Source organism: Imperialibacter sp. EC-SDR9, assembly GCF_902498805.1.
GTDB lineage: Bacteria > Bacteroidota > Bacteroidia > Cytophagales > Cyclobacteriaceae > Imperialibacter.
In genome coordinates this window covers 589,528-647,198 of sequence record NZ_LR701637.1, presented here as the reverse complement: position 1 = coordinate 647,198, position 57,671 = coordinate 589,528, and the positions used below count along the sequence as shown (strand labels likewise).

At 46.2% G+C, this 57,671-nt stretch carries 54 protein-coding genes (2 of these 54 only partly in view); 28 read left to right on the top strand and 26 right to left on the bottom strand.

Annotation, left to right across the window (positions count from 1 at the left end):
• Positions 1 to 333: the final stretch of a penicillin-binding protein 1A gene (locus tag GC130_RS27975; protein WP_152001665.1), read on the top strand. The gene continues 1,944 nt to the left of window position 1, outside the view; 333 of the gene's 2,277 nt are visible here — the last part of the coding sequence; its start codon lies beyond the left edge, outside the window; its stop codon occupies positions 331 to 333.
• A gap of 3 nt (positions 334 to 336) precedes the next feature.
• Entirely contained in the window at positions 337 to 2,169 is a 1,833-nt protein-coding gene (gene uvrC / locus GC130_RS27970; protein WP_152001664.1) for an excinuclease ABC subunit UvrC, read from the top strand.
• Between the two features lie 28 nt (positions 2,170 to 2,197).
• Here uvrC and gldN read toward each other — a convergent pair whose 3' ends face one another.
• The 8 genes from gldN to GC130_RS27930 form a co-directional block, all read right to left on the bottom strand.
• Complete coding sequence (gene gldN, locus GC130_RS27965; RefSeq protein WP_152001663.1) at positions 2,198 to 3,085, bottom strand: gliding motility protein GldN; 888 nt, start codon at positions 3,083 to 3,085, stop codon at positions 2,198 to 2,200.
• 11 nt (positions 3,086 to 3,096) lie between these two features.
• Positions 3,097 to 4,680, bottom strand: a complete 1,584-nt coding sequence (gene gldM, locus GC130_RS27960; protein WP_152001662.1) for a gliding motility protein GldM — start codon at positions 4,678 to 4,680, stop codon at positions 3,097 to 3,099.
• A 32-nt stretch (positions 4,681 to 4,712) separates the two neighbouring features.
• Positions 4,713 to 5,519 (bottom strand): gliding motility protein GldL, encoded by an 807-nt coding sequence (gene gldL, locus GC130_RS27955; protein ID WP_226940634.1) that lies wholly within the window; start codon positions 5,517 to 5,519, stop codon positions 4,713 to 4,715.
• Between the two features lie 43 nt (positions 5,520 to 5,562).
• Positions 5,563 to 6,603, bottom strand: a complete 1,041-nt coding sequence (gldK, locus tag GC130_RS27950; protein WP_152001661.1) for a gliding motility lipoprotein GldK — start codon at positions 6,601 to 6,603, stop codon at positions 5,563 to 5,565.
• A 191-nt stretch (positions 6,604 to 6,794) separates the two neighbouring features.
• A complete protein-coding gene (locus tag GC130_RS27945) occupies positions 6,795 to 7,751 on the bottom strand; it encodes a type IX secretion system membrane protein PorP/SprF (RefSeq protein WP_152001660.1) in 957 nt (318 codons plus the stop codon).
• 93 nt (positions 7,752 to 7,844) lie between these two features.
• The gene (locus GC130_RS27940) at positions 7,845 to 8,621 is read right to left on the bottom strand and encodes a uroporphyrinogen-III synthase (RefSeq protein WP_152001659.1); all 777 of its coding nucleotides are present in this window, start codon (positions 8,619 to 8,621) and stop codon (positions 7,845 to 7,847) included.
• Between the two features lie 42 nt (positions 8,622 to 8,663).
• A complete protein-coding gene (locus GC130_RS27935; protein ID WP_152001658.1) occupies positions 8,664 to 9,782 on the bottom strand; it encodes a DUF4271 domain-containing protein in 1,119 nt (372 codons plus the stop codon).
• 89 nt (positions 9,783 to 9,871) lie between these two features.
• Complete coding sequence (locus tag GC130_RS27930; RefSeq protein WP_193218045.1) at positions 9,872 to 11,569, bottom strand: BamA/TamA family outer membrane protein; 1,698 nt, start codon at positions 11,567 to 11,569, stop codon at positions 9,872 to 9,874.
• A 36-nt stretch (positions 11,570 to 11,605) separates the two neighbouring features.
• On the opposite strand from GC130_RS27930, the gene hemW reads away from it, so the two are divergent.
• Both hemW and GC130_RS27920 read left to right on the top strand, forming a co-directional pair.
• Positions 11,606 to 12,730 carry a radical SAM family heme chaperone HemW gene (gene hemW, locus GC130_RS27925; protein WP_152001656.1) on the top strand — a complete coding sequence of 375 codons (1,125 nt, stop codon included), beginning with the start codon at positions 11,606 to 11,608 and terminating at the stop codon, positions 12,728 to 12,730.
• 42 nt (positions 12,731 to 12,772) lie between these two features.
• Positions 12,773 to 13,138, top strand: a complete 366-nt coding sequence (locus tag GC130_RS27920) for a hypothetical protein (protein ID WP_152001655.1) — start codon at positions 12,773 to 12,775, stop codon at positions 13,136 to 13,138.
• 2 nt (positions 13,139 to 13,140) lie between these two features.
• Here GC130_RS27920 and GC130_RS27915 read toward each other — a convergent pair whose 3' ends face one another.
• The 3 genes from GC130_RS27915 to GC130_RS27905 all read right to left on the bottom strand — a co-directional run bounded on the left by GC130_RS27915 (position 13,141) and on the right by GC130_RS27905 (position 16,362).
• On the bottom strand, positions 13,141 to 13,869 hold the full coding sequence (locus tag GC130_RS27915) for a LytTR family DNA-binding domain-containing protein (RefSeq protein WP_152001654.1): 729 nt from the start codon (positions 13,867 to 13,869) through the stop codon (positions 13,141 to 13,143).
• Positions 13,870 to 13,890: 21 nt separating this feature from the next.
• On the bottom strand, positions 13,891 to 14,919 hold the full coding sequence (locus GC130_RS27910; RefSeq protein ID WP_152001653.1) for a sensor histidine kinase: 1,029 nt from the start codon (positions 14,917 to 14,919) through the stop codon (positions 13,891 to 13,893).
• Between the two features lie 93 nt (positions 14,920 to 15,012).
• The gene (locus tag GC130_RS27905) at positions 15,013 to 16,362 is read right to left on the bottom strand and encodes an NAD(P)/FAD-dependent oxidoreductase (RefSeq protein WP_152001652.1); all 1,350 of its coding nucleotides are present in this window, start codon (positions 16,360 to 16,362) and stop codon (positions 15,013 to 15,015) included.
• 385 nt (positions 16,363 to 16,747) lie between these two features.
• On the opposite strand from GC130_RS27905, the gene GC130_RS27900 reads away from it, so the two are divergent.
• Positions 16,748 to 17,074 (top strand): hypothetical protein, encoded by a 327-nt coding sequence (locus GC130_RS27900; RefSeq protein WP_152001651.1) that lies wholly within the window; start codon positions 16,748 to 16,750, stop codon positions 17,072 to 17,074.
• 113 nt (positions 17,075 to 17,187) lie between these two features.
• Here GC130_RS27900 and uvrA read toward each other — a convergent pair whose 3' ends face one another.
• The 3 genes from uvrA to GC130_RS27885 all read right to left on the bottom strand — a co-directional run bounded on the left by uvrA (position 17,188) and on the right by GC130_RS27885 (position 22,142).
• Positions 17,188 to 20,079, bottom strand: a complete 2,892-nt coding sequence (uvrA, locus tag GC130_RS27895) for an excinuclease ABC subunit UvrA (protein ID WP_152001650.1) — start codon at positions 20,077 to 20,079, stop codon at positions 17,188 to 17,190.
• Between the two features lie 34 nt (positions 20,080 to 20,113).
• The gene (locus GC130_RS27890; RefSeq protein ID WP_152001649.1) at positions 20,114 to 21,106 is read right to left on the bottom strand and encodes a lytic transglycosylase domain-containing protein; all 993 of its coding nucleotides are present in this window, start codon (positions 21,104 to 21,106) and stop codon (positions 20,114 to 20,116) included.
• Between the two features lie 112 nt (positions 21,107 to 21,218).
• On the bottom strand, positions 21,219 to 22,142 hold the full coding sequence (locus tag GC130_RS27885) for a TIGR01777 family oxidoreductase (protein WP_152001648.1): 924 nt from the start codon (positions 22,140 to 22,142) through the stop codon (positions 21,219 to 21,221).
• A gap of 107 nt (positions 22,143 to 22,249) precedes the next feature.
• Here GC130_RS27885 and GC130_RS27880 point away from each other — a divergent pair, with 107 nt between their 5' ends.
• From GC130_RS27880 to GC130_RS27865, 4 genes are all read left to right on the top strand, one after another.
• Positions 22,250 to 22,993 carry a hypothetical protein gene (locus tag GC130_RS27880; RefSeq protein WP_152001647.1) on the top strand — a complete coding sequence of 248 codons (744 nt, stop codon included), beginning with the start codon at positions 22,250 to 22,252 and terminating at the stop codon, positions 22,991 to 22,993.
• Positions 22,994 to 23,122: 129 nt separating this feature from the next.
• Entirely contained in the window at positions 23,123 to 24,724 is a 1,602-nt protein-coding gene (locus GC130_RS27875) for a peptide chain release factor 3 (protein ID WP_152001646.1), read from the top strand.
• Positions 24,725 to 24,825: 101 nt separating this feature from the next.
• On the top strand, positions 24,826 to 25,080 hold the full coding sequence (locus GC130_RS27870) for a hypothetical protein (RefSeq protein WP_152001645.1): 255 nt from the start codon (positions 24,826 to 24,828) through the stop codon (positions 25,078 to 25,080).
• Positions 25,070 to 25,708 (top strand): nucleotidyl transferase AbiEii/AbiGii toxin family protein, encoded by a 639-nt coding sequence (locus GC130_RS27865; protein WP_152001644.1) that lies wholly within the window; start codon positions 25,070 to 25,072, stop codon positions 25,706 to 25,708. Before GC130_RS27870 ends, GC130_RS27865 begins: the two co-directional genes overlap by 11 nt.
• A 9-nt stretch (positions 25,709 to 25,717) precedes the next feature.
• On the opposite strand, the gene GC130_RS27860 is transcribed toward GC130_RS27865, so the two are convergent.
• On the bottom strand, positions 25,718 to 26,173 hold the full coding sequence (locus GC130_RS27860) for a DinB family protein (RefSeq protein ID WP_152001643.1): 456 nt from the start codon (positions 26,171 to 26,173) through the stop codon (positions 25,718 to 25,720).
• A gap of 103 nt (positions 26,174 to 26,276) precedes the next feature.
• Here GC130_RS27860 and GC130_RS27855 point away from each other — a divergent pair, with 103 nt between their 5' ends.
• The 5 genes from GC130_RS27855 to GC130_RS27835 all read left to right on the top strand — a co-directional run bounded on the left by GC130_RS27855 (position 26,277) and on the right by GC130_RS27835 (position 29,771).
• Complete coding sequence (locus tag GC130_RS27855) at positions 26,277 to 26,597, top strand: helix-turn-helix transcriptional regulator (protein WP_152001642.1); 321 nt, start codon at positions 26,277 to 26,279, stop codon at positions 26,595 to 26,597.
• A 49-nt stretch (positions 26,598 to 26,646) separates the two neighbouring features.
• Positions 26,647 to 27,531 carry an arsenite methyltransferase gene (locus GC130_RS27850; RefSeq protein WP_152001641.1) on the top strand — a complete coding sequence of 295 codons (885 nt, stop codon included), beginning with the start codon at positions 26,647 to 26,649 and terminating at the stop codon, positions 27,529 to 27,531.
• Positions 27,532 to 27,555: 24 nt separating this feature from the next.
• The gene (locus GC130_RS27845; protein WP_152001640.1) at positions 27,556 to 28,167 is read left to right on the top strand and encodes a protein-tyrosine-phosphatase; all 612 of its coding nucleotides are present in this window, start codon (positions 27,556 to 27,558) and stop codon (positions 28,165 to 28,167) included.
• Positions 28,168 to 28,171: 4 nt separating this feature from the next.
• Positions 28,172 to 29,233 (top strand): ACR3 family arsenite efflux transporter, encoded by a 1,062-nt coding sequence (gene arsB, locus GC130_RS27840; protein ID WP_201568602.1) that lies wholly within the window; start codon positions 28,172 to 28,174, stop codon positions 29,231 to 29,233.
• A gap of 85 nt (positions 29,234 to 29,318) precedes the next feature.
• Positions 29,319 to 29,771 carry a hypothetical protein gene (locus GC130_RS27835; RefSeq protein WP_152001639.1) on the top strand — a complete coding sequence of 151 codons (453 nt, stop codon included), beginning with the start codon at positions 29,319 to 29,321 and terminating at the stop codon, positions 29,769 to 29,771.
• Between the two features lie 124 nt (positions 29,772 to 29,895).
• On the opposite strand, the gene GC130_RS27830 is transcribed toward GC130_RS27835, so the two are convergent.
• The 3 genes from GC130_RS27830 to GC130_RS27820 form a co-directional block, all read right to left on the bottom strand.
• Entirely contained in the window at positions 29,896 to 32,706 is a 2,811-nt protein-coding gene (locus GC130_RS27830) for a TonB-dependent receptor (protein WP_152001638.1), read from the bottom strand.
• A gap of 235 nt (positions 32,707 to 32,941) precedes the next feature.
• Positions 32,942 to 34,213, bottom strand: a complete 1,272-nt coding sequence (locus GC130_RS27825) for a hypothetical protein (RefSeq protein WP_152001637.1) — start codon at positions 34,211 to 34,213, stop codon at positions 32,942 to 32,944.
• 195 nt (positions 34,214 to 34,408) lie between these two features.
• On the bottom strand, positions 34,409 to 35,395 hold the full coding sequence (locus GC130_RS27820) for a MoxR family ATPase (protein ID WP_152001636.1): 987 nt from the start codon (positions 35,393 to 35,395) through the stop codon (positions 34,409 to 34,411).
• A 275-nt stretch (positions 35,396 to 35,670) separates the two neighbouring features.
• Between GC130_RS27820 and GC130_RS27815 the strand changes: the two genes are divergently transcribed.
• The 3 genes from GC130_RS27815 to GC130_RS27805 all read left to right on the top strand — a co-directional run bounded on the left by GC130_RS27815 (position 35,671) and on the right by GC130_RS27805 (position 37,099).
• Positions 35,671 to 35,958: a hypothetical protein gene (locus GC130_RS27815; protein WP_152001635.1), complete on the top strand. Its 288-nt coding sequence runs from the start codon at positions 35,671 to 35,673 to the stop codon at positions 35,956 to 35,958.
• Positions 35,959 to 35,960: 2 nt separating this feature from the next.
• Positions 35,961 to 36,485: a GNAT family N-acetyltransferase gene (locus GC130_RS27810; RefSeq protein ID WP_152001634.1), complete on the top strand. Its 525-nt coding sequence runs from the start codon at positions 35,961 to 35,963 to the stop codon at positions 36,483 to 36,485.
• A gap of 89 nt (positions 36,486 to 36,574) precedes the next feature.
• On the top strand, positions 36,575 to 37,099 hold the full coding sequence (locus tag GC130_RS27805; protein ID WP_152001633.1) for a DinB family protein: 525 nt from the start codon (positions 36,575 to 36,577) through the stop codon (positions 37,097 to 37,099).
• Between the two features lie 43 nt (positions 37,100 to 37,142).
• Here GC130_RS27805 and GC130_RS27800 read toward each other — a convergent pair whose 3' ends face one another.
• On the bottom strand, positions 37,143 to 37,898 hold the full coding sequence (locus GC130_RS27800) for an NUDIX domain-containing protein (RefSeq protein WP_152001632.1): 756 nt from the start codon (positions 37,896 to 37,898) through the stop codon (positions 37,143 to 37,145).
• Positions 37,899 to 38,006: 108 nt separating this feature from the next.
• On the opposite strand from GC130_RS27800, the gene GC130_RS27795 reads away from it, so the two are divergent.
• From GC130_RS27795 to GC130_RS27775, 6 genes are all read left to right on the top strand, one after another.
• A complete protein-coding gene (locus tag GC130_RS27795; protein WP_152001631.1) occupies positions 38,007 to 39,896 on the top strand; it encodes a glycoside hydrolase family 3 protein in 1,890 nt (629 codons plus the stop codon).
• A gap of 3 nt (positions 39,897 to 39,899) precedes the next feature.
• Positions 39,900 to 40,679, top strand: a complete 780-nt coding sequence (locus tag GC130_RS27790) for a prolyl oligopeptidase family serine peptidase (protein ID WP_152001630.1) — start codon at positions 39,900 to 39,902, stop codon at positions 40,677 to 40,679.
• A 95-nt stretch (positions 40,680 to 40,774) separates the two neighbouring features.
• Positions 40,775 to 42,259, top strand: coding sequence for an acyl-CoA synthetase (locus GC130_RS27785; RefSeq protein WP_152001629.1), 1,485 nt, complete (start codon positions 40,775 to 40,777; stop codon positions 42,257 to 42,259).
• 9 nt (positions 42,260 to 42,268) lie between these two features.
• Complete coding sequence (locus GC130_RS29155; RefSeq protein WP_255471554.1) at positions 42,269 to 42,394, top strand: hypothetical protein; 126 nt, start codon at positions 42,269 to 42,271, stop codon at positions 42,392 to 42,394.
• Between the two features lie 5 nt (positions 42,395 to 42,399).
• A complete protein-coding gene (locus GC130_RS27780) occupies positions 42,400 to 43,917 on the top strand; it encodes a sodium:solute symporter (protein ID WP_226940633.1) in 1,518 nt (505 codons plus the stop codon).
• Between the two features lie 103 nt (positions 43,918 to 44,020).
• Positions 44,021 to 45,244 carry a hypothetical protein gene (locus GC130_RS27775; protein ID WP_152001628.1) on the top strand — a complete coding sequence of 408 codons (1,224 nt, stop codon included), beginning with the start codon at positions 44,021 to 44,023 and terminating at the stop codon, positions 45,242 to 45,244.
• Between the two features lie 3 nt (positions 45,245 to 45,247).
• On the opposite strand, the gene GC130_RS27770 is transcribed toward GC130_RS27775, so the two are convergent.
• Positions 45,248 to 45,925: a GIN domain-containing protein gene (locus tag GC130_RS27770; protein ID WP_152001627.1), complete on the bottom strand. Its 678-nt coding sequence runs from the start codon at positions 45,923 to 45,925 to the stop codon at positions 45,248 to 45,250.
• 160 nt (positions 45,926 to 46,085) lie between these two features.
• Here GC130_RS27770 and GC130_RS27765 point away from each other — a divergent pair, with 160 nt between their 5' ends.
• Entirely contained in the window at positions 46,086 to 48,080 is a 1,995-nt protein-coding gene (locus GC130_RS27765; RefSeq protein ID WP_152001626.1) for a cation:proton antiporter, read from the top strand.
• Here GC130_RS27765 and GC130_RS27760 read toward each other — a convergent pair whose 3' ends face one another.
• The 6 genes from GC130_RS27760 to GC130_RS27735 form a co-directional block, all read right to left on the bottom strand.
• Entirely contained in the window at positions 48,081 to 49,046 is a 966-nt protein-coding gene (locus tag GC130_RS27760) for a calcium/sodium antiporter (protein WP_152001625.1), read from the bottom strand.
• A gap of 296 nt (positions 49,047 to 49,342) precedes the next feature.
• Positions 49,343 to 51,541, bottom strand: a complete 2,199-nt coding sequence (locus GC130_RS27755) for a TonB-dependent receptor (RefSeq protein ID WP_152001624.1) — start codon at positions 51,539 to 51,541, stop codon at positions 49,343 to 49,345.
• A 41-nt stretch (positions 51,542 to 51,582) separates the two neighbouring features.
• The gene (locus GC130_RS27750) at positions 51,583 to 52,632 is read right to left on the bottom strand and encodes an ArsO family NAD(P)H-dependent flavin-containing monooxygenase (protein ID WP_152001623.1); all 1,050 of its coding nucleotides are present in this window, start codon (positions 52,630 to 52,632) and stop codon (positions 51,583 to 51,585) included.
• A gap of 41 nt (positions 52,633 to 52,673) precedes the next feature.
• The gene (locus GC130_RS27745) at positions 52,674 to 53,585 is read right to left on the bottom strand and encodes a sterol desaturase family protein (protein WP_152001622.1); all 912 of its coding nucleotides are present in this window, start codon (positions 53,583 to 53,585) and stop codon (positions 52,674 to 52,676) included.
• Positions 53,586 to 53,611: 26 nt separating this feature from the next.
• Entirely contained in the window at positions 53,612 to 54,070 is a 459-nt protein-coding gene (locus GC130_RS27740; RefSeq protein WP_152001621.1) for a rhodanese-like domain-containing protein, read from the bottom strand.
• Positions 54,071 to 54,194: 124 nt separating this feature from the next.
• Positions 54,195 to 54,995, bottom strand: a complete 801-nt coding sequence (locus tag GC130_RS27735) for a sulfite exporter TauE/SafE family protein (RefSeq protein WP_152001620.1) — start codon at positions 54,993 to 54,995, stop codon at positions 54,195 to 54,197.
• A gap of 215 nt (positions 54,996 to 55,210) precedes the next feature.
• Here GC130_RS27735 and GC130_RS27730 point away from each other — a divergent pair, with 215 nt between their 5' ends.
• The 4 genes from GC130_RS27730 to GC130_RS27715 all read left to right on the top strand — a co-directional run.
• Positions 55,211 to 56,104 (top strand): DUF542 domain-containing protein, encoded by an 894-nt coding sequence (locus tag GC130_RS27730; protein WP_152001619.1) that lies wholly within the window; start codon positions 55,211 to 55,213, stop codon positions 56,102 to 56,104.
• A 65-nt stretch (positions 56,105 to 56,169) separates the two neighbouring features.
• Positions 56,170 to 56,763 (top strand): Crp/Fnr family transcriptional regulator, encoded by a 594-nt coding sequence (locus tag GC130_RS27725; RefSeq protein ID WP_226940632.1) that lies wholly within the window; start codon positions 56,170 to 56,172, stop codon positions 56,761 to 56,763.
• Between the two features lie 232 nt (positions 56,764 to 56,995).
• Positions 56,996 to 57,472, top strand: a complete 477-nt coding sequence (locus GC130_RS27720; protein WP_152001618.1) for a cytochrome c — start codon at positions 56,996 to 56,998, stop codon at positions 57,470 to 57,472.
• Positions 57,473 to 57,479: 7 nt separating this feature from the next.
• Positions 57,480 to 57,671: the beginning of a fasciclin domain-containing protein gene (locus GC130_RS27715; RefSeq protein WP_152001617.1), read on the top strand. 375 nt of this gene lie beyond the right edge of the window; the window shows 192 of its 567 coding nt (coding positions 1-192); its start codon is at positions 57,480 to 57,482; its stop codon lies beyond the right edge, outside the window.

Below are 57,671 nucleotides of genomic sequence, written 5' to 3'. Positions count from 1 at the left end.
GCAAAAACAGGTACTACACAAAACGCCTCCGATGGCTGGTTCATGGGAGTAACCAAGGATCTCGTTGCAGGTGGCTGGGTTGGTGGAGATGACAGGAGTATTCACTTTCGCAACTGGGCTATGGGGCAAGGTGCCAGAACAGCCATGCCAATCTGGAATAAATTTATGCTAAAGGTGTACGCCGACCCCGATCTTGGAATCGAAAAGGGGGCCTTTCCAAAACCTGTTAACGGCCTTTCAGTGGAGCTTGACTGTTCAAAACATGATCGCACGCAAGAGGCCGATTCCCTGGGGCTTGATATTGAAAAGGTATCAGAAGACGACATCTTTTAAGGCATGCCATCCGGTGAAATTTCGCTGACTTCTTACAAGACGGAAGATGTTCTATTGCTTCCGCATGACCCCGGTGTCTACAGGTTCAAGAACAAACACGGCAAGCTCATTTATGTAGGTAAAGCAAAAGACCTGAAAAAACGGGTGGCGAGCTATTTCAACCGATCCAATCAGCTTAGTCGCAAAACCATCAAGATGGTCAGTGAGGTTGCCGAAATAGAATTCACTATCGTCAATTCTGAGTTCGATGCGCTACTTCTTGAAAATAACCTGATTAAGGAAAATCAGCCGAAATACAATATCCTGCTCAAGGACGACAAAACCTTCCCTTACATCGTCATCCTAAAAGAGCAATTTCCGAGGATTATCTCTACCAGAAAAGTAGACAGGTCCAAGGGCGAGTATTTCGGCCCTTACACCAGTGTGAAGGCCATGAAGAATGTGCTACAGCTCCTTCGCCAGCTTTACAAAATAAGAACTTGTAATTTCGACCTCTCTCCTCAAAACATAAGAAAAAAGAAATTCAAAGTCTGCCTTGAATACCATTTAGGGAACTGCCTGGGGCCCTGCGAGGGGCTACAGGATCACAATGACTACCTGGAAGAAATCAATCAGTCAAAAGAAGCGCTAAAAGGCAATCTATCTGTTGTGAGAAACTACTTCAAAGAGAGAATGCAAACTGCAGCCGAGCAGCTGGCATTTGAAGAAGCGCAAAAGTTTAAGAACAAGCTAGACCTACTTGAAAAGTTCCAGTCAAAGTCATTGATTGTCAGCAACAAGATTACCAATACAGATGTATTTACGCTGGTGTCAGATGAGTCCTCAGCGTTTGTCAACTACATGAGGGTGGACGGTGGCATTATCAATATTTCCGACACGCTGGAGATAAAAAGAAAGCTGGACGAAACTGATGAGGAAATACTACAATTGCTAATGGTAAGCCTCCGCAGCAAGTACGAGAGCAGCAACAAGGAAATCCTCACCAACAAACAGGTCAGTCTTTACGACGAATCATTAAGCATAACGCAACCTGCAATAGGGGACAAAAAGAAACTGGTTGACCTGTCTGTAAAAAATGCCCTTTTCTTCAAAAAGGAACGCTTCAATCAAAAGCTCCAAAGCCAAACCAAGGAGAACCGGGTTCTCCTTCAAATGAAGGAGGATCTAAAGCTGACGCAAACACCTATGAGAATAGAGTGTTTCGACAACTCCAATATTCAGGGTACGCACCCGGTGGCCTCTATGGTCTGCTTTATCAATGGCAAGGCGGCCAAAAAGGAATACCGTCATTTCAACATTAAAACCGTGGTAGGTCCTGACGACTTTGGATCCATGCGTGAAATTGTCTACCGAAGGTACAAGAGAGTTATTGACGAAGATCTTCCTCTCGCCAACCTGATCATCATCGACGGAGGTAAAGGCCAACTAAGTGCAGCGGTCAGCTCTCTTAAAGAGCTGGGTATTTATGGGAAAGTACCGATTATCGGTATAGCCAAAAAACTGGAAGAGCTCTATTATCCAGAAGACTCTATTCCAATTCACTTAGCCAAGAAATCAGAATCGCTCAAAATCATCCAGCAACTGCGTGATGAGGCTCATAGGTTTGCCATCACATTCCACAGAGCCAAAAGGTCTAAAACTCAAACTAAATCTGCTCTCGATGATATCGATGGCATTGGTGAAAAGACAAGAAGCCTCCTGCTAAGTGAGTTGAAATCAGTAGAAAAAATTAAGCGGGCTTCTATTACTGAACTTTCGAAACTAATTGGCCAAAAGAAGGCATTACTCGTTAAGGATCACTTTACGTCAACAGACACAAACAAAAAAGGGGCCTGAAGCCCCTTTTTTTATATACTGAAAGTAATTAATACTCCCACAATTCATTTTCGAAATCTACTAATTCATACTCCAGTCTCTGGGAAGCAAGAACTCCCTCTTTTTGCGACTTTGAATACACATCGATAATCCGCTGATCCTGAGGATTAGAATATTTCACCAGCGTAGCACTAAAGAGCCTTAGCAAAAAAGCATCTGACATCTTTCTATGCTCTGCCATGTTCTGAGCGTTGTACCAGACAGCTTCGTCAGGCATGGTTGCAAACAAATCCACTATATCCTTGTATCTAAACGAAGCAATTGGCTTCTCATACAAAGCAGGGTTCTTATCAGCAGGCAAAAACATGCTTATAGACTGAATATCATGGTACATTCTTGAGCGGTTCCTGTCGAAATACCAATCCTCACGCAATTCAAAAATTGAAAAATCACGTGGACTGAATTCCAAGGCAGCTGGAGCCGCAGCAGCTGCGCCACCACCAGCGGGAGCTGCACCACCTCCACCCCAGTCACTGGCACCCCAGTCACTAGCGCCGGAATCGGCACCGAAGCCCATCGCTTTTTCCTCCTCAGTCAACCCACCACCCTCTTCAGGCATCTTCAGATTTTCCAGGAACATTTCCTTTCCCATCCTATTCGTAAGGGAATCATTCATATAGGGAAATAGCAACCCTGCCTTTACGGCCTTTATCAAAAGAGTTGGCAATTCGCCGTTAATAGCGTAGAAAGGCTGGTTTTGCTTTTCACGCAAATCCATTCTCCACCACAACTCCTTCTTGAACATGATCTGAGATTCATGTACCGGAAATTCCGAGTTTGGGTTATACCCCGGTTTTGCCTCCTGTGCCTGCAATTCTCCCATTGAGAGGGCTGCGATAAACAGAACAAAACCAATTACATAAACAAACTTTTTCATACCTGTATAATTTATTGTATTCGAACTGTAAGAATTCTGGGGCCATAGTTGTTAAAGTCCTCTGTGGCGCCTTTGAAATTCATACGTTGTACTTGCTTAATGTCAATCACTATTGCATCGCCGCTCCTTGCCTGCCCAGCTATATCAGCCAGGTTGATGTCTGGCCCCTGGAATCGGCGAACTACAACAGCTCTCGCACCTCTTACCAATGCAATTTCCGAGTCGGTCACTCTGAATCTTGCGTCGTTCGGAAGCAAAGACTGAAAAGACTCATCAGGCTCAGCTCTCAATTGAAGCGCTCTTGGTGGCTGAGCCACACCCATTTTCATATCAACCGCTCTACCACGGTCATACACAACTATTTCAGGCTTGGGTATTCTCTTTACAGTGAAAGTTTCAGTTCCAATCAAGTTCCCGCCACTCGATACTGCTATGTCCACTTTTGCTGCCTGAGGCACAACTGTAACAAAGCCCTTCTTTGAAGGATCTTTTGTGGCAGTACCACCAGATACATTAAATGAAGGATCATATGCTTCGCCCATTGCGGGCACCTGAATATTCAGTTCGTTACCACAATTCAAATACAAGGCTGACAATGATGCTGACTGCACCTGTATTACTGGCTTTGAAACGAAGTACTTAACAGTATTTACGAAAGTCGTATCCTTTCCTCTTGAGTTTACTGTGATAGCAGCTTCAAACGACTTCTCAGCACGTCCGTTCACGTAGTTTCCAGGCGTAGCAGTAAATTCTACCTGACCCATTCCACCCACTACCGGGATCTCTCTCCCATCAATTGTCATTGTTGGGTTAGCAGACGAGGATGATGCCGCAATAAATAATTCAGCACGGAACTTAGTCCCGGCAGCTACAATATTTGACTCTGGCCGAACCATGGCAACAATCTGATCAAATTTAAGATCCGCTGCACCGACTTGTCTTGCAAGTGTCTCAAGTGCCCTTGCCTCAGAGTCAATCAATTCCATTTGAAGTTGACTAAGTGTGGCAAGTGCGCCTACCATTGGGGTGTTAGATCCAAAGTTCAACTCAGCAAAACCCTTGGTATTCTGATTGGGATCGTTGGCGAATACCGGCACGTCTTTGGCATCCAAAGCAATGTCCTTGAATGAATCATCACCAGTAGTTTGACGAAGGTATTCAGAGAATTTATTCAACTTCTCTTTCAACACATCTCCTTCACCCGCATTAATGAATAGGGCTGGGGCAGCATCAATATCCTTTTGGCCAACAAGTTGACCATGCTCGTCTTTGTTTCCGGTAATTTCGATGAGTCGATTCTTATACGCCTCAACTTCCTGAACCGTTTTCTCGGTCTCTTCCCGAAGTGCCTTGGCTTTTTCGAGCACCGCCACGTCGTCAGCTCTTTCGCCTGATTCTGTGACAGCAGCTTCTATCCTGCCGATTGTGCTTACATTCCCCGCAACCTTCTCTACGACAGTCGCCTCAAGGCTCATATTAATAAGAACAAATTTCTCTAGTACGCTATTACTTACCTGCAGTGCCAGAAGCGCAGTCAGTACCAGGTACATCATACCGATCATCTTATCTCTCGGCGATTGTTTCCCTCCAGCCATAGTTTTACTTTTTGGTGGTTAGTAGAAATAAATTAACCCTTCATGGCAGTAAGCATGTTGCCATAAACTTTGTTCAGTTGCGTAATATTCGTTGTAAGTTTAGACAATTCGCCTTTGAATTGCTCTGTGTCCTTACCGGCCTGCGCAATGCTTTCCATGGCAGTACCTATGTTTGAATAAAACTTCTGCATCGCCTTCAGGTGAGTATTAGCATCCTGAAGTTCCATCTCATACACTGCATTCAGTGCACTAAGGTTCTTAGTCACGCTTTGAACCTGAGAATGATATTCCTTAGCATCTTTTGAAGCGTTGGCCATCTCTGTCATAGCTGTAGCTGTAGTAGCATAGGCTTTGTTCATATCTGTCAACGACTTAGAAGCGGCTTTCACATTGTTTGCGTACTCGTTGGTCGCAACTGATGCTTCTCCTAATGCAGCCATCTTATTAGACGTGTCTGCAAGACCTCTCATGCCTTTACCCAAACTATCCAATAACTCGGGGCCAATCTTAGCTTCTGCCAAAATTTTGTCCATTTTCTGGCTTGTTCCGTCACCCACAGCAACAGCAGCTGGTCTGGGTCTTGCCGGGCCACCGTCGAAGTCGTCAGCCAACTCTGGATAAACTTTTGACCAGTCTACCTCCTTGTGCTTCGGTTCGAATGCACTGAGAAAGAAAATAATTGCTTCTGTGGTAAGTCCAATACCCAACATCTCACTTGCACCGGGAAGGTGAAGGATTTTGAACATGGCACCGACAATTACGACAGCAGCGCCAATACCATAAACTTTGGGCATTATTGTTGAAAAGAGAAGCTCCTGAAATCCGCCTTTTTTGCTCATCTGTTTAAAAATTTAAGTTCTTAGAATGGGTTTAGGTTAGTGTTTAGAATTCACTGCCAGCTGACCTTCCGAGGTAAGTCATCGCACAACGGAAGCCTATACTTGCTCTGGAAGTGTCCTTATATTCAAATGTTCTTGTACCTGTCTCAAGATAGTAGGCGATGTCTTTCCACGATCCTCCTCTTATTACTTTTCTAGGTTCATTGTCATCGTTATAAGTTGGGTTCAGATCCCACACTAACGGAACTGAAGCCTCATCAAATGCATCTTCGCACCACTCGGCTACGTTGCCTGACATGTCGTAAAGACCGAAATCATTGGCAAAAAACGTTGCTACGGGCGCTGTGTAAGCAAATCCATCATCGAAATAGTTACCTCTGCCTGGCTTAAAGTTGGCTAACAAACATCCTTTCGTATTTCTTATGTATGGGTTACCCCAAGGATACTTAGCCATATCTCTGCCACCTCTTGAGGCATATTCCCACTCAGCTTCAGATGGGAGCCTGAAGTTAGGCATCCTGAATAAGCCCTGGTCTGCCCGATAGGAATTTAGATGCTCTGTTCTCCAGTCGCAAAATGCTTGCGCAGATTCCCAATCGACTCCTACCACAGGATAGTTATCAAAGGCTGGGTGAGACCAATAGTACACCATCATAGGGTCGCCCATATGGTGTGTGTAATCTCTTACCCAAACAGCAGTATCGGGATAGATATCTTCCAGCGTAATACCTTCTGGCATGTCTACTTCTGATCCCTCAGACATTGCTACAACAAACTGACGATACTCATTATTGGTAATCTCAGTATCGTCCATGTAAAAACCACCGATTGTGATTTGCTTGTTGAAGTTGATCTGCGTAGCAGCCACATCTTCATCCGCCTGGCCCATGTGAAAAGTACCCGGAGGTACTGACACCATTCCAAATGGTATCGTCATCTCCCAACCTTCCCGGTCAGGAACACCCACAAGCTCTCCTCTGTCGTCATACCCACCACCGCCAAGGCCAAGTAGCCCACACGATTGTGAAACGACAGCAAAAATAATCAGAAGAGCTAAGTTTTTTACAACACTCTTTTTATTCATAACACCTAGTTTATAAAAAATCCTGCAACTATAAAACAACACAAAGTTTACAAATATTATCATTAAGGTCTTTTATACCAATTTTTTTAGAGTCGGTTAACGCAATTTTAACAAAAAAAAGAATAATTCCGTTAATTACCCCTGTTTTGTTTCACAAATAATCCACTTCGGGCAGTAAAAAGCTTCCGCTATCAGAACCTAAACCTCGGTGTGCGGATGATTTTCTTTCCGCCGCCGCCTGTGAGCCCACCTAATTTGTATCTGACAAAAACTTCGTGAGAGGTCGACTGTTTTGCCTCTCTGCTTTCAATTACATAGTCAAAAGAATAACCGACTTTCAAGATGCCGTCTTTGAGGAAGTTATACCCCAGAAGTACAATCATAGCTTCAGACTCCCTGAAGCCCAAGCCTCCCCAAAGTTTATCTTGGTAGGTAGCAATGGCGCTTACATCAAAAGTAAATGTTTTGAAGGTAGACCTGACAAGAACGCTTGGACTCACTTCCAGATTGTAAGTGGGCTTAAAGGAGTACCCGGCCATCAGGTTAACTGATCTTTCAAGCCTGTTTTCTATTTGTGCGATTCCAAAATCAAAAGAAGGCGACAAAATATGGTTGATGCCTACTCCAAGATAAAAATCGGTGTTGGAATACATGGCTCCGAAGCTAAGGTCTGGCCTAAGCTGAGACTCCCGGCCTCCCTTGTTAAGTGGGTCATTCGGATCAACAAATCTCCACTGATCAAAGTCTATGGTTTGCATGACCAATGAAGGTCGAAGACCTATGCTGACCCTTCCCCGATTAAAGTTTTTGTAGTACGCTCCCAGAAACTGCAGGTGCACGTTGGTCAACGGCCCCAGCTGATCGTGAATGGCTGTTACGCCAACTGCACCGGGCACGGTTGCCAGCGGCATACCGAAGTTGAACTGCTGTGTGGTAGGAGCACCGCCGGATCCGTCGAAAGAAGTTGCGTAACCGGCCCACTGCGTTCGGTGCAGGGCAGACACATAGCCACTTTTCTCCTGCGTCAGCCAGGCTGGGTTATAAAGAGCCTGGTTGAACATGTAGTGGCTAAAATGAGCATCTTGTTGTGCGGAAGCCGTGTAACCAGCAACCGCCAGAAGAATAATAAAAAACAATTTGTTTCTCATGCAGCTTATTCGTTGCCGTTAAGGTAGTTAAACTAGCGTAAAAGCTAAAGTACTTTCTACAACAACCTGAAAGCCTGCCAACCTTAGCTGAAGCTACGCTAATCCGTTTGCCATTTTAATATAGAGCTCAATGGCGCCGGTCATAGAAGGGGCATTGGGAAGAGGCGCTTCAATGTCGAGCACCAGGTTCGCATCTCTGGCAGCCTTTGCTGTCGTAGGACCAAACACTGCAATTCGTGTATCGTTTTGCTTAAAATCCTTAAAGTTGACAAACAGTGAGTTGATCCCCGATGGGCTAAAGAAGGCCAATATGTCGTAGTAAACATCCTCAAGATCGGAGAGGTCGCTTGCTACAGTTTTGTATATGATAGCCTCAGAAAACTTGTAACCATTTTCCTCAAGAAAAACAGGGATGTCTTCCTTCCTTATGTCGGAACATGGGAAAAGGTATTTTTCGTTTTTGTGCTTTTTAATAATCTCTATCAGGTCAGTTGCTGTTCGAAGACCTGTAAAGATTTTTCTCTTCCTGATGACGATGTACTTCTGAAGATAGTTTGCTGTTTGTTCTGAAATACAAAAATATTTCATGTCAGCTGGTATCTCAATCTTGCTTTCAGCAGCGAGCCTGAAAAAGTGGTCAACCGCATTTCGGCTGGTAAATATCACGGCTGTGTGTGCCAAAATATCCACCTTCTGCTGCCTGAACTCTTTAATATTGGTTGGCTCAATTTTTATAAATGGCCTGAAGTCAACCTTAATATTATATTGCTCTGCAAGTTTGAAGTATGGGGAATTTGGGTCAGAAGGTTTTGGCTGAGAAACTAAGATACTTGATACCTTTTTAAGCCTACTCTTATCTTCCAAGATCATATCTGCGCTATTTCCTGTTTTGAGTGACTGCTACACTTTCGATCAAAAAAACATCCATTTGATCAAAAGAATCGCTGGTAATATTTCGGTGGCGCAAAGATATGAAAATAAATGAAGTTTTTGATAGCGGGTTTCAAAAGCTAATTTATAAAACATTAAAAGCATAACGGAAATTAGGAAGGCAATTGCAAAACCGGCCATATTACTAATAAGCCACTGTGACGCTGTTCCGAAAAGATAGAAAAAGAGCACGTAGACGAAAAGTGCGATACTAAGCAGTATAAAAATGGTGCGGAGGTATTCAAAAACTTGTAGGTAGATGGCTCCTCTCATTTGGAAGATCTCTCCAAAAATTTGGATGAGGAACCTCTTCGACAACAGGAATGCCAGTATAAGCAATGCATAAACAGCCCATTCGCTAATATAGTTTGATAGCGTTGGGGCGCCGACAGCCTCCGGAGACAGGTAAGATTGGCCGATAGTCAAAAAGAATGCGGCCAACATACTAACCAGCATGTGTATGGTGATGGAAGGAGTGGAAAGAAGCCGGAAACCGCTCACCATTTCATCCCTTACTCTGAAGCTTAGCACCCTGTTGAGGTCGATAAAAGATCGGAAAATACGAGAGAACTGCAGCCGGAAGAAACCCGTAGTGACTAAGAAGGCTATTGTAAACAAAAGTATAAAATGATCTCTCTTGTCGATAGAACGCTTGACAGGAAGAATTACTTTGTCATTCGTCCCGCCGCTTTCCTCATGAGCGATTGCAGTTATGTCAGCCGATGACAGCAAACCCGTGTCTTTGTGCAGCACAACAAAAACAGAATCCCTGGCAAACTGGCTTCGCCATTCGCCCAAATCAAGCTGAAAGCAATCTTCCTGTGTTTCGCCAAGTATAAGCTGGCTATCCACCCAAACGGCAGTGCCAATCGGAGCACATATTCTCAAAAAATGGAGGTAATCTCCGTTTAGCTGGATATAAAATCCGACAAGTGCCGGATCGGGTGAGGTCACCTTGAAAGAAGGCTCAAAACTATTGGATTCAGTGCTGTAAAACCACCTTTCCTCCTGAATTCGTCGGGTAGCACCGCCGTCCTGTGCAGTGGCTTCGCACAAAACAAAAAAAGAGAAAAGAAGTAGCAGATAGCGGTAGTTACTCATGGGCGAACATATCGGCACAAAAATGATAGCTTAAATTGTATAAGCAAAACACTTGGGTTTTTTAACTGAAACTTGCTGCGCCGCACTTGCTAAAACCGGTTGACAAAGCCGAAATGAACTTTGGGCTGAGCTACGTCCATCGGCTGCCCTTTGGTGCCTCCTACCGCCAGCATCAGTCTGAAAATCCCGTTGTTGACTTTCAATACCATGCCCCCTCCTACCCCAGCAGCATACACCCAGCTGCCCGCTTCTCTGCTAATAATTCCCTGGTCAGCAAATGTGACGAAATAGCTTTCCTCCTGAAACAAAAACCTGAGCTCAGCCACTCCCACGCCATAGTGCTGGCTATAAAATTGATTTTCGTTGAACCCACGAAGCCTTCTCAAACCACCGAACCTGAAGAGGTCATTCCTGAAAACCTGGTCGTTGAGAATGGAGCCCACATACACCTGCTGGGCGAAAACAACAGCCTTCGCCGGCTTCAAATAGTTTTCGAGATATCCTTCAATGGTCGCCTGGATTGATTTGAGCTGGACATCATTGTATAGCTCGGGATCGACTATGCTATTTCTGACTATCTCTTTTTGACCAACGCCAATTGTCAGTCCCGATGACATGCCTTTTGACGGCAGCAGCATGTCATCAAGCTGAGTATAAGTTATAGCCACCTGGTACTGGTTCAAGCGGCTATCGGCATTGACCAATTTCTCGGTACTACTGATTCGATTAGCCGATAACAGGCTGTTTTGTCTGAAGTCTAGCCCAAACCCAAACTTCAGAAAATAGCCAATGGGAAGCTTAAAGCCAGCCTGGGCCGATCTGGTGACAAAAGAGGAGTCTTGTTTGAGCTGCTGAAAACCACCATGAAAATCGAGCGGCGAGCCAAGCAGCACGGGATGATCGTAGGCCACGTCCAGCTTTTGAGAAGCCACATTGAAGTTCTGCCAGTTTAAATACACATGTTTACCAGTTCCAAAGAGGTTATGCAAGTCGGTTTCGACCTGACCGGTTAGCAGCAGCTTGCCCGTTTCGGAGTTTTGATCCGGCAAAAACCCAATGACTCCATCAATTTGGTTGACATGCAATTCGTCGAGAGCAAGACTAACTCTCGCCTTACCAGCATAAAACTCCACCTGGGGGCTTGACGTGGTTCTTAAATATCCGCTGTTGTTAATTCTTGAAGCGATGCCCTGAAAGGCCCTCTCCGAGTAAGGGGTGCCCTCAGCTATGAAAAGGTACTTTTGAAGGAAGTTGGTCTTTGTTCTGCCCTTCTGAATCACGACAAGTGAATCAAAAACAATCTGCGGCCCCTTTTCAACATCAAGCGTGGCTCTAAGGGTGTCATACGAAAATGTAGCCTCTTTAAAGTAAAGCCTGGCAAATGGATAGCCATTGTTGAGGTAAGACTCAAGGTCTTTGTTGAATGTTGCGTTGCTTTGAAGGTTGTTCCAGGAGGAATATTGTTTGCCGTCGTTGGCATTTCGGAGAGACAAGTATTGCCTTTTGCCTGCCGACAGAAATCCGTTGACCGTATCACCTTTCCAACGTAGGTCATGAAAATCAGCGAAGATGTATCCGTCGAGCCGGAGCTTCGAGGTGATTTGGTTAAGGGTTGAAACTACCTGAAGAGAATCTGTAAATTTTCTATTGTCCAGGGCTCTTAGGGCATAACGAGCCAGTGAGTCGGCAGGTTGAATGTTTATTGTGTATGCCTGCGACATCGCTTCGGTGGTACCGAAAAGAGTTAACGTCCCCCATGCCAACAGGTAGCTTGCGAGTCTCCCCAATGTTTTGCTTAGTTTTGCTGGATAAAGTAAACGCTCTTGGCCGGAATTTACATTCATATTCCTTTTTGTTCGCAGGCATGTCACTATTGCGACTTTCATTTCAGCACCTCGCTGAAGCTAAAAAGTGACCTTATTGCATCAATCTGCCATGAAATTACGCTTCAAAAAGGGTATTTAAACAATGAAGCCATAGAAACCGTCTATTTAGGCGGTGGAACACCGTCGCTGCTTGACGAGGGCGACTTGCAGCATGTTTTTGACGCATTGAAAGAAAGCTTTGGGTGGGCGAAGGTGGCGGAAGTGACGCTGGAAGCTAATCCGGAGGATTTGACAACAGCTAAGCTTGACACTTTCAAGAAACTTGGAGTCAACAGGCTGAGCATCGGGATTCAATCGTTTTGGGATGAACATCTGAGATTTATGAACCGGTCGCATAGTAGCAGCCAGGCGCTGAAATGCGTAGAGCTTGCACAAAAGGCCGGTTTTGAGAACATCAGCATTGACCTGATTTATGGCATACCCTTCAGAGATCACTCAGTGTGGCAAAATGATCTGCAAAAAGCGATTGAATTAAATGTTCCGCACATTTCGGCGTATTGCCTGACAATTGAAGAAAAAACGGCCTTTGGCCAATGGCAAAAAACGGGCAAGCTGGCCCCGATAGACGATCATTTTGCCGCCGAGCAGTTTGAAACGCTGGTTTCAGTGTTGGAAGGGGCTGGCTATGAACAATACGAGATCTCTAATTTCGCCAAACCCGGGAGGTACTCGAAACATAACACCGCCTATTGGCAACAAAAACCCTATCTGGGCATTGGTCCAAGTGCCCACTCCTACAATAGCTCAACCAGACAATACAATATTGCCAACAATGCTTTGTATATCAAGGCCGTTAGCGGTAGTAAAATTCCATGTACAGTGGAGGTGCTTGAAGCCAGTCAGGCCTTCAACGAGTACCTGCTGACCACGCTTCGCACCATGTGGGGCACCAGCCTTGAAATGGCCGGCACAAAGTTCGGTGTTGACCTTTTGAAGGAAAAAGAGAAGGAGCTTTCCCTTCTTCATAGGGAAGCATTATTATTTACAACCGATAGTACACTATATTTAACAAAAAAAGGCAAACTTTTTGCTGATGAAATCACTTCTCAACTTATGCTGTAGTAAGCAAAAAGGAGATTGATTGCCGCACACCTTAGGATTAGAATGGAAAAAGAAGAGAAAAAGGCCTTTATGCTTCTTAAATCGCTTATCTTCCACTACCATGGATTAGATGAAGATGAGCAAAACATGCTGAACGACTCAGCGGAATCGCTCGATGCGTTTGACGAGTTGCAATGGGCCAATACTTTTATTGCTGAGGACTATCTTTCTGCCTTTGACCGCTCCAGGGAATACCTGAACAAGGTAATAAGCAAGCTTGAGAAAGAGAAAAGAATAAAATACCTCCTTTCCGTGTGGCAGGACAATGACAAAAAAGGCTACCTCACTGAAATGGAGGCAACCGCCATGCTAAACCTTGCCAAGGACTGGCACATCGAAAAGGAGATTATCAATATTGTGAAGCAGTAGCCTTACAGAGACATCATGTCTTTGAATTTGGCTGCCTGTCTTCTGCTCACTTCCACCTTCTCACCACCTTTTAGCTGAACCATTAGGCCACCATTGAACCAGGGCTCTATGGATTCCACCCAGTCGAGATTAACGATATGCTTGCGGCTTGCCCTGAAGAAAGTTCTGTCATCCAATCGTTCATCAAGAGCGTTGAGCGACTTATGAATCATGGGTTTGAAGTTGTCGAAATAGACCTTTATATAGTTGCCATCCGATTCAAACAACCTGATGTTTGAAAGTCTGACAAACCAACATTTGTCGCCATCCTTTACAAATACCTGATCGCTAGCGCCCAGCTTTTTCTGAGGCATACCTGACAAATCTTCCTCGCCCTGTGCTACTCCTTCGTTGAATAGTTTCTTGACGGTTTCGTTTAATCTTTCCGGCTGTATGGGCTTTAGCAGGTAATCGAGCGCATTATACTGAAACGCCTTGATGGCAAATTCATCGTACGCCGTTGTGAATATAACTTTTGGCACTCTTTCAAGGCTCTCAAGAAGTTCAAACCCAGTTTTGCCCGGCATTTGTATATCCAGGAAAATCAGGTCTGGCTGCATGGTGTTGATTTTTTCAAACGCATCATCAGCATTGACGGCTTCTCCTATCAGTTCAATGTCTTTGTGTACGCTCAGTAGAGTTGTTAGCTCCTTACGTGCCAACCTCTCGTCGTCGATTATCAGTGCTCTCATGTCTAAATCTATTATCAGTAATTAAATTGTTTCAGGAAATTTTAGTTCAGTCAACACCATGTTTGTGCCCTCGTTGGCAATTTCAAAGGAGGCCCCGCTACCATATATCAGCTTCAACCGGCGTTTGGTGTTTTGAAGACCATAGCCCCCGTTGGGGCTCACCACTCCATTTTTATAAGAGCCGCTGTTTCGGATCTGCACCATTAGTGTATTGTTTTTCACTTCCGTGGTCACCTTAATATGCCCGCCGTGCTTAAGATTCGACACGCCATGTTTAATTCCGTTCTCCACCAATGTCTGAATCATCATAGGCGGCACCATGTAAAGATAAGAATCGGGATGGATTTGAAATTCTGTCTTAAGCCTTTCTTCAAACCTTATGGTCTCCAGCGCAAGATAGTCCTTTACCGTTTGGAGCTCGTCCTGAAAAGGAATAAGCTTCTTTTTGTCGAGAATCAGGGAATATCGCAGTATGTTCGACAGCTGTGTAATGGCTATTTTCGACTTCGATGGGTTTTCGTCAACAAGGGCTCTGATACTATTGAGTGCATTGAAGATAAAATGCGGGTTCAGCTGCGACTTCAGGTTGTTGAGCTCTATTTCGTTGATGGTTGCTTCAAACTGAAGAGACTTGTTGTACCTCTCAAAATAATGAAAGGTAAAATAAATCAACGCCCAAATAAAGGTGAGTGTCCAGGAGATGAGGACGTTCGCACTCATTGTTTCAAAACTGAAATCACTCTTCATCAACGTGCCCAGACTGTACTGAAGCGCCAATAGAAAGAAGTAGTCGATAATGCCTACCAGAAATGTGGCAAATATCACCTTTGGGATAAGAATTGGCCATGAATTGCCCAGCCAATTCCGCCTGATCATCAGTATTCTTAAAAAGTGCGTAATAAGAATATAGAAAGCGGTCGAAATGATTTGTCCGGTGATGTCGGATAGCGTGAGTGTTTTTGCCGTCGACAGCAAAAACAAATTGCTGAAGCCGTAAATCGACCATCCACCAATCTGACAAATCCAATATATCCGCCTCTTATTGATCATCTTATGGGCGAAATATAAATAAAATCCACACTTGGTCTAATACATTCCGGTTAAGTGGAGTGTTTCTCAATTTCAAACCGTTAGCGGGCCCTTTCAACGGGAGGTAACTTCCTCCTTCTCAGGTTCTTTTTCTTGTCTGGCAGGCTTCTTCACATAAGGCCTTATGATAAGTCTTGTGCTTCGGTCAAACGTGAAATAATTCCATATCCAGTTGCTAAGCACGATCCACTTGTTGCGGAAGCCAATAATGGACAGCAGGTGAATGAACATCCAAACCCACCAGGCGATGAATCCTTTCATTCTTATGTTGCCTGGCAAATCGACAACGGCTTTGTTTCTTCCAATGGTGGCCATGCTGCCCTTATCAAGGTACTCGAATTTCTTCATTTCCTTCCCCTTGTCGAGGTTGACAAGGTTCTTTGCAAGTAAGGCTCCTTGCTGAATGGCCACAGGAGCCAGCATGGGCAAGCCATTTGGGTAGGCCTCTGTAGGGAAATAAGCCACGTCGCCAATGGCATAAACATTGTCGGTGCCAATCACCTTGCAATACTCATCTACTTTGATACGGCTTTTGAAAACAGAGGCATCTGCTACTCCGGGCAAAATGTTGCCTTTTACACCGGCCGCCCAAATCAGCGTACTTGCCGGGATACTCATGCCGTCATCCAACACGACGGTTTTCCCGTCGTAGGACTTCAAGCGCTTATCAACCAACACCTGCACATCAAATCGTTTAAGGTAGTTGAAAGCGTTTTCCCCGGCCTCATGGCTCATTCCATTGAGCAGCCTTGGCAGGCCCTCCACCAAATAGATCATCATCTTTTTGAAGTTGATCTCAGGGTAATCTTTCGGCAGCACATGCAATTTCAATTCTCCAAGCGCCCCTGCCAGCTCAACTCCCGTGGGGCCGCCTCCGACAATCACAAAGTTCATCAGGCTTTGCTTTTCTTCCGTGTCAGATTGCAACACAGCTTTCTCAAATGACTGCAAAAGCTGGCTTCTCAGGTTGAGTGCATGGGGTATTTGCTTGAGCGGAAAAACATTCCTCTCCAGCTCACTGTCGCCGAAATAGTTGGTGAGCGACCCGTTGGCTATGACAAGGTAATCATAGGTCAGTTCTCCAATCTCTGTAATTATACAATTCCTAGATGTGTCGACAGACTCAACCGTGGCCATTCGAAAGTAGAAGTCTTTGAAATTCTTTAGTCGCTTTCTCAAAGGACCTGCGATAGAGTCGGGTTCAAGCCCTGCAGTAGCCACCTGATAAAGGAGAGGTTGAAAAGTGTGGTAGTTGTGTCGATCAAAAAGAACTACCTGAAAGTTTTTTTTCCTCAAACCTTTCGCTATTTTTAAGCCTCCGAATCCTCCTCCGATGATTACCACTCGTTTTTTGGAGGTCTGAGGAATCATGATATCGCCCGATTTTTTTATTTGTTCTGACATAATAGGAGATAAAGGTACATTGACTAACTTCTTATAATTGTTCTATTTTTTTGCTAAATTATACCAGAATTATATTCTGTGTTTTTTAAATTTCAACAATTATTATTTTGATATTGTGACCGCCTTAGTTCTTAAAATATTCCCCTCTTCCGTCTCTCTTCATAGCTAATTTGGCAAGGTTCATCAGCTCATAAATTGTACTTTTTAAATAAAACTGGAGTAAGCTTGTCCCATTTTCCGAAGTTCGCTCACTTTTCTTACCTCAGAACGCACCTCTTCATTAATATGTTCTGTAAAAATAAGAAACAAAGAATATAATTTTGCGTTCATTTTGGTCAGAACCAAGAAACAGAACATTGTTAAAGAATTGGAAAAGACCAAAATTATGAAAAGTATTTTTTTGAGCATTGCAGGTATAGTCTTGATAGGAAGCACCTTCACGAGCGACCTTGTAGCTAAAAATCCCTACAAGCTCTCGCAGGCGGAGATCGCAGAAATCATCAACAGCCTCAATAACGAATTAAGTGTCAAAGACATTCCTGTGTTGCAGGATAAAATTGTAGTGTTTGACGAAAGCTGGAATGTGCTGCTGGAGCAGCCACTTCAGGAGGTGTTGGAAAAAGATCCTTCTTCAAAAGAAAGATCACTGATAAAGAAAAGTGAGTTCCTGATGGAGTACGCTGGAAACAGCTACTACATGTTGGAAGACTAAAAACATAAAGGTTAGTAGTTAGTTTAAGTAGGTGGTTTACCCCGGTTCATCGGGGTAACACATGGTAGGTTTAGGTGTGGAAATCCCGCTGTTTTTTCAGTGGGATTTTTTATTTATGCCCGTTCGAGTTCTTCCTTCAGAAACTTCGAAGTATACCCTACCTGCTTTCTTGCCACTTCTTCAGGTGTGCCTTCCGCAAGTATCTGCCCCCCTTTGTCGCCACCTTCAAGTCCCAGGTCAATGACGTGATCAGCTACTTTAATTACGTCGAGGTTGTGCTCAATGATCAGGACTGTGTTGCCTTTGTTCACAAGCTTGTTCAGCACGTCAATCAGGTGCTGGATGTCTTTGAAGTGCAGACCGGTGGTGGGCTCGTCAAGAATGTACAGCGTCTTGCCTGTGTCTTTCTTCGAAAGCTCAGTTGCCAGCTTCACCCGCTGTGCCTCTCCACCTGAAAGCGTTGTGGCATGCTGGCCCAACGTGATGTAGTCCAAACCGACTTCGTGCAAGGTCTGAATCCGTCTGAGTATTTTGGGTTGGAATTCGAAAAACTCTACGGCTTGCTCCACCGTCATGTCAAGTACGTCTGAAATTGACTTGCCTTTGAACCTCACCTCCAGCGTCTCCCTGTTGTAGCGCTTGCCTTTACATGTTTCACACGGCACATGCACGTCGGGCAGGAAATCCATTTCGATGACTTTCATCCCCGCCCCTTCGCAAGTTTCGCAACGACCCCCCTTTACGTTGAACGAGAAGCGACCAGGCTTGTAGCCCCTGATCTTCGCCTCAGGAAGGTTCGAAAACAACAGACGAATATCCGAGAAGGCACCGGTATAAGTGGCTGGGTTTGATCGTGGTGTTCTGCCAATAGGCGCCTGATCCACTTCTATCACTTTGTCGATATGTTCAACTCCCTTGATCTCAGTATAAGGGAGCGGTTCGGATCTGCTGCCGTAAAAATGCTTCCTGAGAATAGGGAAAAGTGTTTCGTGGATCAGCGAAGACTTGCCACTGCCCGACACCCCAGTGATGCAGAGCATCTTGCCAATTGGCAAAGTGAGGGTGACATTTTTCAAGTTGTGGCCTGTTGCTCCTTTCAGCACAATGCTTTCGCCCTTTCCCTTTCTTCTTTCCTTCGGCACAGCGATCTTATTAATTCCATTAAGATAGCCGGCAGTCAGCGAATTGCTTTCTAAAACCTCCTGGGGGGTGCCAGCAGCTACCACCTGGCCACCGTGCCTTCCAGCTCCCGGCCCAATGTCAATGAGGAAGTCGCTTTCCATCATCATATCACGGTCATGCTCCACTACAATCACTGTGTTGCCAAGATCCCTCAGGTCTTTCAGCGCCTTGATGAGCTTCACGTTGTCACGCTGGTGCAGGCCAATGCTTGGTTCATCAAGGATATAGAGCACACCAACTAGCTGGGTGCCTATTTGTGTGGCTAAACGAATACGTTGAGCCTCTCCACCGGAAAGCGTTCTGAGGGGCCGATCCAGATTCAGGTAATCCAGGCCAACATCCAACAAAAACCCGATTCGCTTCCTGATTTCCTTCAATACCTCGGCTGCTATGATGTTCTGTCGCTCGTCCAGCCGGGTCTCCAGTCCTTCGAACCACTCCGAAAGCTGGGTGATGTTCATAAAAGACAGCTCGGAAATGTTCTTTTTGTCGATTTTGTAGTGCAGTGCTTCTTTTTTAAGCCGGGCACCATGGCAGGATGGGCAGATGGTACTTACTGTAAATTCATCCACCCATTGCTGCATTTTGTCAGAGCCGCCGTCCTTTTGCTTTTCAAGGAAATTGATGATGCCTTCAAATTTAGTATTCCATTCTGTGCCGGGGTATTTGACTGAGGCAACTGCTACAGGCTCATCGTCGCCAAACAGTATTATCTTCAACGCCTCTTCAGGTATGTTTTTAATTGGCGTGGCCAGACTTAACCTGTGTCTTTTGAGAATGACCTCCAGCTTCTTGAAAATCCATATATCCCGGTATTCACCCAAGGGTGCTATTCCTCCCCGGCTAATGCTGATATTGGGATCGGGCATGACCGACTCTCTGGATATTTCCTGAATAACCCCCAGGCCATTGCAGTCCGGGCAGGCACCGTAGGGTGAATTGAAGGAGAAGGTATTTGGAGCCGGGTCGTCGTATGCAAGCCCTGTCTCAGGATCCATCAGTGTCTTGGAAAAATGAGCCACGTTTCCATCTTCAAGCAAAATCATCATGACGCCCTTGCCTTGCGTCATTGCCGTTTTAGTAGACTGGGTAATGCGATTGGCGTCTTTCTCGCTTACCACCACCCTGTCAATCACAATTTCGATGTCGTGGGTTTTGTAGCGATCCAACTGCATCTTGGGGGTGATTTCTTCCAAGGCACCGTCGATCCTGGCCCTCGAAAAGCCCAGTTTCCTGATTTGTTGAAAAAGCTCTCTGTAGTGCCCCTTTCGGCCTTTGACAACCGGAGCGAGGATAGCCAATTTTTGGCCATCGTATTGTTTAAGAATCTGCCTGATGATCTGATCCTCACTTTGCTTGGTCATTTTCTTGCCTGTGAGGTAAGAATAGGCGTCGCCTGCCCTGGCGTAAAGCAAACGAAGAAAATCATAAATTTCAGTGACCGTACCTACAGTAGAACGAGGGTTTTTAGAAGTGGTCTTCTGTTCAATAGAAATAACCGGACTAAGTCCATTGATTTTATCGACATCGGGTCTCTCAAGCTCGCCAATGAACGAACGTGCGTAGGCGCTGAAGCTTTCCATGTAGCGGCGCTGGCCTTCTGCGTAGATAGTGTCAAACGCCAGCGATGACTTACCGCTACCACTAATGCCCGTAATGACCACCAACTGATTTCTTTTGAACCTCAGGTCAATGTTTTTCAGGTTGTGCTCCCTGGCTCCGAAAATCTCGAGAAAGTCAATACCATCTGTGGCCCCATTCACCAACTGCTCCCCATTGCTTTCTGTTGTGGGTTTTGGTGCTTTTAAAGTATCTTTTGGCATGCTGTTGATGGATACAAAACGTTTTTAAATTAAATCAATTTCCGGAATTCAAGGCATCGGTTTGATTGTCAGTTGGCAGTACTTCAACATGCCCCTTCGGTAGCCTGAGCAAATAGCTTTTTCCTTTCCTGACATTTAAAGCACCCCTCCTTAACCACGGATTGTGCAGTCTGAGTTCCTTGTATGACAAGCCTCTCGCCTGGGCAAAGTCAACGAGGCTGGGTATGTCTTCCGTAACCCGCAATGTATCGAGCGGAATCACAGGGTACAGTAACTCCTGCGGAATATCATATCCATACTTTTTAGGGTGCTCAAGTATCTCTTTGATGGCCAGCAAGCGGAACATGTACCTGGAAGTTTCTTCGTTTAGCAACAAGTCGTAGTAGGAATTTGTCTTCTGCTCCTCAAGCTCGTCGGCCAGGCCTTTCATTCCCATGTTGTAAGACGCCGCCACGTTTGTCCAGTTCCCAAACTTTTCTTTGGCCTTGAGCATGTATCTGGCCGCCGCCGCTGTAGAAGCAATCGGGTCGTAGCGCTGATCAACCTCCCGATTGATCTCCAGGCCAAAATCATTGCCAGTACCTTCTCGTATTTGCCAGAAACCTACTGCCTGCCTTGGAGAAACAACATTCTCAAGGCCACTTTCAATCACTGACAAATACTTAAAATCTGTAGGAATGCCATTTTCTTTGAGCAGCTCTTCAAGCAAAGGCAACCAGCGGTTGGATCGTTTGATAAGGAAGATCGTGCTGCTGTGCCAGTAGGAGTTGACATGTATTTCCCTGTCAAGTCGTTCCCTCACATCTGTCATATGTAAGGGCACCGGCTCTCCTGCAAAACTCAGGGTATCTGGCAACTCGAACACTTTGACGTAATTATCTGGCAGGGTGACCTCCAGAGGCACTGTTTCCATGGAAGCGGGCGGCGGCGTCAGGTATTCATCTTTGCCCGTGGTGCGCTTGTAAACAAAATAACCGCCGATGATAAGGATGCCGAGCCAAAGCTGCAACATGATGAATTTACGCATACTCTTATTTTCTTGGGGGCAGTACAGAATTGCCAAAACGCAAAAATACGTTTAAATCGAGACAATTAAAACGAAGGTGAAAACATGATTTGCTGATTGGCAGTGGCAAAGACTATTTCAGCAAAATGCTTTCCAAAGCACCTTTGAGGTGGGGACAATCAAACTTGAATCCCATACTCTCAGCTTTTTTGGAGGAAATCTTGCTACCACCCAGGACAATCTGCGCCATTTCACCAAGCGCCACTTTCAGAACGAAGCCAGGAACGGGTGGCAGCCAAAGCGGCTTCTTCAATACTTTTGCAGCTTCTTTTGTGATTTCTTTGTTAGTGACTGGCGATGGACTTACGCCGTTGTAAACTCCCTCATAGGCAGTATTCTGAATGGCTTCCACAAACAAGCGGCAAAGGTCATCGATATGAATCCAGCTCATCCATTGCTTGCCCGTTCCCAAAGGGGCACCGAACCCAAATTTTATTGGAGTCAAAAGTTGCGGAAGTGCACCGCCCTTTGCGCTCAGCACCACGCCCACCCGAATAAGTACCCGCCTGATTCCCATGTCTTCAACGGGTGCAGATGATCCTTCCCACGACTTTACAACTTGAGCAAGAAAATCGTCTCCAGCTGGTGACTTTTCATCAATCATAGCATCGCCAGTATCGGCACCATAATAACCAATCGCAGAGGCTCCAATAAACACTTTTGGCTTTAACCCGAGAGCCGAGAGCCTTTCCATAAGCAATGCCGTCGACTTGGTTCTGCTTTCCAGTATCAGCTTTTTCCTGGCTTCCGACCAGCGCTTATCGGCGATTCCTGCACCTGCCAAATGCACAACTGCTTCAAGGCCTTCCAGGGCACCATCTTGTATCGCCCCCTTTTCAATATCCCATTTATAGGTTTTATACTTGTCGGCCTTTCCGGAAGACCTGCTCAGCCAAGCCACTTCGTACCCAGCCTCGGTCAGCAACTCGCTCAGGCGGCTTCCAATTAAACCGCTTCCTCCCGTTACCAGTATTTTGCCTTTCGTTGTCTCTGTCATACCAGATGCTTTTGCTGCTTGTTACCTCTGTATAATTCACTTTTCAACTTCCGTATTAATTACGCATTTTTAGCCAACATTTGCGTTAGATAAGAAATGGTGTTTGAATGAAAAACTGCATATTCCTGCTTTCTGTTTTAATAATCTTCATTTCAGCAGGAGGCTTGTCGGCTCAAAGCAAAAATGCCACTACTACCTCAACAAGAATACCTGATTTCGGTTCGGCCGTGACATCATCCTCTCTAGCAATTGGCAGCGACAAGCACTCCGGTTACTCAGCTCAGTTTGATTTCCCTCCAAAAAACCTGCAAAAGGGTTGGTGGCGGTACCTTAAAACCGTAGCCAGGGTAAAGAACCGAAAAACTTACTGGAAACTTTCAGTGCCCCCTAAAAAAGGTTCGTCGAATGTGCCAATAGAAATGTTTTCTGAAATAATGATCGATGGTAACTCTTCCATATTAACGCTTGTACTGAATAGCGTTAATATGGATGCGCCGACAAGGAAAGAGTATATGCAGCAGACAAAGAATTTCCTTCAGGAATTCAAGTCGAAATTCTATGGTGACTATATCCAGCAACTGATAGTTGCCGCCGAAAAACAAGCCAGAAAAACCAGCGCCGATCATCAACGGGCCGTAGCAAAAAGACAGAAGCTCATAGCTAAGCTGGAAAAGTCGAAGGCCCGAAGTGCCGATAAAGACGTTGCTTTTGAAGATGGGGAACTGGTTACTGCCATTAATGATCTGGGTCAGCTGATAGCAGAGAAAGCGTCGGCAGTAGACGCTTCCCAAAAGGAAATTGACTCATTGAAAAAGACCCTTCTGAACTATATTCAAAAAAGCGGACACTAGTGTAAGTTCCTATTTATCACACCGCATGTCGATCCCTTGTCTTTAAAGACTTATATTTGCAAAATCTTTGGGAATGAGGCCTTTTTATCCACCAAATTCAGAGTAAATCACGATTAGTTAAGGAGTTGTATGAAGAACACTGCAGAATTAGATCGCCGCAGAACATTTGCCATTATCAGTCACCCCGATGCGGGGAAAACCACTTTGACAGAGAAACTACTTCTTTTTGGTGGTGCTATTCAGTCAGCCGGAGCCGTTAAGAACAACAAAATTAAGAAGACCGCCACCTCCGACTTTATGGAGATAGAGAAGCAGCGTGGTATTTCCGTGGCTACCTCGGTGATGGGCTTCGAATACAAAGGCATAAAGATCAATCTGCTGGACACTCCCGGTCACAAAGACTTTGCAGAAGACACCTACCGGACACTTACGGCCGTCGACAGTGTGATACTTGTGGTGGACTCTGTGAAGGGCGTGGAAGAGCAAACCGAAAAACTCATGAGTGTGTGCCGCATGCGAGACACACCGGTGATTGTGTTCGTGAACAAAATGGACCGACCGGGCAAAGACCCTTTTGAGCTTATGGACGAGCTGGAGGACAAGCTGAGTATTAAAGTGCGCCCGCTAAGCTGGCCGATAAATAATGGTTCTGATTTTAAAGGCGTTTATAACCTTTATAAAAAGCACCTCAACCTCTTCAATGCCAACAAAACTGCCGTTGAGCGAGACATTGTATCATTTTCAGATCTCCAAAGCCCCCAACTAGAAGAAATCATTGGCAGAGATGCCGACACCCTCCGGGAAGATGCTGAGCTCGTGGAAATGGCCTACGAGCCTTTTGACAAGGAAAACTACCTGGACGGGCTTCTGGCTCCGGTGTTTTTTGGCAGTGCCTTGAATAATTTCGGCGTGCAGGAATTGCTCGACACATTCATAGAAATCGCCCCAACACCTCTGCCAAGAGAGACGAATCTGCGCCAGGTGCTTCCTACTGAAAATAACTTTTCGGGGTTTGTATTTAAGATTCACGCCAACCTTGACCCTCGTCACCGTGACAGAATTGCCTTCCTCAGGGTGTGCAGTGGGGTGTTTGAGCGTAACAAGTTTTACCACCACGTAAGGCTCAATAAGAATGTGCGCTTTGCCAACCCAACCAGCTTCATGGCTCAGGACAAGGAGACCATCGACTCGGCCTTTCCGGGCGACGTTGTGGGCCTTTACGACACCGGCAACTTCAAGATCGGCGACACATTGAGCGAGGGTGAAATGATTACCTACAAAGGCATTCCCAGCTTCTCTCCAGAGATTTTCAGAGAACTGGAAAATGCCGACCCAATGAAATCGAAGCAGATGGAAAAAGGGATTCACCAGCTCACCGACGAAGGCGTGGCGCAGCTCTTTATCAAGCAACCCGGCAACAGAAAAATTGTGGGCACTGTGGGTGAGCTGCAGTTTGACGTTATTCAATATCGCCTGCTTCATGAATATGGAGCCAGCTGTCGTTTTCGCCCCATGCCGATGTACAAAGCCTGCTGGGTCAGTTCCAACAACCCGGCCAAACTCAAGGACTTCCTGGACTTTAAGGCCAACTCTATCGCACTAGATAAAGACGGGTTACCCGTTTATTTGGCGGAATCGAAAGGAATGCTGGACGTGATGATTTCCAAGTATCCGGAAATCGACTTCGCTTTCCAGTCGGAACACAACAGGATGGCAGATAGCGAGGCTTAGGCCGTCGCTTCAGGTAACTTTTTCGCATTAGTTAAATCGCTTTTCGTAAATTAGGCTTACATCCGCTTGTTCAACGATACTTTTCGCAGATTGTATAAGTCATGAGTACCAAACCCAATTTACCCGGCCACTTGCTGTGGGAGTACGATCTTGAGACCTTCAATTATGACAAGTCATACAAGATCGTCATTGAAAGAGTGCTTCAATTGGGAAACCTTGAGGAATGGAAGGAGATTATTAGGTACTATGGAGAACCTAAGATTCTTGAAACGATAGACTGGAGTGCCCAGTTGGGCACACGAGAGAAGGAGTGGTCAAAGTTCTTCCTTAAATCCGACTTTTTGGATGTTGCATAAAGATCCCTTTCTAATTTCAGATGCGACGTTTGCGTTGACACAAAAACTCCAGCAACTTACTGAGCTGCGAGAATTCTATTTGGTCGGCGGCACCTCTTTGACATTGCAGCTTGGTCACCGCAACTCAATCGACATTGACCTTTTTACCTCCCAGGAAATAAACAACCAGCGTCTTATTGACTATATCAATGCTTCAGGGTTTGATTTTGATATCAAGTTGAATGTCAGGAACACTATTATCGGCTTTATCGAAGGCGTAAAGGTTGACTTCGTCCGCCATAACTACCCGCTAGTGATGCCTCCAATAACTGAAGAGGGCATCACGTTTCTTGGAAAAGAAGACATTGCTGCCATGAAACTCAATGCCATTTCCAACTCCGGCAAGCGACTCAAGGACTTTATCGACGTCTACTACCTCCTGGAGCATTTCTCTTTGGAGCAGATGATAGCCTTCTACGCCACCAAATACCCCAATTTCAATCCACTCATCGCCTTACGGTCAGTCAACTACTTTGATGATATCGACCCCGCCATTGATCCGCCCAAACTGAAGGAAAAATTGACCGTGTCTGAAATAAAAAAACGAATTAATGATGCTGTGTTGCATTCGAAGAAGCGTTTCGGATAGTGCCAGCTTTTATCCGGCTGTATCATACTTTTTAATAATCGCTATTTGACCAGCATGCCATGCGGTGTGCGTAGTGATGCGGGAGAGTGCTTCCGCTTTGGTAATCGTTCCAAACTCCCGGGTAGTAATCTCAGTAGTCCATCTTCCATCTTCTTGATCCAAAATGGCCGCCTCCAACTCCCTGCCCGATTCGTCGAGCAGCCCTTTGAGCTCCTCAAGGTTGGTAAAGTGCCCCAAGTCCTTTATGCCCTGCCCCACTGTTGATAGCTTCACCTGCAAAGGTCTTCCAAATACGTTTTTGGCAAAAAGGAGCTCCACCTCCGCTATGTGGCGGAGTAGCCAACCTATCGAATTGCTGTCGGGGTGGATTCTGCGGGAAAGGCTTTCGGGTGTAATGGTTGCCAGCTGGTTGGTGAGCCTGGTTCGGCCCATTTTCCATATCGGAAGTATGATGTCAGTGGTCATGTGCTCTCGTTCTACTTGTTTATCAATATATAGGATAAAATTTTACAGTGCCTGCTTGGTCTGCACTTTGATTAATCGTAATATTGCAATGTAATTAAAAATCATGGGTGTAACAAAGACAGACCTCTTTACTGCTGAACAAAATGACCTGGCCCTTATCGCCAAGGCATTTGCTCATCCTGCCCGTGTGGCTATCATTGATTATTTGCTCAAAACCAATGCGTGTATCAATGGTGACCTGGTGGAAGAGCTGGGTTTGGCTCAGGCAACCATTAGCCAGCATCTGAGGGAACTCAAAGACATGGGCATTATCAAAGGCACCATCGAGGGGGTATCCGTAAGTTACTGCATCGACCCGGTTCGGTGGGCGGAGATCAAGGGCCTTTTCAACAAAATGTTTGACAGGCACCCCTTCTGTTGCTAAAAAAATTTACAAACAAGCATCGTAATATTGCAATTAAACACTAAGAAATATGAAAACCTCTGAAGAGCTTAAGTCAATAGTTCGTGACAAATACAGCAGAATCGCTGAGCAAGACATCGCCGTTAATCAGTCGTCGTGCTGCGGTGCAGGTGGAACCTCGAACGAGGTATACAATATCATGACCGACGACTACACCGGACTGGATGGCTACCACGAAGGTGCCGACCTTGGCCTCGGGTGCGGACTTCCGACACAGTTCGCTAAAATCCAAAAAGGAGATACCGTAATTGATTTAGGGTCGGGTGCTGGAAACGACTGTTTCCTGGCCCGGCATGAAACCGGCGAAACTGGCAAAGTAATCGGTGTTGATTTTACGGACGCTATGATCAAAAAGGCCCGAGCCAACGCAGAAAAGCTTGGGTATAACAACGTAGAATTCCGCCAGGGCGACATAGAAGAAATGCCCGTATCGGACAATGGGGCCGATGTGATTGTAAGCAATTGTGTGCTCAATCTGGTGCCCAACAAACAGAACGTTATCAAAGAAATATACCGGGTGCTCAAGCCCGGAGGTCACTTCAGCATTTCAGATATTGTGCTTGTGGGCGACCTCCCAAAAGCGCTACAGGAAGACGCCGAAATGTACGCCGGCTGCGTGGCTGGTGCCATTCAAAAAGACGAATACTTGAAATACATCAGTGAAACTGGATTTGAGAACATCACCATTCAGAAGGAAAAGGCAATTCTCATTCCGAACGATATTTTGAGCAAGTATCTCTCGGCAGTCGAAACAGATGCATTTAACCATGGCGAAACCGGCATTTTCAGCATCACTGTTTTTGCGCAAAAGCCCGGTAACAAAACTGAAAAAATCAAACTCAGCCTGAACGAACTCAACAGCAATGCCTGTGCGCCGGGGTCAGGCTGCTGCTAAGAACGAAACAACCATCTCATCACTATGCAACTATTACCTAAGTTGGAAGCCTACCGACAAGCGCTTCCGCTGACTCAAATCCCAGAGGAAAGAAAAGCTGTCCTGCAAACCCTGATCGACTATGTGCAGTCCAAAAAGGACGGGCAGCGGGAAGCAAAACTTAACTTTATCTGCACGCACAACTCCCGTCGCAGTCAGTTTTCGCAGATATGGGCGCAAACAGCCGCCGACTATTACGGTGTTGACGTGCAAACCTACTCGGGCGGAGTAGAGGTAACAGCCTTCAACGAACGGGCTGTGGCAGCCATAGAGCGGGCAGGCTTTCATGTTACTAAAAAGGAAAAGCAAACCAATCCGGTCTACTTTATTTTCTATTCCGAAGATGGTGAGCCGATCACTGCCTTTTCAAAATTGTACGATGACCCTGCCAACGCCACCACCAACTTTTCGGCTGTAATGACCTGCTCTCATGCCGAGGAAAACTGTCCATATATCCCTGGCACCGAAGCCCGCATACCTGTGATGTATGACGATCCGAAGGCGTTCGACGGCACAGCTCTGGAAACAGCGAAATACGATGAGCGCTGTCAGCAAATTGCTGCCGAAATGTTCTATGTCTTTTCCCAGATAAAATAAGGCAGTGAACGCACAAAAAAAGAAGCTCAGTTTTCTCGACAACTACCTTACAATCTGGATTTTCCTGGCCATGGCAGTGGGAGTGGCCCTTGGATTCTTCCTTCCTGAAAGTCCGGGCTTCATCAACTCGTTCAGCAGTGGTTCTACCAATATCCCCATCGCCATTGGGTTGATCCTGATGATGTATCCGCCCCTGGCCAAAGTTGACTACAAGCTGCTGCCACAGGTATTTCGCAATGTCAGGATCCTTTCCATATCACTTATACTCAACTGGGTGATTGGACCTGTACTGATGTTTGTGCTGGCTATTGTGTTTTTGCGTGACTATCCGGAATACATGGTCGGACTGATCCTGATCGGCCTGGCCCGCTGCATCGCCATGGTGCTGGTGTGGAACGACCTGGCTGAGGGCAGTGCCGAATACGGAGCTGGCCTGGTAGCCCTCAACAGCATGTTTCAGGTGTTTGCCTACAGCTTTTATGCGTGGATCTTCATCACGGTGCTGCCGCCCTACTTTGGCTTCCAGGGTGCCATTGTCGACATATCCATTGCCACCGTTGCCGAAAGCGTAGCCATTTACCTGGGCATACCCTTTCTCGCAGGGCTGCTCAGCCGCATCATTTTGGTAAAGGCAAAAGGGGAAGCATGGTACAAACACACATTTATCCCTACCCTGGCCCCCATGACGCTCATTGCGTTGCTGTTCACCATTGTGGTGATGTTCAGCCTCAAAGGGGAGATGATTGTGGAGATACCACTGGATGTGCTGCGCATTGCCGTGCCGCTGCTGGTATACTTTGCCCTGATGTTTATCATCGGCTTTCTCTTCAGCAAGGCCATGGGTGCGGAATACGACAAGAATGCATCGATTGCCTTCACCGCTGCCGGCAACAACTTTGAGCTGGCCATTGCAGTTGCCATTGCGGTGTTTGGGCTTAATAGCGGCCAGGCCTTTGCCGGAGTGGTAGGTCCGCTGGTGGAAGTGCCTGCGCTGATTCTTTTGGTGAAGGTGGCGTTTTGGCTGAAAAAGAAATATTACCCGGCTGCCCCCTCTAAAGGCTCGTGAAAAACAACCACCTGTTATTCATAAAACGGCCAAATATTGGGCGGGCCAGGTCGATTAGTTATTTTCGCAGCAAAGCAAACATAACATGAACAAGACTATTCTTTTTTCCGGGTTGCTATTTTTTACCCTGATTGGTTGCAAACATAGGGTAGTTGTAGACGCCCCGGCTATTTTAAGACACTCTCCTGAGGAAGTAGAGGCTATTTTAGGCAAGCCAGACAGCACCTATGCTAGTGAAACACTAGCTGGCCCAGCTCTTGCGCAGCATTTTAAGATGTATAATGTGGAGGTGGAGTATGTTGACAACAAAGCCAGCTACATTTCTGTAAAAGGCCCTCATGGACTCCCTTTTTCAGAAGAAGCACTAGAGGCTTTCAATGCAAAAGCTTTGGGTGAACCCACCAAATCGCCGGACGAGAAGGTAATGAGGTGGATAAAAATGCAGGCTCCTATTGAAGCCATTAGCTTCGCAGCCACTCACTACGACAGTCTGCAAAATGTAGACAACTTTACTGTTACTATCATCGGAAGGAAATAAGCAGGCCTGCTGTTAGAAAGAGCCTTAAACGAAAGAAGGTAGCACATGCTCCCTTCTTTCGTTTTCTTTTGCCCCTATTTTACCATTGCCGGTTTAGCAGAAAATCGCTGTGCTCGATACGGAATTAGAATGTATAAGTATATTTCAAAGAGAAAAGCCTTTGAGGCATATACAGAGAGAACAACTCCTCCTCGTCACCAAACTTATACACTTGCTGATCTTTTGCGTTGAGAAGGTTCTTCGCAGTAAAGCTAAGTGCCGACTGGCGGTTTCCTCCAAACTGCTGTGTCACATTCAGGTTTAAGCTATTGAATGGCCTTTGGTAAACGTCTGGGATATTAGATATGCCGATGAATGTGATCGTTTCACCCTGCACATTGTAAGACAAGTTTGTAGAAAACCCAATTTCATCATTCTGATACAGCAGGTAGGCGTTTACCACATAAGGTGACTGGCCTGTCATCTCTCTATAAAGCTTTACAGAAGATGCGTCGCCCCCTTTGTAGCTCACTTCACTGTCGTATTCAGTTTGCCCTTGCTCACTTACAGTTACTGTTTTTCTGTTAACTCGTGAGGCGACAATCGACACGTTGGAGCCTACTGAAAAGTTCTGCAAAGCAGGAGTGATAAAGCTCAGGTCTTTTCTTACTTCAAACTCAGCACCATACACCCGGGCTTCGCCCACATTCCTTGGCTTTAGCTGACCGGGATTGTTAGGGAAGAAAACCAGTGCGATGTGATCAGTAAAGTCTTTATAAAAAACTGAGGCCGACACCATTTCGCCTGGAGTGAAGAAATACTCCCACCTGAAGTCATAGTTGAGTATTTGTGCTTGCTTCAGATCCAAATTACCAGAGAATTGTATTCTGGTGATAGGGTCTTCGATAAAGGCTGAAGACTTCTCCTTGAAAGATGGCCGTGCTAGCGTTTTATTGAATGACGCTCTCAGGTTCATATTCTCCTGTAGCGCATATACAAAATTCAAAGACGGCAGCAGGTTAGTTTTGTCCAATGTTTTGGTGTTGTTTTCAAGCTGGCTGGAGTTGTCCTCGTTTAGCCTGACCCCCGTATAAAACATCTTAACGTTTTCAACCCTCACGCCATATATCGACTTCAGTTTGCTCGTGATGTTCATTTCGTTCATCACATAGGCTGCATAAATCGACTGGAAGCCGTCGTAGTTATTGTATGCATTGCTATTGTTCTGAATGTAGAGTCCACCCGGATTTTCTGCGGAATAGAGGTTCGGTTCTGTTAGCAACCAATTTGGATCATTCTGTTCTACCCGAAAAGTAGAAATTGGAGCATAGTTAAAAGAGTTAACCGTGAACTCTCTCCACTTGAAGGCAACCATGCCTCCGGCCTTCAGCTTATTATTGTCGTTTAGCTCGTAAACCACATCAGCCTTGAAGCTTTCATTCGTTTCTTTCAATTCTCTCCAGAACCTGTTAATCGTTCCGCCATTCTTAAAAGCGAATTCTCCATCGTCTTCATTGATTCGGGTATCACGATAGTCCGGATCTGAAATTCCTGAAACCAACAGCGAATTCGTCCAGTCCACCCTCAGTTTACCAAACTGATGCTTGCCGTACAAGATATTGTTGGTCATCTGGCGTTGTGTATAGGCCAGGATATCATTATGGACAAGTGTAGGGTTATTTAGGGTAGTGAAGTCTATTTCACGATCCAGCGCTGTACTTACACCATTCTGAGTGTGGAACATGTTGGTTCCAATAGTGTGATTATCCACTTTGGCCGCCAATGTCCCCAATGCACTCCAAAGCACGTTATTGGTGCTCAAATCACCTACGGCCGTAAAGTCTCTCTCAAGACTAACCTCGGCAGAAGTACGGTCTTTTTCAAAACGCTTTCTTGCGAAGCCTTCGTAAAAAGTGTTGGTGTTGGTGTAGTTGAATATGGCATTATAGCCCCAGGTCACTTTGCTTCTCTGCACCTGATTACCATGCGACAGAGAAAAATTGGTGTTCATGAAGTTGGTAGACCGGGATGTTCCTAAAAGAGGTGAGAACTTCTTTGTTGTTTCTTCTACAAAGGAATTAGGCAATGTTGGAATAGAAGCGTTGGCTGATATTGGAAGCGCTCTTGCTCCGTTGTCCCAGCCCAGCGCATCAGTAGATGAGCCTTTGTATGACACGGCGTTGCTATTGAAATGCATGGCAGGGTTGTAGCCAAAGCTCAGGGATGCTGAACTGGTTTTCTCCTCAGGGAACGCCTTTGTCTGAATATTGACTAAACCTCCTGCGAAATCACCCACAAGGTTAGGCGTAAATGTCTTATAAACAATCACATTCTCCAGAACCCCTGTTGGGAACAAATCAACTTGAACGTCATTCCTATCTGGGTCGAGGCCAGGGATGATCATGCCGTTCAGCGACGTTTTTGTGTACCTGTCGCCAAGGCCACGTACGTACACATACTTATCACCCTGAATGGTCACGCCAGTCACCCTGTTCATGGCTGAAGACAGGTTGCTATCACCTACTCTTCTGAAAGAAGCAGAAGAAATGCCATCCATGGTGTTGATAGACTTCTTTTGAACAGACAGCAAACCAACGTCATTGTTTCTGATTACTTCGGCAGTAACAACTACCGACTCAAGTTCGGTCACATCCTCACTGATAGGAATGTCGAGTGTGGTAGTTTGCCCAGCAACGATTTCAACGCCTTCGATAGTTTTGGACTGATAAGAGACGAATTGCACTTCGATGGTATGGGTGCCAGGCTCAAGGGTGAGTGAAAAGTTGCCATCGAAATCGGCAACGGCACCAGTGGTAGTGCCCTTCTTGATAACAGCCGCCCCAAACAAGGCTTCACCGGAAATTTGGTCGTAAACTTTACCTCTTAAAAACCCGGCTTGAGAAAATGCCGACGAGGAGATACAAACCGCCAGCGCAACAATAAAGAACTTCTTCATAAATAGACTCAAAATTATTTCGCTGCAAAGGTAGACACCGACAGGGCTGGAACTGATTAGGGGAACTTTATCAGTTTTTTAATAAAAAGACTCAAAAGTTAGGGTTTGATAACATTTCCGTAATATTGAATCGGGTGGTGTCAGTATGGAAAAACAAAAAAGGTAGCCGTGGCAAACCACAACTACCATTTTCAGTACGAGTCTTATTTATGAATTATCTTTGCTTCGGTGCTTATTATTTGAAGCTATCAGTGTAAATCTCGAATGCGGAAGTCTTTACCTTCGAGAAAACCAACGATCCGTCCGCTGTATTCTTCGACGCATCCTCAGTCTGCTCGTAAGTTGCTACGTCAAACGCAGCCGCCAATTTCACTTTTCCATTTTCAAACACAACGTTAGTAATAGTTCCTTTGGCTTTAGCTTTGAAGTCGCCAGTAGTAGTTTTGTCACCAAGCGCCTTGATGGTGCCATTTTTAATTGTGAATGACTTATCCAGGCTACCTTCTCTGCCGTCGATCTCAAGTCCTTCATCTGAACCACCGTCTACGTATACAACGAAGTTGTCAACAGTTCCGGCATAAGATTGATCAACGTCCAAGGCATCATCACCAACTGAGTAGATAAGCACGTTCTTTACATTAACAGTTCCGCCAAAAAACTCGATGCCATCGTCAGAGTTGTTATATACTTCGATGTTCTCGATGGTAGTACCTGTGCCAACGCCACCCAGTGTCAGACCATTGATCTCACTTCCTTCAGCTATCTCTGCGCCGCCGTGACGAATAGACACGTATTTGATAACACCTGAATTATCATCAGCAGCAGTTCCCCCATATCTACCATTGGTATCAGCTGCATCCACACCTTCGATCTGAGGATCTTCGGTTTTGGCACTTACAGGAGCCTTACCGAGAACAACCAATCCACCCCATTTTGTATCTTCGTCAGTCAAAGTAGTACCTGAAAGATCTCCAGGCTGAATGTCGTCATCAGTTGACGTCATAATGATTGGCTCATCAGCAGTTCCTTCCGCCATGATCTTACCACCTCTGGCTATCATAAGCACAGCAGCATTTGCTCCGCTCAGTTCTGCGTTTCCTTTTATAATTGTACCCGCTTCAATGGTAAGTGTTACTCCGTCTAGTACAGTTACACGAGTATCAAGCTGGTATACGTTCCCTTTTGTCCATTCAGTATCTTCCTCAATATTAGCCGCAACCTTTATAACTGGCGCAGCTGCTGAAGGAGCGCTTGGTGTTTTGTCAGTTCCACCTAGAAGTCCCTTCACTGAGGACAAGGTCCAACCCTCAAATACAGAAGCGTCGGTAGCACCTGTTGCGGATGCATCTGAAGTAGCTTTGGCATCAACTGCCGTCTGAGCTGTGGCAATCGCTTCTGCCTGAAGCTCTTCTGCAGTTTTTTCCGGCTCCGGCTCATCGTCGCCGCCGCATGATGATGCGAACACTAAAATGCCCGCCATAAAAAGTAATGATAAGATCTTGTTCATGATTCAACTTTGTTTTTTGATTTCAAAAGTCTTTGAGCCGCAAAGTTGAGCACTTAATGTTAAGAGGGAGGAAAAGCGATGTTACGATATGATTAAACTAATTTTAAAAAAATTACCCCTGCGTGACGTTTGTTAACATGGTGTTACGTCGCAGGGGTAAATCAATATGGGCTCAGCAATAAGCTATTGAGTCGCTTATTTACCAATAGATACTTTGTTGAGCAATTCTTTAACGATCTGCTGGGTAGTAATTCCGTCAGCCTCTGCCTCATAGTTAAGAAGAATACGATGGTTGAGCACGTCGCTGGCTATTTCCTTGATGTCTTCCGGTAATACGTAATCTCTCTCATCGAAAAAAGCGATGGCCTTGGCCGCAAGGTTCAGATTAATAGAAGCTCTGGGAGAAGCTCCAAATTGGATATAGCCGGCAAAGTCTTTAAGACCATTGTCAGCCGCCGTTCTTGTGGCAAAAACCAGCTCCACTATGTATTTCTCCAGTGATTCAGAGATGGAAACCTGATTGATTTCGTCACGGATTGCAAAAATATCTTCTTTTGAAAGCACTGTGTTTACTTTCGCATTAAAACTCATGTTGGCCATTCGGCGCATGATCTCTAACTCCTCCGCTTTCGTGGGGTATTCAATATTAACCTTCAGCATAAAACGGTCGACCTGCGCCTCTGGCAACGGGTAGGTGCCTTCCTGCTCCACCGGGTTCTGTGTGGCCAGCACCAAAAACGGCCTGTCGAGATAAAAGGTAGTTTCGCCAATGGTCACCTGCTTTTCCTGCATGGCTTCCAGCAGCGCCGATTGCACTTTAGCCGGCGAGCGATTCACCTCATCTGCCAGGATGATGTTGGCAAAAATGGGGCCTTTTTTCACTTCGAAGTTGGCCTTTTGCTGATTGTATATCATTGTACCTACCAAATCGGCAGGCAGCAAATCCGGAGTAAATTGTATCCTCTTAAAATCGAGATGCAACACATTTGCCAGTGTATTTACGGTAAGCGTTTTTGCCAGTCCGGGCACACCCTCCAGTAGAATGTGGCCGTTGGTAAATAGCCCTATCAAAAGCCTGTTGATCATATATTCCTGACCCACAACTACTTTTCCGACCTCACTTATTACCTTTTTTATTTTCTCCTGGTGCTCTCTCTTAAGATCTGTTGTCGATGTTTCCATTATGCACGAACTTTTCCTGGATGTAAACTACGTATTGTTGAACTTTTGGCTCTTTAACAAAAGGCTAAGTTACCTCAACCCTTGCTACATAAACAAACATGGTTTACGTGGAAGTGTTAATTAATGTTAAAAGCGGTTATAATATTGAAAGCGATAGCTTTGGCGAGTCGCTGTAACAACCAAGTGACTGGGTTTTCAGTATACCAGATTTGATTCATTTTTTTATTGACAGCCAGTCAATGAACGCATACTTTCGAGGCAAATAAAATGACATTATGACTTTCGACGAATATAAGGTATCGATACAGGGAGAAGCTCCCCCAGTAAACCTGAATGAAGAATTAAAAGGGCTCTGGTGGGACGGAAAGGGCAGCTGGGACAAGTCGCACGAAACGGTTCAGGACTTGGAAAGCGAAAACGCCGCCTGGGTGCACGCCTATCTTCACCGCAAAGAAGGTGATATTTGGAACGCCGACTATTGGTACCGACGAGCTGGTAAAGTAAGGCCAGCAACTACCCTTGACCAGGAATGGGAGCACATCGTTAAAACTTTGCTGGACTGAACATGAGTAAAACTACCTCATTCAAAAGAGTCGGAACCGATCAGGCAGAGACCCTGCTTGACATAGCAGAGCTAACCTTTCGGGTGGGCTTCCAGCACCTCAACGACCCGGACGATTTTGAAGCCTATATGGCAGAGGCCTTTTCACTGCAACAAACGAAAAAGGAACTCGACACCGAGGGGTCGGAGTTTTACTTGGCCATGATGGGCGGGGAGGTTGTCGGCTATATCAAGCTTAATCACGGCGCAGCGCAAACAGACATCGCCACCGAGCCGGGCATTGAGCTTCAGCGCATTTATGTGATGCCAGCACACCAGGGGAAAGGCATAGGACAACAGCTGTTGGACTATGCCATCAGCATCGGCAAAGCGGGGCGGTTCCCATACCTTTGGCTGGGTGTGTGGGAGAAAAATGAAGGAGCCATCCGATTTTACAAACGATATGGCTTCCAGCAATTCGGTAGTCACACCTTTATGCTGGGCAACGACCCACAAACCGACCTTCTGATGAAGCTGCCATTGGGTTAATCTAAAAAGGTAACTTTAATTTATTCAAGGGCTTACCTTAATAATTTGAAAAAGGCGTATTTTCATACCCTTATTAAAACCCTACAACCATGAAAAAGAATTTTTATCTAACGCTTGCGCTACTTGCATTGGTCAGTGGCAGCAAATGCTTAGCTGCAGACCCAGCCTACCTTGTTAAGGAATGGGAAAGGGCCAAGGCCTTCACTTTGGAATACCTGGAGGCCATGCCAGCCGACAAGTATGGCTATAAGCCTACGCCTGAAATCAGATCGTTCGAACAGCAGCTGCTGCACCTGGCAGATGCGAACTTTGGATTTACAGCCGGGATCACCGGAACGGCCAGCCCCATTGAGCGTGGTGGAGCGGAAAAGTCTGCAGGCAAGTCGAAAGAAGTGACTGTAAAAATGGTGTCGGACAGTTATGATTTCGTGATTAATGCGCTAAAGGGAATGACTGCGGCTCAGATGGCCGAAACGGTTAATCTCTTTGGTATGGACATGACCCGGGAGGTAGCCTTCGGCAAAGCCTTTGAGCACCAAACACACCACAGGGGACAAACGACTCCATATATCAGGCTGGCTGGTGCCACTCCGCCGAACGAGAAGTTATTTTAATACTTTTTAAACCCTTACTAAGTCTTGCGGCTTAGTAAGGGTTTTACCAGCTCCCCTTCAGCCCAATTTTTAAGGCAGCGTTGTATTTTTTTACGTCAAAACTGTAGAGATAAGGTGCTTTGTGAGCACCCCCTTTTCTTCTCTCGCCAAGGTCTTTCAAAATACCATAGGCCAGCATCTTGCGCTGGAAATTCCTGCGATCCAGCTCTTTGCCCAGAATAGTCTCGTATAGCTTCTGGAGCTCAGGCATAGTAAATTTTACAGGCAAAAGCTTGTGCCCGATGGGCTGGTAGTTGATTTGAAACCTGAGTGTATCCAGTGCTTTTTCCAGTATCTTCCTGTGATCAAGTATCATCGCTGGCAACTGGTCAATGCTTTTCCACTCACAGGCTTCAGAAATGTCGTCGGGTCGTGGATTCGCTTTCGAAAACTCGATCAGGGCATAGTAGCCCACTGTAATAAAGCGCTGCAAAAACCAGTGATCCTTTACCGGATCCCGGCCACTTTGCTTAAAAAGCTCCAGGTCCATTTCATGGTCGTGCCTGGCGGGGTCGCCAAACGTGTGAAATTGCTGAAGAAAAATGTCGGCCAAACCAGTCCGCTTCTCCAGCACACGAATAGCTGCTTTATCCATGTGTTCCTGTTTTTCAACAAATCCACCGGGGAGCGCCCATTTTGCCGTATGCTTCATTTTCAGCAGCAGCACTTTCAGCTCATTCTCATGAAAGCCAAAGATCACGCAGTCCACCGACAATCCGGGGTGGTATCTCTCAGCGGCGGTATCCAGAAATTCCGACATTTTCTAACAAATCAATCTGTCCGGCAAATACGAAAAAGAATATTACGTCATTCAAGTTTAAAAAGAAAATATTACATTGCGTCAATATCACACATTAATTTGACGGCCATGCATCACACAACCCCCTTCAAACTTGCCTCGTCACTTCTTTTGGCTTCGCTGCTCAGCGTCTGCTCGTGCAACAGCCCAACAAACAAGACGGTTGACTATCGTGACCTGAATAAAAACGGTAAAATGGATGTGTATGAAGATTCATCAGCACCGGTTGAAGAAAGAGTAAGCGATCTGCTTGCTCAAATGACCATCGAAGAAAAAGCAGGCCTCATGTTCATCAACGGCACTTTTGTAAACGCCGATGGCACGCTGGAAAAACAACCCGGAGCAGAGGGCTTTGCCGCCAGGCTGCCGTCGTCACTGCAATCGATCAACGAAATGAAGATGAACCACTTCAATTTCTGGCAGATTCCCGATGTGCAAATGCTGGCCAAAGGCTACAATGCCATGCAAAAGGTTGCTGAGGACTCCAGGCTGGGCATACCAGTCACCATTGCCTCCGATCCCCGCAATCACTTCAGTGCCAATATATTTGCTATGGCAGCCAACTCATTCTCGCAATGGTGCGAAACGCTGGGTTTTGCAGCGATAGGCGATCCGCAGATGGTACGCCAATTTGCCGAAATTGCCAGAGGCGAATACCTTGCCGTGGGCATGAAGGTGTCACTTCACCCCCAGATTGATCTGGCCACTGAGCCTCGTTGGCCCCGTATCAGCGGCACTTTCGGCGAGGACGCTGAATTAACGGCCAAGCTGGTCAAAGCATATATCAAAGGTTTTCAGGGAGACACGCTGGGGCCTAATAGTGTGGCCACCATGACCAAGCATTTTCCGGGTGGCGGCCCGCAAAAGGACGGGCTGGATCCCCACTTTGAATTTCAAAAAGGCCAGGTTTATCCGGGCAACAACTTCGACTACCACCTCATTCCTTTCGAAGCAGCATTTGAAGCTGGCACCGCCTCCATCATGCCTTACTATGGCATTCCAACCGATCAGACAGACGAAAATGTAGCGATGGCGTTCAACAAAATGATCATTACGGATCTGCTGAGAAACAAATATAAATTCGACGGCGTAGTCTGCACCGACTGGGGCCTGATTACCGATGCAAATATGGGTAACACCATCTGGCCGGCCCGTGCCTGGGGCGTTGAAAACCTGAGCGAAGAAGACAGAGTGAAAAAAGCCATCGACGCTGGAGTAGATCAATTTGGCGGTGAAAGTGTGCCTGGTCTGGTAGTGAACCTTGTTGAAGCAGGAAAAGTAACAGAGGCCAGAATCGACGAGTCGGCCCGAAGATTATTGAAGCAGAAATTCCAACTCGGGCTGTTCGACAACCCGTTTGTGGACGAAGCCAATGTCGCCAGGGTAATAGGCAAGCCTTCGTCTATCGCCGCTGGTCAAGCCTCCCAAAGAAGGGCCATGACCTTGCTGAAAAACGATGGAAACGTGCTGCCCCTGCAGGGCAAGCCTAAAATCTTCGTAAAAAACATAGCCGACTCTATTGCCGCCCGGTACGGAACCGTTGTGAAATCGCCCAAAGAGGCTGATTTTGCCATCATCCGTATCAATACGCCCTGGGTGCCTGTTGAGTCAGAAAACTTTATGGCCCGTGGCTTTCATCATGGCGACCTGGACTTCAAGAACCCCGAAAAGAAAGAGATTTTAGAGCTGCTAAACACCGTTCCAACCATTGTCAACATCTACCTGGATCGGCCAGCAGTGATCCCTGAAATAAGTGCCGGATCCAAAGCGCTGATCGCCGACTTTGGTGCCACCGATGAGGCTGTCCTGGACGTCATCTTTGGCAAAGCATCTCCCGGCGGCAAGCTGCCGTTCGAACTGCCTTCTTCAATGGAAGCAGTAAGAAACCAAATGGAAGATGTTCCTTATGATAGCAAAGATCCACTATATACATTTGGTTTTGGCTTATCTTACGAATAGACTATGAACAAACTACTCACCCTGCTAATCCTGACGGCCACATTCACAAGTCGTGCTCAGGACTTCTCTCTTTTTGAGAAAAAAGAATTTATCAGCGAAAAAGGCGACGTGCTGCCCTACCGGATTTTGTATCCAGAAAACTATGACAAGACTAAAAAGTACCCCTTGGTGCTGTTTCTACATGGTGGGGGTGAACGGGGTACTGACAATGAAAAGCAGCTGGTGAATGGCGTGAAAGCTTTTCTGGAACCTGAAAACAGGAGCAAGTTCCCCTGTATCGTCATCGCCCCGCAATGTCCTGAGGACTCATACTGGGCATCGGTCAAATTTGAAAGAACAAAGTACCCACTGGAGCTTGATTTTAACTACGGCTACGACATCACCAAAGGCTTGCAACTGGCCATTGACCTTACGAACAGCGTGGCGAAAAGTGAGTCCGTCGATAGCAAGCGGGTCTACATCACCGGCCTCTCCATGGGCGGCATGGGGTCGTTAGAGGCTGTGTATCGGTATCCGAAAATGTTCGCTGCCATTGCCGCCGTCTGTGGTGGCGCCGACCTCAATGCCTACTCAAAAAAGCAGGCAAAAATACCCTTTTGGCTCTTCCACGGCAGTGTGGATGGCGTGATTGCCGTCGACAATTCAAGGAAACTTAACGAAAAGCTGAAGGAGATAGGAGCCGATGTGCGGTTCACAGAATATCCGGGTGTCAATCACAATAGCTGGGAAAATGCCTATGTGGAGCCTGACCTGCTTCCCTGGATGTTCTCAAAAAGCAGGTAGCGCTTACTTTGGTCAAACCAAGTCGTCGCCAACCAGGAGTAAACGCTTGTTGGTCGGGTCAATTTTGCTTATGTTGTTAGTTAGGAACCTACTCAATGCTACAACTCTTTCAAAAGGCTAAAATTTACGCTCAGAAAGCTGCCATTGTATCAAATGGCAGTTCGTACACTTACCAACAGCTTCTTTTTGCCTCTCAGCAGTTTGCCACGCTCCTATTAGATGGCGCTTCTGATTTAAAGGAACGACGAATTGCTTTTCTGGTAGAGCCAGGGTTTGACTACGTCAAGGTGCAATGGGGTATTTGGCAGGCTGGAGGTGTTGCGGTGCCGTTATGCACGAGCCACCCTCTTCCATCGCTTCAGTATGTGATTGAGGACACCGAGGCCTCGGTGGTTGTAGTTTCACCGTCGTTCAGGGAAATACTACAGTCCTATGCTGAGACCAAGTCAATCACATTCATTGTGCTGGAACCTGAAAACGACAGCAAGCCAGCAGCACTGCCGCAGATTGAAAAGTCACGCCGGGCGATGATCCTGTATACCAGTGGCACCACCAACCTGCCGAAGGGAGTGGTGACGACGCATGCTAACCTGGAGGCGCAAATTTCTACACTCGTCACCGCCTGGGGCTGGACATCTACAGATCACACTTTATGCATTTTGCCACTTCATCACGTGCACGGCATCATTAACGTGGTTAGCTGTGCCTTGTGGTCGGGAGCTGCTTGTGAGTTCTTACCTTCCTTTTCAGCAGAAAAAGTATTCTCCCTATTTGCAGCAGGCCAGCTCAATGTGTTCATGGCCGTGCCCACCATCTATTTCAAACTCATTGCTCACTTCGAAAGCTTAGATAAAAAGCAGCAAGAAGCCCTGTCTGCCGCCATGAGAAACTTCCGGTTAATGGTGTCGGGCTCTGCAGCGTTGCCGGTGTCGGTGATGGAAAAATGGGAAACAATAAGCGGGCACAGGCTGCTGGAGCGCTACGGCATGACTGAGATAGGCATGGCCATCAGCAACCCCTACGAGGGAGAAAGAAAAGCTGGGTTTATTGGACTACCGCTGCCAGAGGTCAGCATCAGGCTGGCGGATGAGGCAAATGTTGAACTGAAAAACACTTCTGTGCCTGGCGAAATTCAGGTAAAAGGAGAAAATGTCTTCAAAGAATATTGGCAGAAGCCCGAGGCAACGATGACTTCCTTTACTTCCGACGGCTGGTTCAAAACAGGCGATGTTGCCGAGGTTGAAAATGGCTACTACAAAATTCTTGGCAGGAATTCAGTGGATATCATTAAATCGGGTGGATACAAAATATCGGCCCTGGAGATTGAAGAAGTGCTCAGAAGCCATCCGGCCGTCAGCGATTGCGCCGTAGTTGGCCTTCCCGATGAAGAATGGGGGGAAATAGTGGCTGCTGCCATTGTTGGTGACTCCTCGCTTGACACTGAAGAACTCACCCCCTGGCTCAAAGCTCGCATGCCGGGCTACCGGGTGCCGAGAAAATACCTGTCACTTTCGGAGCTTCCCCGAAATGCAATGGGAAAAGTGACAAAAAACGACGTGAAGAAATTGTTCAACACCTAACCCAACGCTATGAGCTTCTGGATCAGCTTTCCCTTTTGGATGATGCTTTTACTTCTTGCACTTAATGGCTTTCTGGTTTCCAGCTTCAGCGCTAGCATTAAGGACGACGAAACCAACAACCCCCCGGGACACTGATCAACATGGACTACTTAGCGCAACATGGCCTGACACTTTTGTTGATTGCCGTTTATGTAGGTCTTATTATCTACATTGGCTGGCACTTTCAAAAGAGGGCTTCCCAAAATGTAAATGAGTACTATCTGGCCAATCGAAAAATACCAGGTTGGGTAGTTTCTCTTGCCTTCTTCTCTACGTTCATTAGCACCAGCACCTACATCGGTCAGGCTGGTGAGTCTTTCAAATATGGTCTTTCCTGGGCTTATGTGGCGCTCTTTTGGGTAGTGTTCTGCATGATCTCATGGCTGGTGATGGGCCCCAGAATGCGCAGTCAATCCATACGGTTAAAATCGGTGACGGTGCCCGACTATTTTCACCTGCGCTACCAAAGCAATCTTTCCAAGAGCATCAGGGTGCTGTCCTCCTTCATTATTCTTTTTGCCACACTCTGGTATATGACCGGCATTGCCAAAGGCGGCGCTAACTTGCTCAATACCGTGCTGGAAGTCGACTACGGACTTGGTGCGTTTATCCTGATCTTCTTCACCTGTGGCTATACGATGGCGGGCGGTATGTACGGCGTGATGTGGACGGATGCGGTGCAGGGCATCCTCATGTTTATCGTGGCTATCATTATGCTGATTATCCCTTTCTACTTTGCAGGAGGCTACTCACCACTAATGGAGAAGCTCGCCAACCTCCAGCATGTAACGGCCGATGGAAACCCTATTGGCGACGGCATGATGACGTTTGGGGGAGTGGCAAGCATGTACTATATCATTGCCATTGGGCTTACGATAGGCATGAAGCAGGTGTCCGACCCGAAGCTTATTATTCGTTTTTACTCGATCAAAGACAAGGCCAGCATGAAGTTTGCCATGACCTGGACGCCTGTTTTCCTTGGTATTTCGCTGATTTGTGTAATGTGCGTGGGGGCTTTGGTGCATGTGATGGTGAGTGATGAAGAGGCTGCTTATCTCATCAACAATACGGATGAAGTTGTTGGTGTAATGTTCAACAAACTCAATAGCCCAACAGTAAGTGGCATTTGCATGATGGGGCTTTTTGCCGCTGGCATGTCCTCGCTAGCCTCTGTCACGTTTATCGCCGGTACTTCCATCGTTAAAGACATCTGGAATATCTGGAAGCCGATGGAGGAGAAGAAAATTGTCGGCCGCACAAAGTGGGCCATGCTTGGCTATTGTGTAGTGGTTTTCCTTTTCACACTGTATCCTCCGGCGGGCGTGGTAGAAATGTCTTCCTTTGCAGGGTCAGTTTTCGCCGCCAGCTTTTTCCCGACCATTTTCGGTGGGCTCTACCTGCGCTGGGGCACCGACATCGGAGCGCTATCCAGCATGGTTGCCGGCATGGTGGTGAATGTGATCTGGCGCTTCGGAATCCGGTTCAATTTTGAAGGCATGGAACAGGTTCATGAGGTCTTTCCGGCCTTTGTAGTTTCTTTTCTGGTGTACGTGGTGGCTAGTAAATTGACTTCTAATAGGGTCCCTGACAAAGAACATTTGAAATTAGTTTTCAGCTAGAGTTTGTCGTAAAGGTATTCATTTACCTCTTCAGATATTTAATAATAAGAACTTTCGTTGAATTAGCCTTGTATTTTCTACTTTTGTCTAACATAGATACAGTATGAGAAATAAGGTTTTTTCAATACTAATTTTAGTAACTACGGCTTTTATCATGGCCCGGTGCGGAAATGATATTGAGTCGCCAGCCAAGTCTACCTGGGACAAAACTTTCGGTGGAGTGGGCGATGACTTTGGAATTGATATTAAGACTACTTCAGTTGGAGAAATTATTATACTTGGACAAAGTCAAAACTTAGCTTCGGATTCGTCATTTGCAAGAGTCATCAAACTTTCCGCAGACGGCAACATCCTGTTTGATCGAACGATTAAGACCAGAAAATTCTCTGTTCCAAATGGATTGATGCTTAATGCCACTGATGAAATTATTGTCTTTGGCAAAACCTATGATATCGAAGGCGAGTCAAACTCCTATATTCTCAACCTGTCGTCTTCTGATGGATCAATTAACTGGGAAAAAGTTCACGACCTGGGAATCGGCGACGAAATAACGGGTATGATAGGAAGCGAGAATGGAAAGTACCTGGCTGTTGGAAATTTGAAAAATGAAGATGACGGCTTTTCCGGGGTCGGCTTGCAAATGAGTGTCGTTATCGAATTCAGTTCTGCGGGAGACTTGTTGGGTTCCGGACATTATATTGGCTTGTACGGTCCAGGAATGATTTCGAAAGGTATATCAATTGATAAAAATGACAACTACCTCGTTCTGGCTGCAACATACCCTAGCGTCGTAGAGTATGAAAACGATGCGTACAGAGGTTTTTCATGCTTCTACATGCCGAAAGACCATTTTGGACAAATATATTTCGCATATACTCTCGATTTCGAAATTGAAAACATCACAAATAGTACCGGTTCCTATGTCCAGAAAATGGACGGCTCTGATGTAGCTTTTCTGATGGCTTCAGGTACCAGTGCTGGAGGAGCAAAATCTCAGACCATTCTGCATGAGCTAAACTTATCGTCTTCCGATGATCCAATGAATGCTAGTTTTATTGACATATTCGCCAAAGACCTACTTTTAACTGCCGAAGGAAATTTCATATTAGTTGGCGATCAGCCGTCTACACGAGACCTGGTGGTTAAAAAAGTTGGCCCGGGTTTGGTTGAGGAATGGTCTAAGGTATTTGGGGGTAAAAACAGGGACACTGGTAGCGGAATTATCCAGATAGGCGACTACTACTATATCTTAGGCAGCACCGAGTCAGAGGGGGCTGGGCTAAATGATATCTGGATACTTAAGATTGACGCATCAGGAAATTTGTAGTGCCTACACTCCAAAATTCACGTACTCGACTTCCCGCTGCTGCTGCAAAGCTTCCTCCGACATGATCACGCCACCACTACTTGTGCTCTTGGTAACTTTGGACGGAGAGCCGTTGTAAATAACTCTCCCATTGTTGGTTGCTTCTATTTCCAGCGACTCAGTTGCATGTATGACGACCGAGCCCTCATCCCAAATCCTCACTTCTGCGCTTTTTGACTCAAGCCCTGACCCATATAGTCTGCCCTTCTCAGCCATCACATGAAGGTTTTCCACTTTACCTTCAAGCTTTACAGTGCCCTTGAGTAGATCCAGGCTCAAACTCTCTCCGTTCACGTGATGCATATAAATGATCGACTCATGTGTCGACTCGATACGGGCCAGGTTAGGGGAACCGAGCTTCAAATTAATCGGGCCAGCCAGAGATTTGCCTTCTTTCGCAGAAATAATCAATGTTTCTCCCAGTAGCTCCCATTTAAGGTTCTCGAAATCAGCCTCAGACACCACTAAAGTGCCATGAGAAGGCTGACTGGCATCCACCTCAATATTGGCCTGAACATCGACAACCAGAGAGGTGTAGTGGCCAAAGTCCTTTTCGTGAGCTACATAATCGTTTGACTGCGCCATAGAGGGCATAACACTCAGAAAGAAAAGGTTGATAAAAAAGGCTGAGAGTAGTTTCATGGTGGTGGTGATTTAACTTCAATATGATCATAACAAACAAAGCGAGTGTCACCCTTGCGTTAATTTATGTCAATTTTTGTCACCAATTGAAACTGAACTATTTCACTCATGCCAACTTCCTTGCCCCAGCTTTTAGTAATTTGCACCCAACAAAACCACTATGCAAATACCGATTCTTACCGAAATAGTCATCATCCTTGGCATTTCCGTGTTGATGATTCTCATCTTCAACCGCTTTAAGCTACCTTCCATTTTGGGTCTTTTGGCTACGGGCATGGTTGCCGGACCACACGGCATGGGGCTCATTCAGGCCTCGCACGAAGTCGAGATGCTGTCGGAGATTGGTGTGATTTTCCTGCTTTTTGTCATTGGTGTGGAGTTTTCTTTCAAACATTTAACATCTATAAGGAAAACAGTATTTGTTGGCGGAACCGTGCAGGTGGCTGGCACGATTTTGGTCACATTTGGCATTGTTTACATGTTTGGGCTGTCGTTCAGGGAGTCGATTTTTGCAGGCTTTCTTGTATCGTTAAGCTCCACCGCCATCGTGCTAAAGCTGCTGCAGGAAAAAGGCGAGATCAATACCCCTCACGGCCGCATTGCCCTTGGTATTCTGATTTTTCAGGACATCATTGTCGTTCCCATGATACTTTTTACCCCAATCATCGCCGGTAAGACCGGAAATATTGGCGAAACCATTCTCATTTTATTGCTAAAAGTAGTTGCGGTGGTGGGTCTGGTGCTAATAATGGCACGGTATATTGTTCCAAAACTGCTGTTCAGAGTGGCCCAGGCAAAAAGTCGTGAGCTCTTTATTCTGACAATTATCGTTATCTGCTTTGCCACAGCATGGCTCACCTCTTCCATTGGTCTGTCGCTGGCACTGGGGGCATTCTTTGCCGGACTCATCATTTCTGAATCAGACTACAGCCATCAGGCCACTGCCAATATTCTGCCATTCAGAGAAATATTTATCAGCTTCTTTTTTGTGTCGATCGGCATGCTGCTCGATCTCAAATTCCTTTTTGACCACCTTAGCGTTGTTTTACTTTTAACTTTTCTAACACTTTTTGGAAAGGCGCTGATTGCTGGCTTTGGGGCGGTCCTGCTCAGGTATCCCTTCCGAACAGTCATTCTTTCCGGCCTCATGCTCTGCCAGGTAGGAGAATTTGCATTCTTGTTGTCGGCAACAGGAATCGAAAACCAAATCCTTAGCCCATTAACCTATCAGTATTTTCTCAGTGTGTCGTTGATCACCATGGGACTTACGCCATTCATTCTCAGTTATGCTTCCAAAATTACCGATGTGGTGCATAGCAAAACGCCGAACCCGCTGGTAAGAAAGATTCAGGCACTGTCGTCTGATGTTGAAACAGAAGAGCCTGACGAGCATGAACTGAAAGATCATCTGGTAATCATTGGGTACGGCATCAATGGTAAAAATGTAGCAAAAGCAGCACGAAAGGCCGCTATTCCATACGCCATTGTTGAAATGAACCCGGCCACTGTAAAACAGGAAAAAGAGAGAGGTGAGCCGATAATGTATGGAGACGCCAGCGACGATGTGATTTTAAGGCATGTTCAGATTCAGTCAGCCCGTGTGGTGGTCATCGCCATATCCGATCCTTCTTCTACCAAAAGAATAGTCGCTAAGATCAGAGAGTTCTCCAACACAGTGCATATCATTGTTCGCACCCGCTATATCAACGAAATTGAAGAATCAAAAAAGCTTGGCGCTGACGAAGTTATTCCAGAGGAGTTTGAAACTTCAATCGAAATTTTTACCCGGGTACTTCGGCACTACCTGGTTCCGCTAAATGAGATAGAGGCCTTTACGCAGGAGGTTCGCTCAGGTAGCTATGAAATGCTCCGCAGCCCGCTAATGAGAACCGAACAGGCAGCAAAAAATCTCAGCATTCAGGACCTGGAGATGGCATGTGTTGTATTGGAACGGGAGGATAAATCAATCGTCGGAAAAAGCATTGCAGAATCGAGAATAAAAAGCCGCTACAAGCTCTTCATTCTGGCCATCCAAAGAGGGCAAGAGCTGCTTACCGACATAGACGGAGACACGGAAATAAAGCTCGACGACAGGCTGTACGTGTTTGGCAAACCCGGCAACATCCTGAAGCTCAATCAAAAAGTGAAAGCCTGATTAGCCCCTGTAAATCAGATAGGCGATGTATGCTATATACAACAGAACAAATACGATTCCATTCACACGATCAATAGCATTGCGCTTACCAATAGTAAGCGCCAGGATCATCAAAGCACTGGCCACAATCAAAACCAGAATATCAGCGTTGTTCACTACAGAAAACTCCAGCGGTTTGATGAAGGCGCTGATGCCAAGTATCCAGAGCAAATTAAAGATATTGGAGCCCACCACATTGCCAACCGCTATATCTGTATTGCCTTTGTAAGCTGCCATGGCCGACGTAACCAGCTCGGGCAGGGATGTCCCTATTGCCACAATTGTGAGACCTATGAACGTTTGTGACATCCCGAAATATTCAGCCAGGGCCACAGCTCCATCCACCACCCATTTGCCGCCGATAAACAAACCGAGAATGCCGACACCAATATACAAAACAGATTTGGGCAATAGCATGACTTCCACCTTTTCGGTGCTTTGCATTTCCTGTTCTTTGTTTTCCCCTGCTATCTTGAAAATATAGGCCATAAACAGCGCAAAAAAAGCAAGCAAAATCAGGCCATCCCACCGGCTGATACTCAGAGTGCCAGGGTCGCCAAATAAAGCGGCATTGGCCAGATAAGCAACTAACAACGTGGCTGTCAGCGAGAAAGGTATTTCTGAAAGGATGGTGTTTCGCTGAATCGGCAGGGGGTTTATAATAGAAGAGATGCCAAGGATGAGAAGGATGTTGGAAATATTGCTGCCGATAATGTTACCTACGGCGATGTCGGCATTGCCGTCGAGACTGGCAAAAATATTTACAATCAGTTCTGGCATGGAGGTGCCAAAGGAAACTATGGTGAGCCCAATAATAAAATCTGAAATATTAAATCGCTTCGCAAGTGAAGAGGCTCCGTCAACGAGCAGGTCAGCCCCTTTGATCAATGCTGGAAAACCCAGCACAAAAAGTAAGTACGTTAACATATGTAATCCAGTTGATGGCTCCCCTGCAGTATATTCTCCACAAAAGAATAATTAAACTAATTCCTTTAATAGTGCTAAATACTTGCGTGCGTGATAAAAGTAACCTCCTTGTCAGCTTACAAAAATTGTTGTTACCTGTATTAAAAAGCCCCAAATACCGGATTTACATTAGTTATTGCTGAATTTGAGGTAGTTAGCCCTAAAGATATCATATTGCCATCGAAATACTATAATTGAAAAAAAATTCCTTATTCAAAGTAGTATCACTTATCGATGTAATAAATATCGCTGGGTTTTCAAAAGTGATAGATAAAACCTCCATTTGAAACAAATCCGTCGGTAGGGGCCCAAACCTCAGCAAAAGTAGGGTTGTTGTAAGGGGGAGTCACCATGGACTGATACCTCGATTGCCGGGTGTCAGTAAAATTTTCAAAGTTGAGGAACACGGTAAACTTCTCCCATTCCTTCATAGCCATTATGCCCATGATCCAGAAGTCCGGAGTAGATGACCTGTCGTATCGGTACTGGCTTCCCGTATAGTAAAGCTCGTAGCCGATACGAAACGATTCATGTTTTTCGTACATCATCACAAAGCCTGCCGCATGCTTTGGAGTTATTGCCTTCTGGCGGTAGCCAGACCCATCATCAACATTTACATGAGTGAGAGAGTACTGCAAGAATAGCTTCCAATGATCATATCCGAGCTTGAGGTTACTTTCAAAGCCCTTACTAACGACAGGCTCTTGCCTGTTGGAAAGGTAATAATTAGTAAAGCCATCCATCTCTACCTCATCCAGAAATACTGGCTTGTCAAGCTGAGTTACGAAGAAGAGCTGGTTGGCCGACAGCGTCCAGTCGTCTCCGAGGGCGGTTCTAAAATTGACATCAAAATTTGAGCCCCACGACCTTTCCATTTCGGGCTGCTGATTGAGGGCGTTGTAAGGCAGCACCCTGGTGAAGGCCCTTTGCTCGGCCTCCTCAAGGAAAATGGTTGGAAGCTTGTAACCTCTTCCACCTCCCAGGCGCATGGTCAACTGCCTTGATGGTTTGACCATCCAGGAAAGCCGGGGAAGCAAAACAGCGCCATACTCATTGTTAAAATCCGTACGAAGGCCCAACTCCAGGGTGTTTTGCTCAGAAACTTCCCAGGTGTCTTGTGCAAATACCCCAGCTGTCAAAAAGTTGTATGATCTGTCCACATCTCCCAAGCCAGGCATAAAGTTGTCGCCCGGATCCGAAAAATGGTCGGACACCAGGTTCATCCCCGTAACCAGTTCGTGCTTCGCTACCTTAAAATTATAAGCCAACTCAGAAAATGAAGCCAACTGCTCACCATAAAAACTATAAATTGGAGAGTCGATATTCCTGGCAAACAGGTTGACACTGTTTTTGAAAGACCACTGTGAACCGTTCGAGGTCGTATGTACAAAGTTGATCAGCGACCCGAGTCTTCCTGTGTAATTCTCTTCACTAAAACTGCGGCCGCTTACGCCTTCATTTTCAATCGCTGCTATGTCTCCTCCTTCTCTGGCTTCGTATGAGCTGTTCAACCCGATGCTCAGCGTTGTGCGTTCTGATGGGTAGAAAAATATTTTTGGGTTGAGGGCAATGCTCCTTACTCTGGGAATATCCGAAAAACCGTCATCATTTGGATCGTATGGCTGCTGGCGATTAGCAGAAGCATAGAGTGTGAAGCCCTTTTTTTCATTTCGACCCGACAGGAAAGTGTTGAGTGTGGTGCCGCCTGCAGTAGTTTGGTTGAGCATAATGCTCCGATCCGGCTCGCTACCCGGCGTTTTCGAAACCAGGTTTACCAGGCCAGCAATAGCACCTCCGCCATAAAGAGTAGAGGCGCTGCCTTTGATTACCTCCACCTGCCGAAGGTCCAGCGGGGGTATTTGCATGATGCTCAACCCGCTGGAAAAACCACCGTACAAAGGAAGTCCGTCCCGAAGCAGCTGGGTGTAGCGGCCATCCAGTCCCTGTATTCGAAGGGTTTGGTTGGCTGAGTTGGTAGAAGTCTGCTGCATTTGAATGCCTGAGCTTTCTCTCAACAGCATAGCAATGTTTGTGGAGTTCATAGCGGCCTTTTCATCCAGCTCTTCCCCGGAGATTACCTCCATCCTGATGGGGATATCCTCGATGGTTCTGCTACTACGGGTAGCAGTAACGATTACCTCCTCAAGCGCTTCCTCAGGCTCCAAATTAAAAACCAGCTCAGTTGTACCCGTCACTACCTTTTTCTTTACGGAAGAATAGCCAACGAACGATGCCACTAAACTTATTGGCTCCGCACCAGAAAGGGTAATTTGGCCTTCTCCATTCAAGTCTGTTATCGTTCCCTGCGTGGTTCCGGCTATTTGAATGGTAGCGCCAACGAGAGGTTCTTGTGTGTCGGCGTCGAGCACCCTGACTTTAAGCACAGACTGTGCGGAAAGTTCAGCGGCGAAAAACAAGACCCCAAAGAAAAAAGCATAAAAGAAAGACCGTTTCATCCGGCAAAGGTAGGCAGTCAGTATTTGCAACAAAACAGTATTTACACGTATTCTTTGATTTCTTCTACGGTGGATTTTGCAGACCTCCCCATGCCGATAAGCGTAGCCGAGGCGAAGCCCGTCCATTGGCCGTAACCCACCAACCAAAGGCCTGGCACCTCGGCCGACCGGGTGGCAACCGTTGCCACTTTCCCCGCACTAACATTGAGGGCCAAGCTCTTGAGGTGATCCAACGCAGGCCGAAACCCGGTGCAGAAAATCACACTGTCGACGAGCAGCTCCTGGCCATTCACCAACATAATTCCCAGATCCGTGAAATGATCGATTGGCGGGTAAGCCCGCTCCAATACTCCTCTTTTCCTGGCTTCTTTTACCGGCGGAACCATCACCACATCCCCCAGCGACGGCGGAGTGAATTCCTTCCCTGCCTTTTTGGCTTCATACATTTGAGTGGCTGCATCGAAAAGATAACGTCCGTCTACCTCATCAGGAAGGAATTTCGGCGGCTTTGACGTGACCCAAAAAGTCTGCGCCACCTTGCTCACTTCAGCAAGTATCTGGGCGCCAGAATTCCCTTCGCCGACAATTGCTACCTGTTGGCTCTTGAATGGATCCGGTCTTTTGTAGGCAGAGGAATGGAAAACCTTCCCTTTGAATTTGTCTCTTCCGGGCAACTCCGGCATCCAGGGATTGGTAAATGAGCCAGTGGCAGACACGACCGCCTTCGACTGGTAGGTTCCTTTGCTGGTGACAATATCAAAAAGCCTACCTGCCTTTTTTACATCTATTACCGTCACTCCTCTTTGTACGGTGAAGTTATATTTCTCCTCGTACTTTCTCAGGTAGTCAATTGTTTCGTTGCGGGTGGGATAATAGTCGGGGCCACCCGTCATGAGCACGCCGGGTAGTGAGCTCCATTGGGCAGGCGAAAACAAACGGAGCGAGTGCCAATAATGCTGCCAGCTTCCGCCGGCGTTGTCGCTGGCGTCAAGAACAACATAATTTAAACCGGCCCTATTCAGATAATAAGCTACAGCAAGGCCACTTTGCCCTCCGCCAATCACAATGACGTCGTACACAGCTGGAGTCATCCTGCAAAGAAAGGGATTTGCTACGAAAAGGAGCGCTGTTACTACGTGTGCACTTTGTCAGCACTCGCTTTCTCCTTCTTGTGCTCAGACACTATTCCATGAAGGTTCTGTCCCACAAAATCGTGCGGAAATTGCTCCACGCCGGGGAAACCCAGCTTAATGTCCCGACCGTCGTAAGGAATATAATCTGTTTTGAACAGATAGTCCCAAATACTCAGCGTGATCCCAAAATTAACCCCATAGCCCCTCTCCCTGGGAAGGTCATAGGCATGATGCCAGATGTGCATCTGAGGATTGTTGAAAAAGTATTTAAATGGCCCCAATGGCACTTTGATATTGGAGTGGTTGAAATGCCCAACAGCCAGGGTGAAAATATGGATGATAAAGAAGTCTCTCAACCCAATGCCGATCAATGCCAACGGAATGTACTCAATCGTGCGGTACACCACATTTTCCATCCAATGGTAGCGGAGATGAGCAGCAAAGCCCATTTGCTCCACCGAATGATGAACTTTGTGAAACTCCCAGAGCCAGGGCGACCGGTGCAGCAATCGATGCACCCACCATTGCACAAAGTCCCGCACCACAAACCCGATTAGCAGGTGCGACCACATGGGCCACTTCATTACCTCAAAGGCCAAAAGGTTATTGATACCGATAGCTGCCAGGGCGTCGTTAAAAAGATTGACAACCGAATTGGAGACAGCATTGTAAATAATGAGCGAAAAGAGAAAGAAGTTAAAGAACATGTAAAAGAAGTCCAGCCAGAAGTCCTTTCGGAACCTGGGCTGATCTTTCCTCCAGGGCTTCACCCACTCCAGCATCAGGAAAAAAACCGACACCAACAGCAGCCAGTAAAAATAATTGTGCCAGCTGGGGTGTAAAATCTCATTGACCAGATAGTTCCAGTAACCTGTATACGAGCCAACAATGATGTTCCAATACTTTTCCACTTTCTCTTAGCTGATTTAACTAACTACTACTGCTTTTCGGTGGCAAGTCCACTGGCGTTCCATGAAATTATTCCGCCTTCCAGCTCGAAAATTTGCTTGAAGCCCAACTCTTGAAATACTTTGGCTGCCCTGGCACTTCTGCCTCCCACCTTACAGTAAACTGCAACCGGCTTATTCGGGTCAAGCTTAGCGGCCATCTCCTCAAAATTGGTGGTGTTGTAGTCGATATTTATTGCATTGGGTATTTTGCCGGTAGCTACCTCTCCCGCTGTTCTCACATCTACAAGCTGAACTTCGGCTTCCTTCACTTTCTCGGCAAAGTCTGGCGCATTAAGCTGAACAATCTTTGCGGATGTCTGAACTGCTGGCTTGGCAACCACTTCCGAGGCAGCCTCCTTCTCAGTGGAAGACGAGCTGCATGCTGAGCCTATGGCTGAAACAAAAAGAAAAGCTAGCGATGCGACGATGTTTGTACTGGTTTTCATATCTCTTGTTTAAAATTGATCTGTTTATTGGTAACACATGTAAATGTAACAAAGTTGAGATTTTCGAAGAGGCTTCTATCGAAGTTAGCTGGAGTAGCTTCTCCAGTGTCGCCGGGGTGTATCATCAGAATATAAGTTCTTTGGTAAGGATAAAAACAGCCATAACAAGCACGAAATAGCCAAAACCCTTTTTAAGAGCAGCCCCTGATATGAACCGGGAAAGGAACTCTCCCAGAAAAAGCCCCCCGATAGACAGGCTCGTAAAGATCAGCATAAATGGCCAATCGATTGGCTGGGTTCCCAGGTCACCAGTGAATCCGATCAGCGATTTGGCAGCAATGATCAGCAACGAAGTGCCGACTGCCAACTTCATTGGGATATGGGCCAGCAGCACCAGTGCAGGAATGATAAGAAAGCCACCCCCTGCCCCTACCAGGCCTGTTAACGCCCCCACCACCAGGCCTTCCAAAGCAATCATCGGGTAATTGTAGGATAGCTTCTCTTCTATCGTCTTGTTTTCCTTCTTGTCTCTGATCATCGACCAGGCAGCCACCAGCATAATGACGGCAAACAGCACCATTATTGCCAAGTCCTTTGTTACCGGAAATCCCCCCAAAGAGAAAACCGGGTCCGGGATGGCAGGAATGACGAATTTTCTGGTGACAAAGACAGAAATGAAGGAAGGAATGGCGAATATGACAGCCGTTTTAAGACTTACTAACCCTTTTCTAAGAAAGTTGACGGATCCTACCAGGGCAGTGCTGCCGACCACAAACAAAGAGTAGGCTGTCGCCAGCACTGGGTCGATGTGAATCATGTAAACCAGCACCGGCACGGTTAGAATAGAGCCCCCTCCTCCAATTAGCCCCAGGCTAACCCCTATAAGTATTGACGCTGCAAACCCTAAAATTTCGATAACCGGCATACTGTGTGACTCTTACTATGACATTGTCCGAACACAAAAGTCTGAATAACAAAGGCCGCCGTCAGTGACTTAGATCACGCAGTCAGAAATTATGATGCACCTCGCAAATCACATCAAAAAAAAGTGACAATCTTACTCCCGTATGACTCAAGTCATAAAATAGTAGCCTTTGATGTCACCACATTTGACCATCAATAGTCAAAATCCAAAAACTTATGGAATCTCCCATACGCATTGATGTTTCCCTTTTGCCCCCTGCAACCCGCCACGATACCATTTTCAAAGCCTATGAAAGTCTTGATGAAGGGCAGTCGCTGGTGCTTGCCGTCGACCACGATCCTCAGCCACTTTTTTACGAATTCAGCCACAAGTATCCTAAAAGCTTTGGCTGGGACTATCTCGATAAAGGGCCTGAAAAATGGCGGGTACTGATTACCCGCCAGCAGTCGATCACCGACAGAATAGTGGCTGACCTGGTCATGGAAGACCTCAGCCTGGGCAAAGTCTTCGACGCCTATGGCATAGATTTTTGCTGTCACGGCGATATTTCTCTCGAAGAGGCCTGTCGTCGCCAAAAATTGGATATCAACGAGGTGCTGGTGGCCATGAAAAAAAAGAGCGGGCCTGGTGCTTTTTGGCAGCCACATTTTGAGGAATGGTCGGTGTCTTTACTCATTCAGTACATCCTTGAAAATCACCATAGCTGGGAAAGGCATGCACTTTCCGACATCGAAGACCTCACTATCAAAGTGGCGGATCACCATGGAGCGGACTTTCCGAATCTAAAAAAGGTGAAAGAGATGGTAGACCACCTTAAATATGCCATCATCGATCACTTCTTTGAGGAAGAGAATGAGCTCTTTCCAATGATTTTAAAGGGCTCAAAAAGTGTTGAGTTGCTCAAAGAAATCGAGAAGATGAAGGTGGAGCACGCCGAAGTGGGTGCCATACTCACAGACCTCACCCTGTTTACCAACAATTTCCAGCCTCCCCAGCAAGCATGTGGTTCATTTCGGCTGCTCTACTCAAAGCTGGGAGAGTTCAAACAGGATATTCTCCAGCATATTCATTTGGAAAACACGCTGCTCGTCGCCAAAGCTGTAGCATGACTATAATTCACAGCTGATAAGGTTGTGTTTAAAATACAAAGCACAAATCTTACTAAATTGGCGCCATGTCAATGATTCCTGAAGAGTTGCTTACGACGTTTGGTGCGAGAAAAATTAAGCTCAACAAAGACGAGTTTCTGTTTGCAAAAGACACCGAGGCACATTTTTATTATCAGGTCTCGATGGGCACAGTCAAAATGGTCAACTACAACTACGATGGCCAGGAGTTTATTCTGGGCATGTTTAAGGCCGGGCAAAGCTTTGGTGAACCTCCCCTTTTCGGTCACTTTCCCTACCCGGCCAATGCTGTGGCTGTGGAAGATTGTGAAATATGCAAGCTGCCCAGGGACAACTTCTTCAGGCTTTTGGAAGCCAATTTTGATATCCATCGCAAATTCAACTACGAGCTTTCCAACAGGCTCCGCTACAAGGGAATGATTTTATCAGAGGTGTCTTCCTACCCGCCGGAGCATCGCATTCTTACGCTCGTCAACTATTTGAAGGCGATGATGCCGAACCAGGATCTTTTCACTGTGCCGTACACAAGGCAGCAGCTGGCCGACATGACAGGGCTGCGGGTAGAAACGGTGATCCGGACCATCAAAAAAATGGAGCAGGAAGGCAAAATTAAGCTCAAAAGCCACAAAATAGTTGTCTAATACCATTTGCACTGAAAACCACTGCCGCAGTAGGTTCAGCGGACTGCATTTACCTTTCTCAAGGGCCAATATCTCTCGTTTTTCCGGCCTTATCCCTCAATGAAATCCCATCTAACTATCAATCTTTCAGGTAGTTAATTTTTATCGAAAATCATACTGCTATATGATTTAGATCATAAAACCGGTGGGCAGGCTCAGTCTACCTTTACACTATCAAACAAAATAGTGTATCATGAAAAAGTATTTTTTGAAAACGTTCATATTCGCATTGCCCCTATCGATCATCCTCGCTAGCTGCGGAGAAACCAAAAAGAAAGACATCTCAGATTTCCAGGCAAAGCCAACAGAACAAGAAACCGCTAAAGCCTCAGACCCTCTGGAGAACAAAGGAATAGGGCCGGTAAAAAGCATCACGCTTGGAGAAATTGATCAAGCGCTTGCAGATGCAGGTAAGGCCATTTTCGACGCCAACTGTACTGCCTGCCACAAGGTCGACAAAAAATTCATTGGTCCATCCCCAAAAGACATCCTTAGCCGAAGATCTCCCGAATGGGTAATGAACATGATTCTCAACCCTGAGGTGATGATTCAGGAGGATCCGATTGCCAAACAGCTACTTGCCGAAGCCAACGGAGCACCTATGGCCAACCAAAACCTTACAGAGGAACAAGCCAGGCAGGTACTTGAGTACTTCCGAACCCTTAAATAATCACTTTATGAAAACACCCTTGAAATTTCTAGCCTTTGGCCTGATCACGCTCGCCGTGGCGAGCTGTTCGACGCCAACCAATAAGACCGAAGAGGCCGGTGCAGTGGTGGACGCAACGCCAAAAGGACAAGCATCTGTTGTGGACGATGAATCTGCCAAGAACATTTTGCAAGTAGCAGCTTCGTCTCCAGATCACACT

What these genes read in the sequence shown, in the direction of transcription:
- GC130_RS27740 (WP_152001621.1), bottom strand. Translation starts at nt 54,070, where the DNA reads ATGAAAACCAGTACAAACATCGTCGCATCGCTAGCTTTTCTTTTTGTT.
- GC130_RS27825 (WP_152001637.1), bottom strand. Translation starts at nt 34,213, where the DNA reads ATGAACAAGATCTTATCATTACTTTTTATGGCGGGCATTTTAGTGTTC.
- GC130_RS29155 (WP_255471554.1), top strand. Translation starts at nt 42,269, where the DNA reads ATGAGCTTCTGGATCAGCTTTCCCTTTTGGATGATGCTTTTACTTCTT.
- GC130_RS27810 (WP_152001634.1), top strand. Translation starts at nt 35,961, where the DNA reads ATGAGTAAAACTACCTCATTCAAAAGAGTCGGAACCGATCAGGCAGAG.
- gldK (WP_152001661.1), bottom strand. Translation starts at nt 6,603, where the DNA reads ATGAATAAAAAGAGTGTTGTAAAAAACTTAGCTCTTCTGATTATTTTT.
- GC130_RS27910 (WP_152001653.1), bottom strand. Translation starts at nt 14,919, where the DNA reads ATGATCAATAAGAGGCGGATATATTGGATTTGTCAGATTGGTGGATGG.
- GC130_RS27795 (WP_152001631.1), top strand. Translation starts at nt 38,007, where the DNA reads ATGCATCACACAACCCCCTTCAAACTTGCCTCGTCACTTCTTTTGGCT.
- GC130_RS27905 (WP_152001652.1), bottom strand. Translation starts at nt 16,362, where the DNA reads ATGTCAGAACAAATAAAAAAATCGGGCGATATCATGATTCCTCAGACC.
- GC130_RS27720 (WP_152001618.1), top strand. Translation starts at nt 56,996, where the DNA reads ATGAAAAAGTATTTTTTGAAAACGTTCATATTCGCATTGCCCCTATCG.
- GC130_RS27835 (WP_152001639.1), top strand. Translation starts at nt 29,319, where the DNA reads ATGAACAAGACTATTCTTTTTTCCGGGTTGCTATTTTTTACCCTGATT.
- GC130_RS27875 (WP_152001646.1), top strand. Translation starts at nt 23,123, where the DNA reads ATGAAGAACACTGCAGAATTAGATCGCCGCAGAACATTTGCCATTATC.
- GC130_RS27885 (WP_152001648.1), bottom strand. Translation starts at nt 22,142, where the DNA reads ATGACAGAGACAACGAAAGGCAAAATACTGGTAACGGGAGGAAGCGGT.
- GC130_RS27900 (WP_152001651.1), top strand. Translation starts at nt 16,748, where the DNA reads ATGAAAAGTATTTTTTTGAGCATTGCAGGTATAGTCTTGATAGGAAGC.
- GC130_RS27890 (WP_152001649.1), bottom strand. Translation starts at nt 21,106, where the DNA reads ATGCGTAAATTCATCATGTTGCAGCTTTGGCTCGGCATCCTTATCATC.
- GC130_RS27760 (WP_152001625.1), bottom strand. Translation starts at nt 49,046, where the DNA reads ATGTTAACGTACTTACTTTTTGTGCTGGGTTTTCCAGCATTGATCAAA.
- GC130_RS27800 (WP_152001632.1), bottom strand. Translation starts at nt 37,898, where the DNA reads ATGTCGGAATTTCTGGATACCGCCGCTGAGAGATACCACCCCGGATTG.
- GC130_RS27940 (WP_152001659.1), bottom strand. Translation starts at nt 8,621, where the DNA reads ATGATCTTGGAAGATAAGAGTAGGCTTAAAAAGGTATCAAGTATCTTA.
- GC130_RS27860 (WP_152001643.1), bottom strand. Translation starts at nt 26,173, where the DNA reads ATGACCACTGACATCATACTTCCGATATGGAAAATGGGCCGAACCAGG.
- GC130_RS27850 (WP_152001641.1), top strand. Translation starts at nt 26,647, where the DNA reads ATGAAAACCTCTGAAGAGCTTAAGTCAATAGTTCGTGACAAATACAGC.
- GC130_RS27865 (WP_152001644.1), top strand. Translation starts at nt 25,070, where the DNA reads ATGTTGCATAAAGATCCCTTTCTAATTTCAGATGCGACGTTTGCGTTG.
- gldM (WP_152001662.1), bottom strand. Translation starts at nt 4,680, where the DNA reads ATGGCTGGAGGGAAACAATCGCCGAGAGATAAGATGATCGGTATGATG.
- GC130_RS27880 (WP_152001647.1), top strand. Translation starts at nt 22,250, where the DNA reads ATGAAAAACTGCATATTCCTGCTTTCTGTTTTAATAATCTTCATTTCA.
- gldL (WP_226940634.1), bottom strand. Translation starts at nt 5,519, where the DNA reads ATGAGCAAAAAAGGCGGATTTCAGGAGCTTCTCTTTTCAACAATAATG.
- GC130_RS27920 (WP_152001655.1), top strand. Translation starts at nt 12,773, where the DNA reads ATGGAAAAAGAAGAGAAAAAGGCCTTTATGCTTCTTAAATCGCTTATC.
- GC130_RS27750 (WP_152001623.1), bottom strand. Translation starts at nt 52,632, where the DNA reads ATGACTCCAGCTGTGTACGACGTCATTGTGATTGGCGGAGGGCAAAGT.
- GC130_RS27820 (WP_152001636.1), bottom strand. Translation starts at nt 35,395, where the DNA reads ATGGAAACATCGACAACAGATCTTAAGAGAGAGCACCAGGAGAAAATA.
- GC130_RS27870 (WP_152001645.1), top strand. Translation starts at nt 24,826, where the DNA reads ATGAGTACCAAACCCAATTTACCCGGCCACTTGCTGTGGGAGTACGAT.
- GC130_RS27730 (WP_152001619.1), top strand. Translation starts at nt 55,211, where the DNA reads ATGGAATCTCCCATACGCATTGATGTTTCCCTTTTGCCCCCTGCAACC.
- GC130_RS27785 (WP_152001629.1), top strand. Translation starts at nt 40,775, where the DNA reads ATGCTACAACTCTTTCAAAAGGCTAAAATTTACGCTCAGAAAGCTGCC.
- GC130_RS27830 (WP_152001638.1), bottom strand. Translation starts at nt 32,706, where the DNA reads ATGAAGAAGTTCTTTATTGTTGCGCTGGCGGTTTGTATCTCCTCGTCG.
- GC130_RS27725 (WP_226940632.1), top strand. Translation starts at nt 56,170, where the DNA reads ATGTCAATGATTCCTGAAGAGTTGCTTACGACGTTTGGTGCGAGAAAA.
- GC130_RS27945 (WP_152001660.1), bottom strand. Translation starts at nt 7,751, where the DNA reads ATGAGAAACAAATTGTTTTTTATTATTCTTCTGGCGGTTGCTGGTTAC.
- GC130_RS27845 (WP_152001640.1), top strand. Translation starts at nt 27,556, where the DNA reads ATGCAACTATTACCTAAGTTGGAAGCCTACCGACAAGCGCTTCCGCTG.
- GC130_RS27755 (WP_152001624.1), bottom strand. Translation starts at nt 51,541, where the DNA reads ATGAAACGGTCTTTCTTTTATGCTTTTTTCTTTGGGGTCTTGTTTTTC.
- GC130_RS27790 (WP_152001630.1), top strand. Translation starts at nt 39,900, where the DNA reads ATGAACAAACTACTCACCCTGCTAATCCTGACGGCCACATTCACAAGT.
- GC130_RS27770 (WP_152001627.1), bottom strand. Translation starts at nt 45,925, where the DNA reads ATGAAACTACTCTCAGCCTTTTTTATCAACCTTTTCTTTCTGAGTGTT.
- GC130_RS27815 (WP_152001635.1), top strand. Translation starts at nt 35,671, where the DNA reads ATGACTTTCGACGAATATAAGGTATCGATACAGGGAGAAGCTCCCCCA.
- GC130_RS27765 (WP_152001626.1), top strand. Translation starts at nt 46,086, where the DNA reads ATGCAAATACCGATTCTTACCGAAATAGTCATCATCCTTGGCATTTCC.
- gldN (WP_152001663.1), bottom strand. Translation starts at nt 3,085, where the DNA reads ATGAAAAAGTTTGTTTATGTAATTGGTTTTGTTCTGTTTATCGCAGCC.
- GC130_RS27915 (WP_152001654.1), bottom strand. Translation starts at nt 13,869, where the DNA reads ATGAGAGCACTGATAATCGACGACGAGAGGTTGGCACGTAAGGAGCTA.
- GC130_RS27805 (WP_152001633.1), top strand. Translation starts at nt 36,575, where the DNA reads ATGAAAAAGAATTTTTATCTAACGCTTGCGCTACTTGCATTGGTCAGT.
- uvrC (WP_152001664.1), top strand. Translation starts at nt 337, where the DNA reads ATGCCATCCGGTGAAATTTCGCTGACTTCTTACAAGACGGAAGATGTT.
- GC130_RS27935 (WP_152001658.1), bottom strand. Translation starts at nt 9,782, where the DNA reads ATGAGTAACTACCGCTATCTGCTACTTCTTTTCTCTTTTTTTGTTTTG.
- uvrA (WP_152001650.1), bottom strand. Translation starts at nt 20,079, where the DNA reads ATGCCAAAAGATACTTTAAAAGCACCAAAACCCACAACAGAAAGCAAT.
- GC130_RS27855 (WP_152001642.1), top strand. Translation starts at nt 26,277, where the DNA reads ATGGGTGTAACAAAGACAGACCTCTTTACTGCTGAACAAAATGACCTG.
- GC130_RS27735 (WP_152001620.1), bottom strand. Translation starts at nt 54,995, where the DNA reads ATGCCGGTTATCGAAATTTTAGGGTTTGCAGCGTCAATACTTATAGGG.
- GC130_RS27780 (WP_226940633.1), top strand. Translation starts at nt 42,400, where the DNA reads ATGGACTACTTAGCGCAACATGGCCTGACACTTTTGTTGATTGCCGTT.
- GC130_RS27775 (WP_152001628.1), top strand. Translation starts at nt 44,021, where the DNA reads ATGAGAAATAAGGTTTTTTCAATACTAATTTTAGTAACTACGGCTTTT.